This window comes from Zemynaea arenosa (assembly GCF_004614185.1).
GTDB classification, from domain to species: domain Bacteria; phylum Pseudomonadota; class Gammaproteobacteria; order Burkholderiales; family Burkholderiaceae_D; genus Telluria; species Telluria arenosa.
In genome coordinates, this window is record NZ_SPVF01000148.1 from 1 (window position 1) to 43,927 (window position 43,927).

At 65.6% G+C, this 43,927-nt stretch carries 38 protein-coding genes and 1 pseudogene; 22 read left to right on the forward strand and 17 right to left on the reverse strand.

Going from position 1 to position 43,927, the window contains the following annotated elements:
• Nucleotides 1–240 precede the first annotated feature (240 nt).
• From E4L96_RS11865 to E4L96_RS11880, 4 genes are all read left to right on the forward strand, one after another.
• Nucleotides 241–612: a BlaI/MecI/CopY family transcriptional regulator gene (locus E4L96_RS11865; protein ID WP_135207432.1), complete on the forward strand. Its 372-nt coding sequence runs from the start codon at nt 241–243 to the stop codon at nt 610–612.
• The gene (locus E4L96_RS11870) at nt 609–788 is read left to right on the forward strand and encodes an oxidoreductase-like domain-containing protein (RefSeq protein WP_135207433.1); all 180 of its coding nucleotides are present in this window, start codon (nt 609–611) and stop codon (nt 786–788) included. The genes E4L96_RS11865 and E4L96_RS11870 overlap by 4 nt, the downstream gene beginning before the upstream one ends.
• A 110-nt stretch (nt 789–898) precedes the next feature.
• Nucleotides 899–2,503 carry an EAL domain-containing protein gene (locus E4L96_RS11875; protein ID WP_135207434.1) on the forward strand — a complete coding sequence of 535 codons (1,605 nt, stop codon included), beginning with the start codon at nt 899–901 and terminating at the stop codon, nt 2,501–2,503.
• A 225-nt stretch (nt 2,504–2,728) separates the two neighbouring features.
• Nucleotides 2,729–3,328 (forward strand): CHRD domain-containing protein, encoded by a 600-nt coding sequence (locus E4L96_RS11880; protein ID WP_135207435.1) that lies wholly within the window; start codon nt 2,729–2,731, stop codon nt 3,326–3,328.
• Between the two features lie 51 nt (nt 3,329–3,379).
• Here E4L96_RS11880 and gluQRS read toward each other — a convergent pair whose 3' ends face one another.
• Together gluQRS and E4L96_RS11890 are read right to left on the reverse strand one after the other, a co-directional pair.
• The gene (gene gluQRS / locus E4L96_RS11885; protein WP_135207436.1) at nt 3,380–4,276 is read right to left on the reverse strand and encodes a tRNA glutamyl-Q(34) synthetase GluQRS; all 897 of its coding nucleotides are present in this window, start codon (nt 4,274–4,276) and stop codon (nt 3,380–3,382) included.
• Nucleotides 4,273–4,764 carry a nuclear transport factor 2 family protein gene (locus tag E4L96_RS11890; RefSeq protein WP_135207437.1) on the reverse strand — a complete coding sequence of 164 codons (492 nt, stop codon included), beginning with the start codon at nt 4,762–4,764 and terminating at the stop codon, nt 4,273–4,275. Before E4L96_RS11890 ends, gluQRS begins: the two co-directional genes overlap by 4 nt.
• Nucleotides 4,765–4,814: 50 nt before the next feature.
• On the opposite strand from E4L96_RS11890, the gene E4L96_RS11895 reads away from it, so the two are divergent.
• The 3 genes from E4L96_RS11895 to E4L96_RS11905 are packed head-to-tail and all read left to right on the forward strand — an operon-like array spanning nt 4,815 to nt 8,390.
• Nucleotides 4,815–5,861 (forward strand): porin, encoded by a 1,047-nt coding sequence (locus E4L96_RS11895; protein WP_135207438.1) that lies wholly within the window; start codon nt 4,815–4,817, stop codon nt 5,859–5,861.
• Between the two features lie 46 nt (nt 5,862–5,907).
• Nucleotides 5,908–7,395, forward strand: coding sequence for a retroviral-like aspartic protease family protein (locus E4L96_RS11900; RefSeq protein WP_135207439.1), 1,488 nt, complete (start codon nt 5,908–5,910; stop codon nt 7,393–7,395).
• A gap of 26 nt (nt 7,396–7,421) precedes the next feature.
• Nucleotides 7,422–8,390: an aspartyl protease family protein gene (locus E4L96_RS11905; RefSeq protein ID WP_167758674.1), complete on the forward strand. Its 969-nt coding sequence runs from the start codon at nt 7,422–7,424 to the stop codon at nt 8,388–8,390.
• A gap of 7 nt (nt 8,391–8,397) precedes the next feature.
• Here the strand turns inward: E4L96_RS11905 and E4L96_RS11910 are convergent, their stop codons facing one another.
• Nucleotides 8,398–9,423, reverse strand: a complete 1,026-nt coding sequence (locus tag E4L96_RS11910) for a proline iminopeptidase-family hydrolase (RefSeq protein WP_135207441.1) — start codon at nt 9,421–9,423, stop codon at nt 8,398–8,400.
• A 201-nt stretch (nt 9,424–9,624) separates the two neighbouring features.
• On the opposite strand from E4L96_RS11910, the gene E4L96_RS11915 reads away from it, so the two are divergent.
• The 4 genes from E4L96_RS11915 to E4L96_RS11930 are packed head-to-tail and all read left to right on the forward strand — an operon-like array spanning nt 9,625 to nt 14,994.
• The gene (locus E4L96_RS11915) at nt 9,625–10,617 is read left to right on the forward strand and encodes a LacI family DNA-binding transcriptional regulator (protein ID WP_135207442.1); all 993 of its coding nucleotides are present in this window, start codon (nt 9,625–9,627) and stop codon (nt 10,615–10,617) included.
• A gap of 13 nt (nt 10,618–10,630) precedes the next feature.
• On the forward strand, nt 10,631–11,854 hold the full coding sequence (locus tag E4L96_RS11920) for an AGE family epimerase/isomerase (RefSeq protein WP_135207443.1): 1,224 nt from the start codon (nt 10,631–10,633) through the stop codon (nt 11,852–11,854).
• Nucleotides 11,851–14,196: a GH92 family glycosyl hydrolase gene (locus tag E4L96_RS11925; RefSeq protein WP_135207444.1), complete on the forward strand. Its 2,346-nt coding sequence runs from the start codon at nt 11,851–11,853 to the stop codon at nt 14,194–14,196. Before E4L96_RS11920 ends, E4L96_RS11925 begins: the two co-directional genes overlap by 4 nt.
• Before the next feature lie 9 nt (nt 14,197–14,205).
• Nucleotides 14,206–14,994, forward strand: a complete 789-nt coding sequence (locus E4L96_RS11930) for a PhzF family phenazine biosynthesis protein (protein ID WP_135207445.1) — start codon at nt 14,206–14,208, stop codon at nt 14,992–14,994.
• Between the two features lie 290 nt (nt 14,995–15,284).
• Here E4L96_RS11930 and E4L96_RS11935 read toward each other — a convergent pair whose 3' ends face one another.
• The 7 genes from E4L96_RS11935 to E4L96_RS11965 all read right to left on the reverse strand — a co-directional run bounded on the left by E4L96_RS11935 (nt 15,285) and on the right by E4L96_RS11965 (nt 21,278).
• A complete protein-coding gene (locus E4L96_RS11935; protein ID WP_135207446.1) occupies nt 15,285–16,586 on the reverse strand; it encodes a citrate synthase in 1,302 nt (433 codons plus the stop codon).
• Between the two features lie 64 nt (nt 16,587–16,650).
• Nucleotides 16,651–16,917 carry an FAD assembly factor SdhE gene (locus E4L96_RS11940; RefSeq protein WP_135207447.1) on the reverse strand — a complete coding sequence of 89 codons (267 nt, stop codon included), beginning with the start codon at nt 16,915–16,917 and terminating at the stop codon, nt 16,651–16,653.
• 74 nt (nt 16,918–16,991) lie between these two features.
• A complete protein-coding gene (locus E4L96_RS11945; RefSeq protein WP_135207448.1) occupies nt 16,992–17,702 on the reverse strand; it encodes a succinate dehydrogenase iron-sulfur subunit in 711 nt (236 codons plus the stop codon).
• Between the two features lie 12 nt (nt 17,703–17,714).
• Entirely contained in the window at nt 17,715–19,493 is a 1,779-nt protein-coding gene (gene sdhA, locus E4L96_RS11950) for a succinate dehydrogenase flavoprotein subunit (protein WP_135207449.1), read from the reverse strand.
• 3 nt (nt 19,494–19,496) lie between these two features.
• Nucleotides 19,497–19,877, reverse strand: coding sequence for a succinate dehydrogenase, hydrophobic membrane anchor protein (gene sdhD / locus E4L96_RS11955; RefSeq protein ID WP_135207450.1), 381 nt, complete (start codon nt 19,875–19,877; stop codon nt 19,497–19,499).
• Nucleotides 19,878–19,879: 2 nt separating this feature from the next.
• A complete protein-coding gene (gene sdhC / locus E4L96_RS11960; protein WP_135207451.1) occupies nt 19,880–20,305 on the reverse strand; it encodes a succinate dehydrogenase, cytochrome b556 subunit in 426 nt (141 codons plus the stop codon).
• A gap of 199 nt (nt 20,306–20,504) precedes the next feature.
• Nucleotides 20,505–21,278 (reverse strand): GntR family transcriptional regulator, encoded by a 774-nt coding sequence (locus tag E4L96_RS11965; protein ID WP_229414415.1) that lies wholly within the window; start codon nt 21,276–21,278, stop codon nt 20,505–20,507.
• A 252-nt stretch (nt 21,279–21,530) separates the two neighbouring features.
• On the opposite strand from E4L96_RS11965, the gene E4L96_RS11970 reads away from it, so the two are divergent.
• The 5 genes from E4L96_RS11970 to E4L96_RS11990 all read left to right on the forward strand — a co-directional run bounded on the left by E4L96_RS11970 (nt 21,531) and on the right by E4L96_RS11990 (nt 28,217).
• Complete coding sequence (locus E4L96_RS11970; RefSeq protein WP_135207453.1) at nt 21,531–22,520, forward strand: malate dehydrogenase; 990 nt, start codon at nt 21,531–21,533, stop codon at nt 22,518–22,520.
• Nucleotides 22,521–22,593: 73 nt separating this feature from the next.
• The gene (locus tag E4L96_RS11975) at nt 22,594–23,586 is read left to right on the forward strand and encodes an HpcH/HpaI aldolase/citrate lyase family protein (protein WP_135207454.1); all 993 of its coding nucleotides are present in this window, start codon (nt 22,594–22,596) and stop codon (nt 23,584–23,586) included.
• Nucleotides 23,586–24,083 (forward strand): hypothetical protein, encoded by a 498-nt coding sequence (locus E4L96_RS11980; RefSeq protein ID WP_135207455.1) that lies wholly within the window; start codon nt 23,586–23,588, stop codon nt 24,081–24,083. Before E4L96_RS11975 ends, E4L96_RS11980 begins: the two co-directional genes overlap by 1 nt.
• A gap of 39 nt (nt 24,084–24,122) precedes the next feature.
• Nucleotides 24,123–26,831: an aconitate hydratase AcnA gene (gene acnA / locus E4L96_RS11985; protein ID WP_135207456.1), complete on the forward strand. Its 2,709-nt coding sequence runs from the start codon at nt 24,123–24,125 to the stop codon at nt 26,829–26,831.
• A 129-nt stretch (nt 26,832–26,960) separates the two neighbouring features.
• Nucleotides 26,961–28,217 carry a DUF2863 family protein gene (locus tag E4L96_RS11990; protein ID WP_135207457.1) on the forward strand — a complete coding sequence of 419 codons (1,257 nt, stop codon included), beginning with the start codon at nt 26,961–26,963 and terminating at the stop codon, nt 28,215–28,217.
• Between the two features lie 209 nt (nt 28,218–28,426).
• On the opposite strand, the gene E4L96_RS11995 is transcribed toward E4L96_RS11990, so the two are convergent.
• A complete protein-coding gene (locus tag E4L96_RS11995) occupies nt 28,427–29,803 on the reverse strand; it encodes a sensor histidine kinase (RefSeq protein ID WP_135207458.1) in 1,377 nt (458 codons plus the stop codon).
• Nucleotides 29,800–30,465: a response regulator transcription factor gene (locus E4L96_RS12000; RefSeq protein ID WP_135207459.1), complete on the reverse strand. Its 666-nt coding sequence runs from the start codon at nt 30,463–30,465 to the stop codon at nt 29,800–29,802. The genes E4L96_RS11995 and E4L96_RS12000 overlap by 4 nt, the downstream gene beginning before the upstream one ends.
• Nucleotides 30,466–30,781: 316 nt before the next feature.
• On the opposite strand from E4L96_RS12000, the gene E4L96_RS12005 reads away from it, so the two are divergent.
• The 3 genes from E4L96_RS12005 to E4L96_RS12015 are packed head-to-tail and all read left to right on the forward strand — an operon-like array spanning nt 30,782 to nt 37,135.
• A complete protein-coding gene (locus tag E4L96_RS12005; protein WP_135207460.1) occupies nt 30,782–33,628 on the forward strand; it encodes a TonB-dependent receptor in 2,847 nt (948 codons plus the stop codon).
• A 21-nt stretch (nt 33,629–33,649) separates the two neighbouring features.
• The gene (locus E4L96_RS12010) at nt 33,650–35,029 is read left to right on the forward strand and encodes an alpha-amylase family glycosyl hydrolase (protein ID WP_135207461.1); all 1,380 of its coding nucleotides are present in this window, start codon (nt 33,650–33,652) and stop codon (nt 35,027–35,029) included.
• Nucleotides 35,030–35,050: 21 nt separating this feature from the next.
• The gene (locus tag E4L96_RS12015; RefSeq protein WP_229414416.1) at nt 35,051–37,135 is read left to right on the forward strand and encodes a glycoside hydrolase family 97 protein; all 2,085 of its coding nucleotides are present in this window, start codon (nt 35,051–35,053) and stop codon (nt 37,133–37,135) included.
• Here the strand turns inward: E4L96_RS12015 and E4L96_RS12020 are convergent.
• Nucleotides 37,020–37,727: a DUF2306 domain-containing protein gene (locus E4L96_RS12020; RefSeq protein ID WP_135207462.1), complete on the reverse strand. Its 708-nt coding sequence runs from the start codon at nt 37,725–37,727 to the stop codon at nt 37,020–37,022. The two genes, E4L96_RS12015 and E4L96_RS12020, sit on opposite strands and share 116 nt — an antisense overlap.
• A 111-nt stretch (nt 37,728–37,838) precedes the next feature.
• On the opposite strand from E4L96_RS12020, the gene E4L96_RS12025 reads away from it, so the two are divergent.
• Nucleotides 37,839–38,498: a response regulator gene (locus E4L96_RS12025; protein ID WP_135207463.1), complete on the forward strand. Its 660-nt coding sequence runs from the start codon at nt 37,839–37,841 to the stop codon at nt 38,496–38,498.
• Nucleotides 38,498–39,835, forward strand: coding sequence for a sensor histidine kinase (locus tag E4L96_RS12030; protein WP_229414419.1), 1,338 nt, complete (start codon nt 38,498–38,500; stop codon nt 39,833–39,835). Before E4L96_RS12025 ends, E4L96_RS12030 begins: the two co-directional genes overlap by 1 nt.
• A gap of 138 nt (nt 39,836–39,973) precedes the next feature.
• Here E4L96_RS12030 and E4L96_RS12035 read toward each other — a convergent pair whose 3' ends face one another.
• The 4 genes from E4L96_RS12035 to E4L96_RS12050 all read right to left on the reverse strand — a co-directional run bounded on the left by E4L96_RS12035 (nt 39,974) and on the right by E4L96_RS12050 (nt 42,476).
• On the reverse strand, nt 39,974–40,438 hold the full coding sequence (locus tag E4L96_RS12035; protein ID WP_135207465.1) for a CYTH domain-containing protein: 465 nt from the start codon (nt 40,436–40,438) through the stop codon (nt 39,974–39,976).
• A gap of 16 nt (nt 40,439–40,454) precedes the next feature.
• Nucleotides 40,455–41,576 carry a M14 family metallopeptidase gene (locus E4L96_RS12040; RefSeq protein WP_135207466.1) on the reverse strand — a complete coding sequence of 374 codons (1,122 nt, stop codon included), beginning with the start codon at nt 41,574–41,576 and terminating at the stop codon, nt 40,455–40,457.
• A gap of 16 nt (nt 41,577–41,592) precedes the next feature.
• Nucleotides 41,593–42,000, reverse strand: coding sequence for a hypothetical protein (locus E4L96_RS12045; RefSeq protein ID WP_229414417.1), 408 nt, complete (start codon nt 41,998–42,000; stop codon nt 41,593–41,595).
• A gap of 176 nt (nt 42,001–42,176) precedes the next feature.
• Nucleotides 42,177–42,476 (reverse strand): KGG domain-containing protein, encoded by a 300-nt coding sequence (locus E4L96_RS12050; protein WP_135207467.1) that lies wholly within the window; start codon nt 42,474–42,476, stop codon nt 42,177–42,179.
• 308 nt (nt 42,477–42,784) lie between these two features.
• Here E4L96_RS12050 and E4L96_RS12055 point away from each other — a divergent pair.
• Nucleotides 42,785–43,927 (forward strand): annotated as a pseudogene (locus tag E4L96_RS12055) (hypothetical protein); the annotation flags it as partial.

Consider the following 43,927-nt stretch of genomic DNA (forward strand, 5'->3'; position numbering starts at 1 on the left):
CATCATGACCACCGCCCGCGTCGAAGAGCTGGACCGCCTGCTTGGCCTGGAGACCCAAGCCCGGCACCGCGGTCACCTGGGTCATCAAGCCGGGCGAAGTGATGAAGGGCACTTGCGAATGGCACCTCGGCAAAATGGCGTTCGACTTGCACAGCTATTTCCTGCACAGCGAGGACTGAGCGCCGGCCTGGCCGCGTCCACGATCTAGACAAAGTTTTCTAGATCCACTATGCTGCCAGCATGCCCTCGCCCCGCAAACCCACCGCCGCCGAGCTCGAACTGCTGCGCATCCTGTGGCAGATCGGCCCGGCGACGGCCAAGCAAGTCCACCAGGAAGCCGCCGCCGCGCGGCCGGACTCGGCCTACGCCACCGTCCTGCGCGTGCTCCAGGTGATGCATGCGAAGGGCCTGCTGACCCGCGACGAGTCCCAGCGGGCTCACGTGTACGCGCCCGCCCAGCCCCAGGATTCCCTTCAGACCAGCCTGGTCAAGGACCTGATCCACAAGGCGTTTTCCGGCTCCGGCAAGGAGCTGGTGCTGGCCGCCCTGCGCGGCCACGTGACGGACAAGGAACGCGCCGAGATCGCGCAATTCCTCAAAGACGAGCAATGAGCGCCGCGCCCACGGCCGCGCGTCCCGATCCGCGTCCCCAGCCGCCCGTCCAGCCCGATCCGGAAGACTGCTGCCGCAGCGGCTGCAACCCCTGCGTGTTCGACCTCTATGACGAGGCCCTGGCCCGCTACGAGCGCGAGCTGGCGGCGTGGCGGGCCCGCCACCCGGACGCGTGACGCCGCGCAGGTCTGGACGCCCGCCTGCAAGCGTGCCACGATGGGGCCTCGATCAAAGGCTGCGGCCGAGTTCGCCGCTGGGAATCGCCACCTGCTGAAGGACCGGGGACATGCGCCACCGCATCATGCTGGGGTTCACGCTATTGCTGGCGCTGACGGCGGTATTGGCGCTCCCCTGGTTCGCGCTGCAGGAGGCCCGCCGCCAGGCCTATAACATCACCGGCGAGATCGCCATGGGCCTGGCGCGCGACGTGTTACACCGCGCCAACGAAACGTCGCGCCAGTCTCTCGTGGCGTTCCAGCGCATGCAGAAAGTCGCAACCGCACCCTGTTCCTCCGCTGCTGTCGCCGTGATGCAGCAGCTCGACCTCACCTCCACCTACATTCAGGCTGTCGGCTACGCCCACGACGGGCAGGTGCTGTGCTCGTCCATGGCCAGTGTGCCCATCCGGCTGGGCGCGCCCGCCTTCTACACCGCGCGCGGGTATGCCATCTACGCCGACGTGACCCTCCTGGAGGCCGGTCACACACCGCTGCTGGCGCTCGGCGGTGGCGACTTCTTCGTGGTCATCCACCGCGACCTGCCGCTCGATACCTGGACCACGGTGCCCGGCGTGTCGCTGGCCGTTTTTCACCTGGACCGGCCGGTCGGCCAGGGCCCCCTGCTGGCCCATGGCGATGTCAGCCCCTCCTGGGCCGCGCACGTCGCCAGCCAGACGGCCGGCAGCACGTTCACCGATGCCAAACACCTCGTCGCGGTGCTGCGGTCGCAGGAGTTCCGGTTGTCCGCCGTCGCAGCAGTTCCGATCGGCTATATGCACGCGCGGGAGCGCGATATCGCGCTGCGGCTGGTTCCAGGTGGCATCCTGGCCGGTATCGCCGTCGCTGCCACCATCCTGCTGCTCGCGCGCCAGCAGCGCTCACTGGCGGCCGCGCTCAAATATGCCTTGCGGCGCGACGAGTTTTACCTGCAATACCAGCCGATCATCGATCTCGCCAGCGGCCATTGCGTCGGGGCCGAAGCGCTGCTGCGCTGGCGGCGCCCGAATGGAGAATCGATCGGGCCGGATCTGTTCATTCCTGTGGCCGAGCAGACCGGGATCATCACGCGCCTCACCGAGCGGGTGCTGGAGCTGATCCAGGCCGATACCGGTGCCTTCCTCGCGCGCGCACCGCATTTCCATATCGCGCTGAATGTCGCGGCCAAGGATTTCCAGTCCGGCCGCATCGTTCCAATGCTGGACCGTTTTCTGGAGCGCAGCGGCGCCGCACCGTCCAACCTGACTGTGGAAATCACGGAACGGACCGTGGTCGATCTCGAGAAAGCGCGCGGCGTGCTGCTGCAATTGCGCGCGCGCGGCATTGCAGTGTCGCTGGATGATTTCGGCACCGGCTACTCCAGCCTGTCGTACCTGGAAGCGCTGGATGTCGACCACCTGAAAATCGACCGCTCCTTCATCGAAGCCATCGGCACCCGCGCGCCCACCAGCCAGGTCGTGCAGCACATCATCGCGATGGCGCGCACGCTCAAGCTGTGCATGGTGGCGGAAGGGGTGGAAAGCCAGGCCCAGGCGGACTTCCTCGAAACCCACGGCGTCCAGTACGCGCAGGGCTGGCTGTTCGGCAAGCCGATGGCGTTCAACGAACTCACCGAAACCTACCGCATGTGGGAGCCGCCCAAGGTCCGTTCCGGCGAACGCAGCCACCGCGAGTGACCCTGGCGGCGGACAAGACCGCACCGCTGCCCTGTTGGCCTTTTGTACACGCGAGTGCGACATACATGCCGCATGCGTGGCACATCCATAGTGGAATCCGCCCCGGACCGCGGCGCTTGTCCTGCCCCATGCCTTCTGGCCCAGGCCCACGATTGAGGAAGGTCCAATTTTTGCTCCGGATTGAGGGACGCCGTGACCACGGAGCCCACCTCAAGGAGAAGCAACATGAAAAGACTGTTGACTGTGCTCGCGCTGGCTTTGGCGGCCTCGGGCGCGCAGGCGGCCACCACCACCTTCCGCTCCACCATGAGCGGCCCGGCGGAAGGGACGCCGAACGCGTCGCCCGGCTATGGCGTCGCCACCATCGTGCTGGACGACACCGCGAACACGCTGTCACTGGATATCCCGTTCACCGACCTGTTGGCGGGTACGACCGCAGCGCACATCCACTGCTGCACCGCCGATCCGCTGACTGGCACGGCGGCGGTGGCCACCACGCTGCCGGCCTTTGCGGATTTCCCGCTGGGCGTGACCTCCGGCCACTACACGCACACGCTGGACCTGCTCGACCCGGTCAGCTACAACCCGTCCTTCATCACCGCGCACGGGGGCACGGTCGACACGGCCGAGGCGGCGCTGATCGCGGGCATGCTCGCCAATGAGTCCTATCTCAATCTCCATACCTCGCTGTATCCCGGCGGTGAGATCCGCGGCTTCCTGGTGGAGCTGCAGTCGCCGGTGCCGGAACCGGGCATGGCGTGGATGATGTGGTCGGGATTGGCGGCAGTCGGTGTAGCCGGTTGGCTGCGGGGCCGCCGCGGCTGATCGCGGTGCGGGCCGGTTGAAGCGCGTCGGCCGGCTGGCCCGTCGCCGAGCTTAGCCGTCCGCGCGAGCAACGCTTGCCAGGCGCGCCCAGGCGGGAAGCGCTGCGCGCCAGAACGCGTCCAGGGACGCCTGCGCTTCCATCGGCAGCCGGAGCAAGCGTGCGGTCTCGTTGAGGACGGCCAGCGCGCCGGCGTCATCGCGCACCTCGATCGCGGCCGCGCCCGTTTGCTTGGACAGCTTTTCACCCTCGGCATTGCACACCACCGGCACATGCAGGTAGCGCGGCGTCGGCACGCCCAGCAGACGCTGCAGGAAGATCTGGCGCGGTGTGGAATCGATCAGGTCGGCGCCACGGACCACGTCGGTCACGCCCTGCAGCGCATCGTCCACCACGACAGCCAGCTGATAGGCCCAGAACCCATCGGCCCGCTTGAGTACGAAGTCGCCCGACTCCGAAGCCAGCCGCTGCGCTACATGACCCGCCATGCGGTCCTCGAAATCGATCACGTCATACGGCGCATCGGGCACCCGCACGCGCAGGCTGCGCGCGGTCTTGCCGGGGCCGAGGCCGTAGCGGCAGGTGCCGGGGTAGATCGCCGAGCCATCCGGTGCCAGCCCGAGCTGCGAATCGGCGATCTCGCGCCGGTTGCAGCCACAGGGGTAGGTGCTGTCCGCCAGCTGGTCGAAGGCCTGCTGGTACAGCGCCTTGCGCTGGCTCTGCCACACGACCTCGCCGTCCCAGTGCATCTGCAGCTTGCCCAGCAGGTCCAGGATCGCCCGGTCCGCGCCTGCAACCGCGCGCGCCTCATCCACGTCCTCGATCCGCACCAGCCATCGCCCGCCATACGCACGCGCATCCAGGAAACTGGCGAGCGCAGCCACCAGCGAGCCCGCATGCAGCGGGCCAGTCGGAGACGGGGCAAAGCGCCCCACGTACTGCGGGTTCACTTGGTCGCGGCGGGCTTCGCTTCGTGTGCCTGGATCAGGCTGGTGACCTGCTTGCCCAGCTCGTTTGGCACCGCCATCGACAGCTGGTAGTGCTCGATCTGGAAGCCCTTGGCCGTGCGCCGGATGACACCGCTGGCCTGGCACGGTCCCATCTGTGTATCGAGCAGCTCGTCGAACCAGATCACACTGCGGTCCGGCGCCCAGTACACATTGCGCTTGACCGCCTTGAACGACCAGGCCGAGCCGCGCGCGAAATAGGGCTTGGCCCAGGCGCGGAATTCCTCGCGGTGCCACAGCTCGGTCTTGTCCGTGCCGATGTACACACCATCCGGCGCGATCTTGTCGAAGTAGGCCGGACGCGCATGGGCTGCATCGTCATGCCACTGGTCGATGAAGGCGCCGACTTGCTGCTTCAGTTCAGCGTCGGTCTGGGCCGCGGCCGTAAAACACGCGGCGGAAAGACAACAGGCGAGAAGGAATCTTTTCATGCCGTTGATTGTACCCCTGTGGAGGCTCCTATAATCCTTTCCTCAACCATATGAAGACGATTCCTACCTCTCTGCTGTGCGCACTGCTGCTCGGTGTCAGTACACTGGCCATCGCGCAGACGGCCACCAGCGCCACGGCCGCCCCGCGCGCGCCGGGCAACGTCCAGGTGTACGGCATTCTGGACATGTACGTGGGCCGTTCGGACAATTCCGGCGCCCCGCGCGCCACCACCGTCGTCAACAGCGGCGGCCTGAGCACCTCGTTCTGGGGCCTGCGCGGCACGGAAGACCTCGGCCACGGGCTGCGCGCCGTGTTCGCGCTGGAGAGTTTCGTGCGGCTGGACACCGGCGACTTCGGCCGCCTGCCCGGCGACCCGCTGTTCTCCCGTAACGCCTACGTCGGCCTGGCCGACAGCTGGGGTGAGCTGCGCCTCGGCCGCCAGAGCGCCGCCGTGTGGCTGGCCGCGATTGCCTTCAATCCCTTTGGCGCCTCGACCCGCTTCTCGCCGTTGCAGACGCAGTTGTGGACCCCGCCCTACGGGATCAACATCGCCGCCGACACGGGCTGGGCCAACACCCTCGGTTACACCTCGCCCACCGCCCACGGCGTCACGGTGCGCGCGCAGTATGGCCTCGGAGAAGTGCAGTCCGGCCGCAACAACGCCGCCGTCTCGGCGACGTGGATGTCCGGGCCCGCCGGCCTTGTGCTGGCCGCGCAAAAGGTGGAGGCCGGCCCCGGCATCACGCCCGCCGCGCCGAGCCAGACCACCTGGCTGGCCGGTGTCTCGTACGACCTCAAGGTCGCCAAGCTGTATGCGACCTGGGATCGCAACCGCTCCGCCGGCACGGAACGCCGCACCCGCACGGGCCAGATCGGCGCCACCGTCCCCTTCGGCCGCGGCAACCTGCTGCTGTCCTGGGCCCACACGCGCGACAAGTCGCGCACCGTGGCGCCCTACCACCGCAACTCCGCCGCCATCGGCTACGACTACGCCATCTCGCCGCGCACCGGGCTGTACGCGGTGGCCCTGTACGACAAGACCACGGTGGCCCGCAGCGGCACCACCTGGGCCACCGGCATCCGCTTGCGCTACTAGTCCCGCGCGGGCAGAATGGCGGGCCAGCAACATTGCCCAAACCGCCATGACGATCACCCGTGCAGTCCTCGCTCCCGCTGTCCTAGCCATCGCGGCCATTCCCACCGTGGCCAGGGGCGAAGGCTGCAAATACCTGACCATCGCCGAGCTGCCCGTCACCTACACGGGGGCCGGCCTGCAGCCTGCGGTCGAGGGCAAGATCAACGGCAAGCCGGCCGCCATGCTGATCGACACTGGCTCCACGTGGACCCTGATCACGCCCACCGCCGTGGGCACCTATGGCTTGTCGCAGCGCGCGAGCGGCGAATATGTGACCGGCATTGGCGGCCGTAGCCGGGTGTATCAAAGCCGCGTCGCGGACTTTTCCATCGGGCCCGTCACCGTACACAACCGCTGGCTGCGCGTGCTGGGCGAGATGGCGGGCGAGCCCTCCTATGCCGCGATCATCGGCAGCGACTTCTGGATGCAGGCCGACTTCGAGCTGGTGCTGTCCGAGAAAAAGCTTCGCTTCTTCAAGCCCCAGTCCTGTGACCGCACGGTCTTCCTCGGCTACTGGGACCAGAACGCGATGGTCATTCCACTGGAAGCGCCGGGTCAGGACCCGCGCCCGCACGTCATGGTCAAGGTGAACGGAGGCGAAGTGCAAGCCGTGATCGACAGCGGCGCCACGTACTCGGTCCTGTCCAAGGCGGCCGCCTCGCGCATCGGCCTGAACCCGGAAGAGCTGCCGCTCGAGCTGTCCGGCTTCGCTCAGGGCGCGGGCGCGGACCGGGTGCGCAGCTATCGTGTGCGCGCCACCGTCAGCATCGGCGACGAGACCATCCGCCACGCGCGCCTGCAGGTGTCTTCCGACAGCCAAAGCTTCGGCAGCGGCGCCGAGATGCTGCTGGGGCAGGACTGGCTGCGCGCCCACCGCGTGCTGTTCGCGAGCAGCCAGCAAAAGCTCTACTTCACCTATAACGGCATCGAGCCGTTCGAGCAGACTGGCGAGCCGTGGTACGCCGCCGAAGCGCAGGGCGGCAACGCGGACGCCCAAGTCCTCATGGGGCGGCGCGAGGATACGCGCAAGCATCCGGATGATGCGCGGGCCTGGTTCGCCAAGGCTGCCGCCCAGGGCAACCCGCGCGCCAACGAGATCCTCGCCGTCCGCGCCCTCGCTGCCAACCGGCAGGATGAAGCCGAAGCCTACCTGCGCGCGACCCTGGCCGCGCAACCGGCCAACGGCCAGGCGGCGCTGCTGCTGTACACCGTGCAGGCCGCGCAACAGCATCAGGACGCCGGCGCGCAGACGCTGCGCACCTGGATGGAGAAAGCGCCCAGGGAGTCATGGATTCGCCCCGTCGCCCAGTTCTACCTGGGCCAGGCCAGCGAGCAGGATGCCCTCAAGTCCGCCGGCACCGATGAAGACCGTGTATGCACCGTGCATGACCTGGTCGCGCGCTGGCATGCCGTGAACAAGGACGCGGCGCGGGCTGCTGCGGTGCGCGCGGCTGGCCAGCCGGCATGCGCAGCGATCAAGCGGGGCTTGCTGTGATTGCGCCGTTGTTCAGGCCAGCCGTCATGGCCGCCGCCCTGGCCGTGGCAACGCTGCTCGCGCCAGCATTGAGCGCACGCGCGGCGCCAGGCTGCGAATACGCTGGCCTGCAGGAGCTGCCGCTGGAGCCCTCCCCGAACGGCCATTACATCGGCGTGGCCGGCACCATCAACCAGCAGCCTGCCCGGCTCCTGCTAGACACTGGCGCCTCGGTCACGGTGCTGACACCGCAGGCCGTCGACAACTTCAAGCTGGCCCGCCGCGCGACCGACGTGTCCGTGGAAGGCGCAGGTGGCGTCTCGCGCCTGTATCGCAGCACCGTCCAGAACATGACCATCGGCCCCTTCAACACCGGCCGCCTGATGCTCGGCGTGGTCAAGGACATGGCGCCGGGCCTGAACTACGACGTCATCGTCGGCAGCGACCTGTGGATGCAGGCCGACTTCGAGATCAACATGGCCGAACACTGGGTGCGCTTCTTCCGCGCGGTCGGCTGCGACGCCACCGCCTTCCTCGGCTACTGGGACCCGGCCGCGAAGTCCGTGCCGCTGGCCTACCCGTACGGAGACCCGCGCCCGCACCTGAAAGTCCGCGTCAACGGCACCGAGCTCGATGCCATCATCGATACCGGCGCCCCCGTGACCATGGTGTTCAGCCGCGCAGCGCAGCGCATCGGCCTCCACCCGGCCGACCAGTCCCAGGCCACCCGCGGCGAAGGTGGCGGCATCGGCGAAAACCGCTACCAGCACTACGAAGCCAGCGTGACCCTGCAGGTAGGCAGCGAGAGCACCCCGCGCACCCGCCTCGTGGTCGCGGACACCGACGGCGCTACTCGTGACTACGAACTGCTGTTAGGCCTGGACTGGCTGCGCAGCCACCGCGTGCTGTTCGCGAACAGCCAGCGCAAGCTGTACTTCAGCGCCAGCGCCAGCGCGGCCGCGGTACCGGCATCGGCATCGGCACCGCTGCCCGCACCAGCGCCGGCCACGCAGTGAGCGTGACTCAGAACTTTTTCTCGTCCACGTCCTTCAGGAAGCGGATAACGCCATCCATGTAGGTCTGCTGGTCGTCATACATGGCCATGTGGCTGCCGTTCGGGCAGTACAGGTAGCGTCCATGCGCCACCGCCTTGGACATCCACTCCATGTGCTTGGGGTCCATGGTGTCGTACTGCGCGCCCACCACCAGCGTCGGCACCGTGATCTTGCCCAGGTCCCTGGTGCGGTCCCAGTTCAGCAGGATGCCGCTGGCGCCCAGCTCGCTCGGCCCCTGCATCGGGATGTAGACCTTGGGGTTGATATGCTTGAAGGAGCGGACCGCAGGCTCCGGCCACTTGTCCGCCGGCGCGCGCAGCACATGGTAGACGTAGTGGTTCTTCATCAGCAGCTCTTCGTATTTCGGGCTGGTGTACTGCTTCTTCGCTTCCAGCTGCTTGATCTGCTTGAGCGCCTTCTGGTCCATGGACGGCATCAGTACCTCGCTGGCGTACTTGTTGTAGGCCGGGATCGACGCCATCATGTTCGAGATGATCACGCCCTTGAGGTTCTGCTGGTACTTGAGCGCGTACTCGATCGCCAGGATCCCGCCCCACGAATGCCCGAGCACGAAGAAGTTCGAGCTGTCCAGGCCCAGCGCCTTGCGCACCTGCTCCACCTCTTCCACGTAGCGTGCCGTGTTCACCAGCGACGGATCGTTCGGATTGTCGCTGTAGAAGGAGCCCAGCTGGTCGTAGTAGTAGTACTCGATGGAGGCGCCGGGGAAGTAGCTGTCCATCGCCTCGAAGTACTCGTGGGTTGCCCCCGGACCGCCGTGCAGCAGCAGGACCTTGATGGTTGGGTTGTTCCCCACCCGCTTGGTCCACACGTTGAAGGTGCCCTTCGGTGTGGTGATCGGGATCATGCGCACGCCGCCGGTCCAGGTGTCCTGGCGGCCGGTGTTATTGAAGTAGCTGGCCGGGTCGGCGGCCTGCGCCTGCAGGGCGGTGGCCGACAGCACGGCGGCTACGGCCAGGGTCAATACACGCTTCATGTCTCTCCTCAGTGGTTGTGATGGACGACGCGCGGCCATTGTAGCCCTCCCGCCGCGGGCCGCAACACGTGGCACGCCTCCGGTTTAGTAAAGCGCGTTAAACATGCCCTCCCCTCACCGATAGTCTTTGACTTCCCCTGCCATGCGGCGCTATAAAATCTCGTTGATCAAACTGTTTAATAAACCAGTCAAAGGAAGCCGATGGCGGTCACCATCCGCGACATCGCCCAGGCCTGCGAGGTGTCGACAGGGACCGTCTCGCGGGCCCTGAAAGACCAGCCGGGGCTCACCGAGTCCACCCGCCTGCGCATCCGCGCCGCGGCCGAGGCGATGGGCTACGACACCCGCCAGCTCAAGCCGCGCCGCATCCGCCGGGTGCTGTTCGTGCTCCATTCCCAGCACAACAACCTCTCCGCCACGCCCTTCTATTCGCCCGTCCTGCACGGCGCCGAGCAGGCCTGCCGCGAACATGGCATTGCCCTCTCCTTCGCGGCACTGGCCCCGGGTGAAGGCGCGATCGCCCGCATCCGCCTGCACCTGCCGGATGCGATCCTGTGCGCCGGCTTCTTCGAACCCGAGGTGCTGTCCGCCATGCGCGGCCTCGGCCTGCCCATGGCGTTGGTGGACCTGAGCCAGCCGCAGTTCGCCTGCGCCAATCCGGACCACCGGCTGGGCGGCTACATCGCCACCCGCCATCTGCTGCAACTGGGGCGCAAGCGTATCGCGCTGCTGTGCGGGTCGCTGGCCCACTTCAGCATCCGCGAGCGCGCGCACGGCTTCCGCCAGGCGCTGTTCGACGCGCACGTCCTCGCCGATCCGTCCTATGAAGCGGTCCTGCCCGATGGCGAACCGCACGAGGTGGCGGTACAGCAGGCCATGGAGCAGCTGCTGGCACTGAACCCGCGGCCGGATGGCCTGTTCTGCTTCAACGACAGCACCGCCATCGCCGCCATGCGCCACTGCCTGGGTGCCGGGCTGCGCATCCCGGAGGACATCGCCGTGGTCGGCTTCGACGACATCGAACCCGCGGCGCGCGCCAATCCGCCCCTCACCAGCGTCCACATCGACAAGGAAGAACTGGGAGCGGCCGGCATCGCCCTGCTCCTCAACCAGCCCGCCATGCAGGAGCATGAGCACGAGCACCAGGTTTTGCCGGTGCGGCTCGTGCTCCGCGCCAGCAGCATCGGCCAGTAATCGACAAAGAACAATGACCACGCAACCCGACTTCAAGGATCCCGCCGTCCTGCGCGCCCACGTTGCGCATACCATGGCCTTCTACCACCCCCGCTGCATCGACCCGAGCGGCGGGTTCTATCACTACTTCAAGGACGATGGCACGGTTTACGATGCGCACACACGCCATCTTGTCTCCAGCACGCGCTTCGTCTTCAACTACGCGATGGCGGCCCGCCGCCTCGGCGATCCGGCATACCTCGACCAGGTGCGCCACGGTGTCGCCTTCCTGCGTGACGTGCACCTCAATCCGGCCACCGGCGGCTACGCCTGGCAGCTGGACTGGCGCGAGGGCCGCAAGGCCGTCCTCGATGGCGACAACCACTGCTACGGCTTGGCCTTCGTCCTGCTGGCCTATTCGCATGCGTTGATGGCCGGCGTGACCGAGGCCGCCGCATGGATCGCGGAGACCTTCGACCTGATGGAACGCCGCTTCTGGCAGCCGGACCACGGACTCTACGCCGACCAGGCCAGCGCCGACTGGTCGAGGCTCGATCCGTACCGCGGCCAGAACGCCAACATGCACGCCTGCGAAGCTCTGATCGCGGCCTTCGACGCCACCGGCCACCTGCTTTATTTGCAGCGTGCCGCCACGCTGGCCCACAACATCACCGTGCGCCAGGCCGCCCTCGCCCACGGCATGGTGTGGGAACACTACCGCGAGGACTGGTCGGTCGACTGGGACTACAACCTGCACGACAAGACCAACATCTTCCGCCCGTGGGGCTACCAGCCAGGCCACTTCACCGAGTGGGCCAAGCTGCTGGTGCTGCTCGAGCAGCGCTGCCCGGCGCACGGCATCGATACCGCATGGATGCTGCCGCGCGCGCGCGAACTGTTCGACACCGCCCTGCTGCGCGCCTGGGACGGCACACATGGCGGCATCCACTACGGCTTTGCGCCCGATGGCAGCATCTGCGACGGCGACAAGTATTTCTGGGTGCAGGCCGAATCGCTCGCCGCATCCGCGCTGCTGGCCGACCGAACAGGCGAGGCATCGTACTGGAACTGGTACCAGCGCATCTGGGCCTACAGCTGGGCGTACATGGTCGACCACCAATACGGCGCGTGGTACCGCATCCTCACGCCGGACAACCGCAAGATCAGCGACGAAAAGAGCCCGGCCGGCAAGGTCGATTACCACACCATGGGCGCGTGCTACGACGTCCTCACCGTACTCCAGAAAGGACAGGCATGACGCGTCTCCTGACTCTTCCCGCCGGCCTGCTGCTGGCCGCTCTTCCGGCGATCGCAGTCCAAGCGGCGCCGGCTGCCGCGCCTGACAACCGCCCTTCCAGCGCGGTCAATGTCTTCATCGGCACCGGCGGCGACGGCCACACCTACCCCGGCGCCACGCGCCCCTGGGGCATGGTCCAACTGAGCCCGGACACGCAAACCCGCCACTTCAAGCAGAGCTACCCGTGGGCCGCCGGCTACCGCTACGAGGACGACACCATCCTCGGCTTCTCGCACACCCACTTTTCCGGCACCGGCCACTCGGACCTCGGCGACGTGCTGCTGATGCCTTACACCGGCGAGACCAAGCTGGAACCGGGTTACCCCGAGCGCGCCTTCTCCGGCTACCGCTCGCGCTTCCGCCACGCGACCGAGAAGGCCTGGCCGGGCTACTACGCCGTGCACCTCGATGACCAGGACGTGGACGTCGAACTCACCGCGAGCGAGCGCGTGGGCCTGCACCGCTACCGCTTCCCGGCCGGTCTCGATGCGAAAGTCATCCTCGACCTGCGCAGCAGCATCTACAACTACGCGGGCAAGAACCTGTGGTCCTCGCTGCGCGTGCGTGGCGACAGCCTGATGACCGGCATGCGCAGCACGCGCGGCTGGGCGCCGGGCCGCCAGCTGTACTTCGCCATCCAGTTCTCGCGCCCCATGCTCACCCACGAGCTGCACAACCGTGAAGATGGTGTCGAGTACCGCGGTTTCGCGGGTCCGGGCAGCGGTCCCGCTGACAAGGCGCAGGTGGAAGGCAAGGCCCTGGTTGCCGCCTTCGGCTTCGGCCCGCAGTCGCGCGAACTGCTGGTGAAGGTCGCGATCTCGCCGGTCAGCGAGGACAACGCCATCGCCAACCTTGCCGAGATGCCGGGCTGGGACTTCGACGCGGAGCGCGACAAGGCCCGTGCCGCGTGGGACACCGCGCTGTCCGCAGTCGACATCACGGCCGAACCGAAGCAGCGCCAGATGGTCTACACGGCCCTGTACCACACCATGCTCGGCCCGACCCTGTTCATGGACCGCGACGGCAGCTACCGCGGCCCGGACAACGCCGTGCACAAGGCGGACGGCTTCCGCTTCCATTCGACCTTCTCGCTGTGGGACACCTACCGCGCGCTGCATCCGCTGATGACCATCATCCAGCCACCGGAACGCAATGCGGACTTCGTGCGCTCGCTCGTCGTGTCGCAGCAGCAGAGCCCTTACGGCATCCTGCCCGTGTGGCAGTTCGCGGGGTTGGAGACGTGGTGCATGATCGGCTACCACGCGGTGCCGGTGATTGCGGACGCGTACATGAAGGGCATCCCCGGCATCGATGCCGATGCGGCGCTGAAGGCCATGGTGGCCAGCGCGGAGTATGGGCCGTACGGGGGCCTCAAGCACTACATGAAGCTGGGCTATGTGCCGATCGACCTGGAGCCGGAAGCCGCATCCAAGACCGTCGAATATGCGTTCGACGACTGGACCATCGCGCGCATGGCCGAGAAGATGGGCAAGCGCGATATCGCCGACCGCTTCTACAAGCGCGCCCAGAACTACCGCAACAGCTTCGACACCAAGACCGGCTTCCTCCGCGCGCGCAAGTCGAATGGTGAATTCCGCGAACCGTTCGACCCGACCGCTTCCAACTTCGGCAGCGACTACACCGAAGGCAGTGCGTGGCAGTACTCGTGGTATATGCCGCACGATAACGCGGGCCTCATCTCGCTGCTGGGCGGCGACAAGGCGCTGCAGGACAAGATCGACATGGTGTTCGACGCCAAGGTTGATGAGAAGGTGTATGCGCACATGGAAGACGTGACGGGCCTGATCGGCCACTATGCGCACGGGAACGAGCCGTCGCACCACGTGGCCTACCTGTACAACTTCGCGGGTGCGCCGTGGAAGACGCAGCAGCGGCTCGTCAAGATCATGGCGACGCAGTACGCGCCTGCGCCTGCAGGCTTATCGGGCAATGACGACGTGGGGCAGATGTCGGCCTGGTTCACCTTCACCTCGCTCGGCTTCTATCCGGTGGCGCCGGGGTCCAACCAGTACATCCTGGGCCGGCCGTTCGTGGACCGCGCGGTGCTTCGTCTGCCCAATGGCCGCAGCTTCACCGTGCGCGCCGAGCACCTCGCACCGGCCAACGTGTACGTCGGGAGCGTGCGCCTGAACGGCAAGCCGCTGGATGCAACCTACATCACGCACGAACAGATCATGGCAGGCGGGGAGCTGGTGTTCACGATGCAGGCCGCACCGAACAAGCAATGGGGTGTGTCGGCCGCGAGCCGGCCTTATACTATGACGCTCTACGATGCAAAGTAATACGAAACGATGGAACTGAAGCTCTACCAGGTCGATGCCTTTTCGGACCGGCCTTTCGGCGGCAACCCGGCCGCCGTCGTCCCTCTCGATGCTTGGCTGCCGGATGAGACCCTGCAGGCCATCGCCATCGAAAACAACCTCTCGGAAACCGCGTACTTCGTCAAAGATGGCGCGGATGGTGCCTACCACCTGCGCTGGTTCACGCCCGGCTGCGAGGTCAATCTGTGCGGCCACGCGACCTTGGCCAGCGCCTGGGTCATCTTCCACATGCTGGGCGATGCGGCCGAGGTGCTGCGCTTCCGCACCCGCAGCGGCGAGCTGCGTGTGCGGCGCGATGGGGACAAGCTGGCGATGGACTTCCCGGCCGTACGCCCCTTGCCCTGCATCCCGCCCAAAGCCCTGCTGGAAGCCCTCGGGTTAGTGCGCGCCGACGAGATCCTGGCCGCCGAAGACTACTTCGTCGTGGTCCCCGATGAAGACACGGTAATGCGCCTGCAGCCCGACTTCGGCGCTTTGAAGGGCCTGCCCCTGCGCGGCGTCTGCGTGACCGCTCCTGGCCAATCGCACGATGTCGTCAGCCGCTGGTTCGGCCCCAATGTCGGCGTCGACGAAGACCCCGTGACTGGCTCCGCCCATACCTCTCTGACGCCTTACTGGACCGCCCGCCTCGGCAAACCGCGCCTGACGGCCCGGCAAGGCGGCCGCCGCCAGGGCACCCTCGAAGTCGAGCAACCGGGCGACCGCGTCCTCATCCTCGGCTCCGCCGCCCTCTACCTCGAAGGCATGATCCGCATCTAAACTCACCCAGCATTCCCAGCGTCAACACCCCCAATCCGGGGACGTACCCTTCTCCCACACCGGGGTACGTCCCCAAATCCGCGAATTGCACCGGATTATCCAGATCCGGCCAAGTTGTTGAATTGGCTGGACATTTGATTATGTCGCTGCGCGCGAGATGGAATGTTTTCGGCGTTTTCCTACCCCTCTAATCCAGGGTACGTCCCCACTCTGGGAGCGGGGTACGTCCCCGGTGTGAGGGCGTAAAAAAAGCGGGCCTAGGCCCGCTTTTTTGGTGGCGTGATCGAAGATCAGCGCTTGTCGATGCCCGGCACGTCGCGCACGGCGGAGCCGACGTACAGCTGGCGCGGGCGGCCGATCTTTTGCTCGGGGTCGGCGATCATCTCGTTCCACTGGGCGATCCAGCCGATCGTGCGCGCCATCGCGAAGATGCCGGTGAACAGCGACACCGGAATGCCCAGCGCCGATTGCACGATGCCCGAGTAGAAGTCCACGTTCGGGTACAGCTTGCGCGACACGAAGTATTCGTCATTCAGGGCGATCTTCTCCAGCTCCATCGCGAGCTTGAACAGCGGGTCGTCCTGCAGACCCAGTTCGTTCAGCACCTCGTGGCAGGTCTCGCGCATCAGCTTCGCGCGCGGGTCGAAGTTCTTGTAGACGCGGTGGCCAAAGCCCATCAGCTTCACGCCCGAGTTCTTGTCCTTGACCTTCTCAATGAAGGCCGGGATGTTCTCGACGGTGCCGATTTCCTTCAGCATGTTCAGCGCCGCTTCGTTCGCGCCGCCGTGCGCCGGGCCCCACAGGCAGGCGATGCCCGCTGCGATACATGCGAACGGGTTGGCGCCCGAGGAACCGGCCAGGCGGACGGTCGAGGTGGAGGCGTTCTGCTCGTGGTCCGCGTGCAGGATCAGGATGCGGTCCAGCGCGCGCACCAGCACGTCGTTAACCTTGTACTCTTCGCACGGATTCCCGAACATCATGCGCATGAAGTTCGCGGAGTACGACAGGTCATTGCGCGGGTAGACGAACGGCTGGCCGACCGAATACTTGTACGCCATCGCGACCAGCGTCGGCAGCTTGGCGATCAGGCGGATCGCGGAGATCTCGCGCTGCTCGGGATCGTTGATGTCCAGCGAGTCGTGGTAGAACGACGCCAGCGCGCCCACGGTCCCGACCAGCACCGACATCGGGTGCGCGTCGCGGCGGAAGCCACGGAAGAAGAAGTTCATCTGCTCGTGCACCATCGTGTGACGGGTCACGGTGGTTTCGAACTTGGCTTTCTGCTCGGCGTTCGGCAGCTCGCCGTTCAGCAGCAGGTAGCAGGTCTCGAGGAAGTCGCAGTTCACGGCCAGCTGCTCGATCGGGTAGCCGCGGTACAGCAGCTCGCCCTTGTCGCCGTCGATGTAGGTGATCGACGAGTTGCACGCGGCGGTGGACATGAAGCCCGGGTCGTAGGTGAACTTGCCGGTCTGGCCGTACAGCTTGCGGATGTCGATGACGTCCGGGCCGATCGTGCCTTTGTAGATCGGCATGTCGACCGATGGGCTGCCATCGGAGAACGACAGCGTGGCTTTGGTATCAGAGATGTTCATAACACTTCCTTCTTGGGAGTGAGGCTACTTAATGAATAAACCGTACGGCTCAAACTCACACCGCTCACGCTGCGCGCAGGCGGGCCAGCAGCGCCCGCACATGCGGCAGATTCAGCTCGCCGTCAGGCTCGGTGCGCGCCAGGAACAGATCCATCAGCGCGTTGTCCGACTGGTCCAGCAGGCGGGTGAGCGCGTCGACCTCCTCGTCGGTCAGATCCAGCTCATGCGCATCCAGGAAGCGCGTGAGGATCAGGTCATTTTCGAGAAGGCCCCGGCGGCTGCGCCAGCGCAGGCGGGCGCGGTTCGTCGGGTCGGCTTGGTGCGTGCTCACTGGTGAGTCCGTTTTTTGCGTCAAACACTATACCCCGCACGCCCGAAATAGGCAGTACGGTAGTTCTACTGTATTTAGATGGCCCGGCGGACCATCAGCTCCTTGATCTTGCCGATCGCCTTGTTCGGGTTGAGACCCTTCGGGCACACGTCCACGCAATTCATGATCGAGTGGCAGCGGAACAGGCGGTACGGATCCTCGAGGTTGTCGAGACGTTCGCCGGTCGCTTCGTCGCGCGAGTCGGCGATGAAGCGGTACGCCTGCAGCAGGCCGGCCGGACCCACGAACTTGTCCGGGTTCCACCAGAACGACGGGCAGGACGTCGAGCAGCACGCGCACAGGATGCACTCGTACAGGCCATCGAGCTCCTCGCGCTGTTCGGGCGTCTGCAGGCGCTCCTTCTCCGGCGGGATCGAGTCGTTGATCAGGTACGGCTTGATCGAGTGGTACTGCTTGAAGAACTGGGTCATGTCCACGATCAGGTCGCGGATCACCGGCAGCCCTGGCAGCGGGCGCAGCACGATCGGCTGGGTCAGCTCGTTCAGGTTGGTGGTGCAGGCCAGGCCGTTCTTGCCGTTGATGTTCATCGCGTCCGAGCCGCACACGCCTTCGCGGCAGGAGCGGCGCAGCGCCAGCGAGTCATCCACGTCGGACTTGATGCGCTGGAGCGCGTCCAGCAGCATCTTGTCGGTGTCTTTCAGCTCGACCGTCAGGTCTTGCATGTACGGCTTCGTATCCTTGTCCGGATCGTAGCGATAGATTTTGAATTGTAGGGTGCGGGGCATTTTCAATAAACCTTAGAAGGTACGTGCCTTGGGCTTGAAGGTCTCGACGGTCAGCGGCTTGGTGACGACTGGCTTGTAGTCCAGGCGGTTCCCTTCCGAGAACCACAGGGTGTGGCGCATCCAGTTCTCGTCGTCGCGATTCGGGAAGTCGCTGTGCGCGTGGGCGCCGCGCGATTCCTTGCGCGCCACTGCGGAGCAGATGGTCGCTTTCGCGGTCTCGATCAGGTTGTCCAGTTCCAGCGCTTCCACGCGGGCGGTGTTGAAGACCTTGGACTTGTCCTTGAACGACACGTGCTTGCGGCGCTCGTCCAGCTTCATGATCTCCCGCACGCCTTCCTGCAGCAGCGCGTCGGTGCGGAACACGCCGCAGTGCTTCTGCATGCTGCTGCGGATGTCGTTGGCCACGTGCTGCACCTTCTCGGAGCCGGTGGAGGTTTCGAGGCGGTTCAGGCGGTCCAGCGCGAAGTCCGCGCCCGATGCCGGCAGCGCCTTGTGCGAACGCGCCCGCAGGTTCTGCGAGATGATGTGGTTACCGGCCGCGCGGCCGAACACCAGCAGGTCGAGCAGCGAATTCGTACCGAGGCGGTTGGCGCCGTGCACCGACACGCAGGCGCATTCGCCGATCGCGTACAGGCCGTTAACCACCTTCTGCGAGCCGTCGCCGGCCGGTGCGACCACCTGGCCATTGATGTTGGTCGGGATGCCGCCCATCTGGTAATGGATGGTCGGGACCACCGGGATCGGTTCCTTGGTCGCGTCCACGTTGGCGAACTTGTGGCCGATTTCGAGAATCGACGGCAGGCGCTTCTGGATCGTGTCCGCACCGATGTGGCGCAGGTCCAGCAGCACGTGGTCCTTGTTCGGGCCCACGCCGCGGCCTTCCTTGATCTCCTGGTCCATCGAACGCGAGACGAAGTCGCGCGGCGCCAGGTCCTTCAGGGTCGGCGCGTAGCGCTCCATGAAGCGTTCGCCGTTGGCGTTGATCAGGATCCCGCCCTCGCCGCGCACACCCTCGGTAATGAGGACGCCCGCGCCGGCCACGCCGGTCGGATGGAACTGCCAGAACTCCATGTCCTGCAGCGGCAGGCCGGCGCGTGCCGCCATGCCCATGCCGTCGCCGGTGTTGATGAAGGCATTGGTCGACGCGGCGAAGATCCGCCCGGCGCCGCCGGTGGCGAAGATGGTGGTCTTCGCTTCCAGGATCATGCACTCGCCGGTTTCCATCTCCAGGGCGACCACGCCCAGCACGTCGCCATCGGCGTCGCGGATCAGGTCCAGCGCCATCCACTCGACGAAGAAGTGGGTGCGGGCGCGCACGTTACGTTGATAGAGCGTGTGCAGCAGCGCGTGGCCGGTACGGTCCGCGGCGGCGCAGGCGCGCTGCACCGGCTTTTCGCCGAAGTTGGCGGTGTGGCCGCCGAACGGTCGCTGGTAAATGGTGCCATCCGGGTTGCGGTCGAACGGCATGCCGAAATGTTCGAGCTCGTACACGACTTTCGGCGCTTCGCGGCACATGAATTCGATGGCGTCCTGGTCGCCCAGGTAGTCCGAACCCTTGACGGTGTCGAACATGTGCCAGTACCAGTCGTCCTCGCTCATGTTGCCCAGCGAGGCGCCGATGCCGCCCTGCGCGGCCACGGTGTGGGAGCGGGTCGGGAAGACTTTCGACAGCACTGCGACGTTCAGGCCCGCTTCGGCCAGCTGCAGCGAGGCGCGCATACCGGAGCCGCCGGCGCCGACGATCACCGCGTCAAAGCGGCGGGTAGGGATTGCAGTTTTGATTGCTGCCACGATTTACACACTCCACAGAATCTGCGCGGCGTACGCTGCGCAAATGAGCAGCCACGCAATGGTGGCCATTTGCAGGACCAGGCGAAGCATGGTCGGTTTGATGTAGTCCATCCAGACGTTGCGCATGCCGACCCACGCGTGGTACAGCAGGCCGAGGAAGACGACCATGGTCAGCAGCTTGAACCACTGGCGGGCGAACATCGAGGCCCAGCCTTCGTAGCTGAAGTTCCCGGCGCTGAAGAACCAGACCAGCAGGACAACGGTGTAAACCGCCATCAGCACCGCGGTCACGCGCTGGGCCAGCCAGTCGCGCACGCCGTAGTGGGCGCCGACGACCAGGCGCTTGGGGCCGATGCCGTCGATGAGTTTCGTGTTGTTCGCCATGGTCAGAACACTCCAAACAATTTCAGGGCCACCAGCAGCGACAGCACCGCGGTCACGATCAGCACGGACGCGGCGGTCTTGCGCGCGGCCGGCTTGTCGGCGGCCATGTGGGAATCGAGGAAGAGGTGGCGGATGCCGGCGCAGAAGTGCGCGATGTAGCCGACGGTGATGGCCAGCACCAGCAGCTTGACCAGCGGCTGGCCGAGGATGCCCTTGAAATAGTCGAACTGGATCTCGGATTTCAGGCTCAGGTCCAGCAGCCACAGGATGAACGGCAGCAGGACGAACAGCAGGACGCCGCTGATGCGGTGCATGATCGACACCTTGCCGGGCATCGGCAGGCGATAGTTGAACAGAATGTCCGTGACGTGGATGTTACGGAATTCCGGACGTTCTTTTCGAGTGACCGCTCGCACGGCTTCGGACATACAACCTCCCCTTAACAGCTTTATTTATAACAACGTAAGACGTAACAACGATTTTGATAACCCGACATTTTCGCCGATTTCCACACTTTCAACCAAGTGCTTCCTTGGCAACGGGCGGTACAACGTACGTTCCGAACAACAACGCATTCTAAACGTTACGAATGTTCTTCGCTGACGCCGGCCCCGGCCGGCCGCCAGCTCAGGACAGCTCGTTCAGGTAATGGTGCTGCGCGGTTGAATACAGCCCGCGCCGCAATTCCACGGCCTTGTCCCCGTAGGTGAACGAGACCCGCTCGGCGCACAGCAGCGGCGTGCCTTCGTCCACATTGAGGTATTGCGCCGCGGCGGCATCGGCCGGCACGGCGCGGATCTTTTCGGTCGCGCGGATCATGCGCGTGCCGAACTCCGATTCGAACAGGCCGTACATCGGCCCCTTGTACTCCACCAGCCGCTCGGCCGTGAGCCCCTTGAAGAGCTGGCCCGGCAGCCACAGCTCCTCGACGATGGTCGGCTGGCCTTCGAACGCCATGATGCGCTTGATGTAGACCACCGCGTCGCCCGATTTCAGCTCCAGCAGGCGCGCGACTTCGGCCGGCGCGCGAATCCGTTTGACTTCGATGATGCGGTTGTCGGGATGATGGGGCACGCCCTCGTCGGGCATCAGGCGCAGGAAGCGGAAGTGGGCGCGCTCTTCGTTATGGGTGGAGACGAAGGTGCCCTTGCCCTGGCGGCGCACCACCAGGTTCTCGGCGGCCAGCTCGTCGATGGCCTTGCGCACCGTGCCCTGCGACACCTTGAAGCGCGCCGCCAGTTCCACCTCGGAGGGAATCAGCTCGCCCGGCTTCCACTCGCCGCTTTGCAGCGACTGGGTGATCAGGGCCTTGATCTGCTGGTACAGCGGCGAAAAAGTCGGCGAAGCCCCCGCGCCCGGCCCGGCCGGGTTGCTCGGATTGTTGTTCGCGGATTGGCTCATAGACCGCGATTTCACCACATTTGCGCACGGTCGTCCAGTAAGGGCAAACCCGTAAAGCTGTCTTATATAAGACATATGATATGAATTGACAGACAGAACCAGTGAGCCTACACTCGCGGACGATTTCGCCCTGCCCGCCTGCCGCTGGCGCATGAATGGCCTTGGCGGTTTTGGTATCATAGGCGTTTTGCAAGCCTGCCCCCGGCCTGCCCCGGGCAGCACAGTTTCCTTTCCCACCTTTGGAGATTCATCATGGCTAAGACCCCAATGCGCGTGGCCGTCACCGGCGCCGCTGGCCAGATCGGCTATTCCCTGCTGTTCCGCATCGCCTCCGGCGACATGCTGGGCAAGGACCAGCCTGTCATCCTGCAACTGCTGGAAATCGCTGACGAGAAGGCCCAGAAAGCGCTCAAGGGCGTCATGATGGAACTGGACGACTGCGCTTTCCCGCTGCTGGTGGGCATGACCGCGCATTCGGACCCGATGACCGCGTTCAAGGACGCCGACATCGCCCTGCTGGTCGGCGCCCGTCCGCGCGGCCCGGGCATGGAGCGCAAGGACCTGCTGGAAGCGAACGCCCAGATCTTCACCGTGCAGGGCAAGGCGCTGGACGCCGTCGCCTCGCGCAACGTCAAGGTGCTGGTGGTCGGCAACCCGGCCAACACCAACGCCTACATCGCCATGAAATCGGCCCCGAGCCTGCCGGCCAAGAACTTCACCGCCATGCTGCGCCTGGACCACAACCGCGCCCTGTCGCAGGTCGCGCAGAAGACCGGCAAGCAGGTCAAGGACATCAAGAAGCTGGCCGTGTGGGGCAACCACTCGCCGACCATGTACGCGGACTACCGCTTCGCCACCATCGACGGCCAGTCGGTGAAGGACATGATCAACGACGACGCCTGGAACCGCGACACCTTCCTGCCGACCGTCGGCAAGCGCGGCGCCGCCATCATCGAGGCGCGCGGCCTGTCGTCGGCAGCGTCGGCAGCCAACGCGGCGATCGACCACATTCGTGACTGGGTGCTCGGCACCAACGGCGAATGGACCACCATGGGCATCCCGTCCGACGGTTCCTACGGCATTCCGAAGGACGTCATGTTCGGCTTCCCGGTGACCACCGAGAACGGCGAGTACAAGATCGTGCAGGGCCTGGCGATCGACGAGTTCTCGCAAGAGCGCATCAACAAGACCCTGGCCGAACTCGAAGAAGAGCGTGCCGGCGTGGCTCACCTGCTGAAGTAATTCGCACCGCGCCCGCGTGGCCCGCCGGGTTTTCCCCGGTCCGGCGCGCGGGCGCTGCTCCACGTAGAACACCATGCATCCCTCCGAGGTCTTATTCCAGAACCAGCGCGCGCCGCTGCTGCTCCCCGCCTGCGATCACTACGCCGGCTCGGAGAAGCTGATGCGCAAGTCGATGGCCCTGCAACAAGAGCTTGGCCCCGTCTTCGACATCACCTTCGACTGCGAGGACGGCGCAGCCGCCGGCAACGAGCTGGCCCATGCCCAGCTGGTCGGCCAGCTGCTCAATGAGGACGCCAACCAGTTCGGCCGCATCGGCGTGCGCGTGCACGACGTGCACAGCCCCCACTTCGAGCCGGACGTCGAAACCATCCTGGCCGCCGCCGCCCAGCGCGTGGCCTACATCGTGGTGCCCAAGGTGGACTCGCTGGAAGAAGCCGAGCGCGCCGTCAACGTGATCCAGACCCAGGCCACCCGCTTCGGACGCGAACACCTGCCGGTGCACCTGCTGGTCGAGACCCACGGCGCCCTGCACGACGCCTGGGCCATCGCCGCCCTGCCCCAAGTCGAATGCCTGTCGTTCGGGATCATGGACTTCGTGTCGGCCCACTACGGCGCCATCCCCGCGAGCGCGATGCGCACCCCGGGCCAGTTCGCGCACCCGCTGGTGGTGCGCGCCAAGCTGGAGATCGCGGCGGCCTGCCACGCGCATGGCAAGGTGGCCTCCCACAACGTCACCACCGAGATCAAGGATTCGGCCATCGTCGCCAACGACGCCCAGCGCGCGGCGGCGGAATTCGGCTACACCCGCATGTGGTCCATCCATCCGGACCAGATCAAGCCGATCCTCAAGGCCTTCACGCCGCGCCTGTCGGAAGTGAACGAAGCGGTTTCGATTTTGTCCGAAGCGATGAATGGCGATTGGGCGCCAATCGCGCAACATGGCCGCTTGCACGACCGCGCGAGCTACCGATATTATTGGACAGTTCTGCAGCGCGCCAAGCTCGCTGGCCTCCCTTTGCCTGACGCCGCGGCAGCTCTGGTCAACTCTCCTACGGAATCCGCCTGATGTCCATCCTCCTGTCCAAGCTGGGCGCCGCCGCCGGTGTGCTGCTGGCCGCCGCCGTCCTGTGCAGCGCGCCTGCCGGCGCCGCCGAGCCGAAAAAGAAGCCCTCCAAATCCGCCGTCGCGAAAGCGAAGGCCGCCAAGTCCACCGCACCCGGCGCCGCCGCCAGGACCGGCAACCCGGACGAAGACGAGCCGGATGTGAAGGACACCGTCACCGTCGAATACCAGTGCGAGCTGAATAACAAGGTCACCATCTACAGGAACGAGGGTGACGACAGCCACATCGCGCTGCGCTGGAAGAACCGCCTGCACCGCCTCACGCGGGTGGGCACCACCACCGGCGCGCTGCGCTTCGAGAATCCGTTCTGGGGCCTGATCTGGATCGGCATCCCGGCCAAGGGCATCCTGCTGGACTCCAAGCTCAATCGCCAGCTCGCCAACGAATGCAAGACCCCTGAACAGGCCACGGTCGCCACGCCGCCGGTCCGCCAGGGCTGAAGAACAACCGAAATACAAGTTCCTAACTAAGGAGAGGTCATGTCCCGCAACACACTCAACACGCTCAAGGATTTCAAGCTCGCCGGTGGCAAGAAAGGCCAGTTCTACTCGCTGCCCGCGCTGGAGAAAAGCCTGGGCGTGAACATTTCGCGCCTGCCGGTGTCGATCCGTATCGTCCTTGAATCCGTGCTGCGTAACTGCGACGGCAAGAAGGTCACCGAGGAGCACGTGCGCCAGCTCGCGAACTGGGGCCCGACCGCGGCCCGCACCGACGAGATCCCGTTCGTGGTCGCGCGCGTGGTGCTGCAGGACTTCACCGGCGTGCCGCTGCTGGCCGACCTGGCCGCGATGCGCAACGTCGCCCAGAAACAGGGCGTGAACCCGAAGAAGATCGAGCCGCTGGTCCCGGTGGACCTGGTGGTCGACCACTCCGTCACCATCGACCACTTCCGCGAGAAGAAGGCGCTGGACCTGAACATGAAACTGGAATTCCAGCGCAATAACGAGCGCTATCAGTTCATGAAATGGGGCATGCAGGCCTTCGACACCTTCGGCGTCGTGCCGCCGGGCTTCGGCATCGTCCACCAGGTCAACCTGGAATACCTGGCGCGCGGCGTGCACCAGGCGGGCGGCACCTACTACCCGGACACCCTGGTCGGCACCGACTCCCACACCACCATGATCAACGGCATCGGCGTGGTGGGCTGGGGCGTAGGCGGCATCGAGGCGGAAGCCGGCATGCTGGGCCAGCCCGTGTACTTCCTGACCCCGGACGTCATCGGCGTCAACCTGACCGGCTCCCTGCGCGAAGGCTGCACCGCGACCGACCTGGTGCTGACCATCACCGAGATGCTGCGCAAGGAGAAGGTGGTCGGCAAGTTCGTCGAGTTCTTCGGCGCCGGCACCAAGACCCTGTCGCTGACCGACCGCGCGACCATCGCCAACATGGCGCCGGAATACGGCGCGACCATGGGCTTCTTCCCGGTCGACGAAGCGACCATCGACTATTTCCGCGGCACCGGCCGCACCGACGAGGAAATTGTCGCCTTCGAAAACTACTTCAAGGCGCAGAACCTGTTCGGCGTCCCGGCCGAAGGCCAGATCGACTACACCCGCGTGCTGCACCTGGACCTGGCCACGGTGACCCCGTCGCTGGCCGGCCCCAAGCGCCCGCAGGACCGTATCGAAATTGGCAACGTGAAGAACAACTTCATCGACCTGTTCTCCAAGCCGACCAGCGAGAATGGTTTCAACAAGCCGGCCGCGGACCTGACTAACACCTACACCACGCAAAACGGTGTGCACGTGAAGAACGGCGACGTGCTGATCGCCGCCATCACCTCCTGCACCAACACCTCCAACCCGAGCGTGCTGCTGGCCGCCGGCCTGCTGGCCAAGAAGGCCGTCGAAAAAGGCCTGGTCGTCGCCCCGCACATCAAGACCTCGCTGGCCCCGGGCTCGCGCGTGGTCACCACCTACCTGGAAAAGGCCGGCCTGCTGCCCTACCTGGACCAGCTGGGCTTTGGCGTCACCGCCTACGGCTGCACCACCTGCATCGGCAACGCGGGCGACCTGACTCCGGAACTGAACCAGACCATCCAGCAGAACGACATCGTCGCCGCGGCGGTCCTGTCGGGCAACCGTAACTTCGAAGCGCGCATCCACCCGAACATCCGCGCCAACTTCCTGGCTTCGCCGCCACTGGTCGTGGCCTACGCCATCGCCGGCAACATGACGCGCGATTTGATGACCGAGCCGGTTGGCAAGGGCAAGGACGGCAAGGACGTCTACCTCGGCGACATCTGGCCGTCGTCGCAGGAAGTCGGCGCCCTGATGCGCCTCGCGATGGATCCGGAGACCTTCAAGCGCAACTACGCGGACGTCAAGGGCAACCCGGGCGCGCTGTGGAAGAACGTGTCCTCCACCACGGGCCAGGTGTACAACTGGCCGGAGTCGACCTACATCGCCGAGCCGCCGTTCTTCAGCGGCTTCGAGATGAAGCCGTCGAAAACCGGTGGCGACATCAAGGGCGCGCGCGCGCTGGGCGTGTTCGGCGACTCGATCACCACCGACCACATCTCCCCGGCCGGTTCGATCAAGGAAGACGGCCCGGCGGGCAAGTGGCTGCTGGCGCATGGCGTACAGAAGGCCGACTTCAACTCCTACGGCTCGCGCCGTGGCAACCACGAGATCATGATGCGCGGTACCTTTGCCAACGTGCGGATCAAGAACAAGATGATCCCGCCGAAGGCCGACGGTTCCGCGGTCGAAGGCGGCATCACCCTGTACCAGCCGGATGGCGAGCAGATGTCGATCTACGACGCGGCGATGAAATACATCGACAACGGCGTGCCGACCATGATCTTCGCGGGCGAAGAATATGGTACCGGCTCCTCGCGCGACTGGGCCGCGAAAGGCACCCAGCTGCTGGGCGTGAAGGCCGTGTTCGCGCGTTCCTTCGAGCGCATCCACCGTTCGAACCTGATCGGCATGGGCGTGCTGCCGCTGCAGTTCCTGGGCGACGACTCGGTGCAGTCGCTGGGCATCACCGGCGACGAGACCTATGACCTGGTTGGCCTGGAAGGCGACGTCAAGCCGCAGCAGCAGCTGAAGCTTGTCATCCGCCGCAAGAACGGCGAGATCAAGGAAACCTCGGTCCTGCTGCGCATCGACACCCCGATCGAAGTCGACTACTACAAGCATGGCGGCATCCTGCCGTTCGTGCTGCGCCAGCTGCTGGCCGCATAACCGTCGGCTTTTTGCTGCGAACGCCGGCCTGCGGGCCGGCGTTTTTCATTGGGGCCTCGCCTTCCCGATGGTCCTGTGAGAATCCACTACAATAGAGTCCTGAAGCCTTATCGAACTGAGAACACACACATGCGTCGTCCATCCAAAGATTCCTCCCTCAAATTGAGCGCCGAAGGGCAGCGGCTGATCAGCCTGGCCCAGGCGATCGTGCAGGTCGGCAGCCGTGTCGAGGAACGGTCCTTGGAGCAGCAGCTGGACCAGACTTTGCAGCGCCTGCTGAAGTCCAACCACCAGGACACGATCGACAACGCACTCAACGTCCTGTTCAAGGATGACCTGCTGGCGTATGACACCCTGACCGAAGCGGTGGAAGCGGTCAGCGAATCGTCGTACATGGTCGAGCTGGAAGACGGCACCGAACAGCGCTACACCGCCCTGCTGATCGCCGCGCCGGTGCTGGCCTGGACCCGCTTCACGATTCCGCAGGGGCCGATTCCGGCCGACCTGCTGTCCACGCTCTCCGCCCATTTCGGCGCGCATCTGCTGGCCGATGGCGTGCGGCTGGCCATGGCTCCGCACCTGTTCTCCATCGACCAGCTGCCGCGCTCCCACGGCGAGCTGTATTCGCTGACGCACAAGCTGGCGCAGGCCGCGTACAAGAACCTCCCCGTCAAGCTGCAGCTGAAGGCGCCGGACACCGTGCCGTTCTTGGCCGACACGCGCTACCTGCTGGTGGCGGTGGTGGTGCCGCACGGCGGCCCGATCTTCCGCTGGCAGGAGCCCGCGCACCAGAACAACTTCCAGGCCGAGCGCCAGGCCGCGCTGGAGCAGTGGCGCACCCAGGCCACGCCCAACGTCTCGCGCCTGCTGCCGGGCTGCGGCATCGAACTGCTGCTGCCGGAGGCCTACTACGTCGGGTGCCGCGAGGCGGACAAGCTGATTCGTCCCGTGTCGATCCGCGCGGCCGTGCACTACCTCACCAACACGCTGGGCTGCGAGCCGGGCGAGCTGCGCGCCGTGATTGCCGGCTTTGGCGAAGAGTCGAGCGAAGCCCAGGTGGATGAATACCGCGTTGCCTTCACCATGCGCCAGTCGACTGACGTGGTGTACGGGATCGTCTGGCCGCTGTACGGGCAGGAAGACGAAGACGGCACCCCGGTCGAAGGCCTGATGAACGTCGCCGAACCCGCCCAGCGCACGCCGCTGGACGAAATCGTCGCCTGCCTGAACGAGATCGGCATCACCCACATCAAGCGCCACAGCGAGCGCTTTGTCGCCGAATACTGCGACGACTGCGGCGCGCCCTTGTTCGCCGACCCCACCGGTGAGCTGGTGCACGCCGAAATGCCCGAAGACGCCCCCGTCGGCACCGAGCACTTCCACTAACCCGTCCGCCCAAAAACGCCCTCCCGGGCGTTTTTTTGCGCTGCCTCAACCGGGGTCAGGCCTCCCCGCTCGGCACCGGGGTCAGGCCTCCCCTTTCTCAGCCGCACTGGCGCAGAGCGAAGGATCTGTGGATATTCTGTGGATAACTGGCTGGGGCCAGACCCCGTCTATGAGAAGCAGGCCTGACCCCGGGGTTGATGTGGCGCAGGTCAGGCGGGGGTGAAGTGAACCTGGACGCGCAGGCCCTTGTCGTCGTCGGCGGCGGAGAGGGTGATGCTGCCGGCGTTGCGCTCGGCGGCGCGTTCGGCGATCGCGAGGCCGAGGCCACTGCCCGATTGCTCTTGGCCGGGGATGCGGTAGAAGCGCTCGAATACCTTGCGGTGCAGGCTGGAGTCGATGCCGGGGCCCTGGTCGCTGATCGTCAGCGCGCAGCCGCCGTCCGTCGGGGCCAGCTGCACGGTCACGCGGCCGCCCTCGGGCGAGTATTTGATGGCGTTTGAAATCAGGTTGTCCACCAGCGCGGCCATGCTTTCGATGTGCAGCGGCAGCGGGCATTCGGCATCGGCCTGGAATTCGATTTCCACGTTGCGCTGTAAGGCCAGCGGCGCAGCGGCGGCGAGACGGTCGCGCACCAAAGTTCCGAGGTCGGACAGCGGCATCGGCTCCGCACTCGGTTCGGTATGCGCGCGCTCCAGCGCCAGCAGCTGGTGCACCATGTGCGTCGCGCGGCTGACGCCATCGCGCAGGCCATCGACGGCTTCTGCGCAGCGCGCCGCCGCCTCCGGGCCCACCCGCGAGACCAGCAGGTGCGCATTCACCTGGATCGCGGCCAGCGGCGTCTTGAGCTCGTGCGCGGCATCGGTCAGGAATTCGTGTTCGCGCTCGATGCGTTCGGACAGGCGTTTCATGAGCCTATTGATCGCATCCACCAACGGCGACAATTCGCGGTACTTCGACTCCGGCAGCGCCGTCAGGTCGGACACCGAACGCTGCTCGATCTGGTCCGCGATCGACCCGACGGGCCGCAGACCGATCTTCACGATCAGCCACGCCGGCAGCAGCAGCAGAGGCAAACTGAAAACCGTCGACGAGGCGAGGAAGCTGATGCCGGACATCGACAGCATCCACAGATCGTCCACCTCGTGACTGCGCTCCACCACCAGCCCTGCCGCGTCGTCGCGCTCCACCGCCCTCACCCACCCGTTGACGTTGGACGGCCGGGGATCGGTGGGCATGGGCAGCGCTTCCGGCAGCGCGGGCAGCGAGTTGTAGACCAGTCGCCCGTCCTTCCACACCTTCAGCCGCACCATAGAGTGATAGTCCAGCACCTGAAACATGTGCTTGCGCACCCGCTCCAGCTCCTGCGCCGCCGCCACCATGCGTTCCGGCTGCGCGGCCAGCAGCGACAGGTGCAGCAATGCCTCCCGCGTGTGCGCCCGGTTCTCGGCCGCTGTCCGCGCGCGCTGGGTGATCTGCGCGTCCTTGATCACGTACCACAGCCCGAGAACGAACACGATCACCACCACGCTGGAAAAGCCCAGCATCAGACGGCGGAACAGCGACGATGGCCGCAACGCGCGCCTCATGCCGCGTCCCTCGGCACCATGTAGCCGACCCCGCGCACGGTGCGGATGAAGCGCTCGCCGATCTTGCGCCGCAGGTTGTAGATGTGGACGTCCAGCGTCTGCCCTTCGCTGTGCGGCAGCACGCGGCGCTCCAGCTCCGCGCGCGTGAGCACGCGGCCGGACTGCTTCATGAGCGTGAGCAGCAGCGCATATTCGGTGCGCGACAGCGAGACCTCGGCCCCGCCACGCGTCACCTGCATGCTGCCTTCGTCCAGCACCAGGTCACCGAAGGTCCAGAGCTGGTCGCGCTTGTCCGTGGTGCCGCTGGCGCGCCGTACGATGGCCTTCAGCCGCACCAGCAGCTCGGGAATCTCGAACGGTTTGATGAGATAGTCGTCGGCCCCGATGTTGAAGCCATTCAGCCGGTCCTGCAGGCTGTCGCGCGCGGTGATGATCAGCACCGGCAGGGTCAAGCCCTGGGCGCGCAGGTCGCGCAGCACGACGGTGCCGTCGCCGTCGGGCAGGCCCAGGTCCAGCAACACCGCGTCGAACTGCTCGGCCTTGATCCGCTCGACCGCGTTCTCCGCGAGCCGGCACCAGACCACAGTGTGCCCTTCGTCCTGGAACACGGACAGCAGCGCGCGCCCGATCGACAGGTCATCCTCGATCATAAAAATCTTCATGGTGCAGCAGTGTAGCAGCGGGGCCGCGCGCAATCTTCAGGTTTTCTTCAGGCGCGGGCGCGTGCCGGCGGGCTCACAATTGAAGCAAATATTCTTTGCCATTTTCTCCCACAGTGCAAACAAGCGTTGCACATGCACCTTTAGTAAGCCATTTTGTCTGCCGTTCGCGCCGCGCGTGCAAATAACATTCATTCCCGTATGTATGCAGCGCCGTCCCAATCTTCAGGCCAGATTCAGAACCGCCACAGATGGGTTTTGACCCACCATCGCGCCCGCCACATCATGCGGTCCACTACAACAACACCAGAGACACCGCATGAAAAATCACGCCCCCAAGAACCGCCGGTTCGCCCTCCACCCTGTCGCCACGGCCTGCGCGCTGATGCTCTCGGGCCTTGCGCTCGGCGCCCACGCGCAGACCACGCAGGAACCCGAGATCAAACCGGGTGGCCAGGCCCCCGCCCAGCCGGACATCGCCCAGGTCACCGTCTCCGGCATCCGCACCGGCATCGAGGCCGCTATCTCGATCAAAAAAAACGCCACCTCGATCGTGGAAGCCATTTCGGCCGAGGACATCGGCAAGCTGCCCGATACCAGCGTGGCCGAATCGGTCTCGCGCCTGCCCGGCGTGACGACCCAGCGCAACAAGACCAACGGCAAAGCCACCGACGTGAGCGTGCGCGGTCTCTCGCCGAGCTTCAACGGCTCGCTGCTGAACGGCCGCGAACAGGCTTCCACCAGCGACGCCCGCAGCCCGGAGTTCGACCTGTTCCCGTCCGAGCTGACCGGCTCCGTCGTGATCTACAAAACCCCTGACGCAAGCCTGATGGGCCAGGGCCTGGCCTCCACCATCGACCTGCGCACCCTGCGCCCGCTGGACTTCGGCAAGCGCGTGATCGCGGCCAGCGCGCGCAAGGAGCGCATCGGCTACGACTCCGGCTCGGACCTGGGCGAAGGCCACCGCACCACCCTCACCTACGTCGACCAGTTCGCGGACCGCACCTTCGGCCTGTCGCTCGGCCTGACCTCCTTCGAGCAGGACAACGGCGGCGAATTGAAATTCGATTCCTGGGGCGGCTTCATGGTCGACAAGCAGTACCAGGGCCAGACCGTGAAGGTCCCGGGCGGTTTCCTGGCCGAGACCTCGCGCCGCAAGAACGACCGTGACGCCATCTCCCTCGGCCTGCAGTTCCGCCCCAGCCAGACCTTCAAGACCATGGTCGACGTGTTCTACTCGCGCGGTTCGGAAGCGACCAAAAAGACGGGCATCGAAGGCGCCGTCGGCGGCAGCACCGGCATCTACGATCCAGACGGCGAACTGTCCAACGCCACCGTCGCCAATGGCATCGCCACCAGCGGCACGCTCTCCAACTATAAGGCGGACGTGCGCAACCACATGTTCTCCAACAAGGACCGCCTGTTCTCGATCGGCGTGAACAGCGAGCTGCGGGTGAACGAATGGCGCATCGAGGGCGACCTGTCGCACTCGCGCGGCGTCAAGAACATGTCCAACTACGAGACCACCGCCGGCCAGCCGGGCAATGTGCCGGCCAGCCAGCTGGGCTCCATCTCGTACACCAACTTCGACGGCGTCCACTTCGACCAGGTGAAGTACACCCCGAGCCTGAACTACAGCGACCGCAAGGTGGCCGTGCTGACCGACGTCGATGGCTGGGGCGGTGGCCCCAACACGCCGCAGGCGGGCTACGTCTCGCTGCCGAACATCGAAGACCAGGTGGACAGCGTGCGCCTCGCGGGCCACCGCGAACTCGAATGGGGTCCGGTGACCAACCTCCACTTCGGTGGCAACTTCACGAAGCGCGACAAGTCCCGCAGCGGCGACGAAGGCCGCCTCTCGATCATCAACGGCGACGGCTTCGCCAGCGTCGCAGTCCCGGGCACTGACGTCGCCATGGCCGGCGGCACCGGCATCCCGGTCGTGTCGTTCGACCCGACCGGCACCCTGGGCACCATCTACAACCTGAATCGCTGGGTCGATGCGACCGTCCTGTCGCGCGCCTGGTCGGTCAGCGAGAAGGTCAGCACCCTGTACGCGATGGCGGACCTGGACAGCAAGCTGTTCTCGATTCCCTACACCGGCAACATCGGCCTGCAGGTCGTCCACACCAAGCAAAGCGCGAGCGGCAACCAGGTGGACCTGGCGCGCTGCACCGGCATCACGGTCGACACCTGCCCGTACTCCGTGCGCACCGGCGGCACCAGCTACACCGACGTGCTGCCCAGCGTGAACCTGGCCTTTGACCTGGGTCGCGAACAGTACCTGCGCTTCGGCGCCGGCAAGCAGATCTCGCGCGCCAACCTGGATAACCTGAAGGCGAGCATGGACTTCGGCCTGCAAAGCGCCACCGCCACCGCACCGGCGCTCACCGGCTACGCGGGCAATCCGGAACTGAAGCCCTACTCCGCGCGCTCGGTCGACCTCTCGTACGAAAAATACTTCGGCAAGCGCGCCTACGTGAGCGCCGCGGTGTTCTACAAGAAGCTCGATAACTACGTCATCAACGCGCCGCGCGAATTCGACTTCACGCCCTACACCAGCGCCAACACGCCGCTGCCGCAGACGGGCCCCTACAAGGATTCCGCGATCGGCTTCCTGACCAAGCCGGAGAACGGCCAGGGCGGCAACATGCACGGCTACGAGCTGGCCGTGAACATCCCGTTCTCGCTCGTCACCCCGTGGCTGGACGGCTTTGGCGTGCAGGCCAACTACTCGTACACCGACAGCGCGGTCAAGCTGCCGACGTCTGCCTTCGTCACCAAGAACAATGCCCCGGTGTTCAACGGCGCGGTGTCCGAGATCGGCCTGCCGGGTCTCTCGAAGAACGTGTCCAGCATGCGCCTGTACTACGAGAACCACGGCATCCAGCTGGCTGCGGCCGCGTACCGCCGCTCCAACTTCATCGGCCAGATCCTCGACTACCGCAGCGACTCGCAGTTCACCTTCATCAAGGGCGAGACCATCGTGGACCTGCAGGCGGCGTATGAATTCCAGCAGGGCTGGATGAAGGGCCTGACGGTCCTGCTCCAGGCCCACAACTGGACCAACCAGCCGTTCCGCGAATACACCAAGGATCCGGATATCATCACGAATGAGGTCAAATATGGACGCACCTACTCGTTTGGCCTGAACTACAAATTCTGAGTTTTTCACCAAGCCTGATACATGATTCATCACCGAGCACGTCGCGGCGTGCTCGCTGTCCTGCTGGGGCTCGCCGCCCTGGCCGTGACAGCGCATGCCGCGAACCCGTACCAGCCCGTCCCCTACGTCCAGTTCCAGCACCCGGAATGGAGCCAGGACGCCACCATCTATCAAATCAATACGCGCCAGTTCACTGCGGAAGGCAGCTTCCGCGCCGCTGAAAAGGAGCTGCCCCGCCTGAAGAAACTGGGCGTCGGCATCCTCTGGCTCATGCCGATCCACCCGATCGGCGAAAAGAACCGCAAAGGCCCGCTCGGCAGCCCGTACGCCGTGCGGGACTACCGCGCTGTGAACCCGGAACTGGGCACGCTGGCGGACCTCAAGCACTTCGTCGACCGCGCCCATGCGCTGGGCATGCACGTCATCCTGGACTGGGTCGGCAACCACACCTCATGGGACAACGTGCTGCGCACCACCCACCCCGAGTGGTACGACAACGATGCCAAGGGCCAGCCGCGCCCCACCCCGTGGTACGACTGGGACGACATCATCGACCTCGATTACTCCCAACCCGCGCTGCGCAAGTACATGACCGAATCGATGGCGTACTGGGTACGCGATGTCGGCGTCGATGGCTACCGCGTCGATGCCGCAGGCCTGGTGCCGCAGGACTTCTGGGACAACGCCAGCCGCGAACTGCGCGTCATCAAGCCGGTCTTCATGCTGGCCGAATGGGAGAGCCGGGACATGCACGCCAAGGCTTTCGACGCCACCTATTCGTGGTCCTGGTTCGACGCGATGAAGAATCTCGCCGAAGGCCGCGCGGATGCCACCTCGCTGCACGCCTACTACGCGTGGAACGACAAGTTCTACCCGCGCGAAGCCTATCGCCTGCTCGGCACCAGCAACCATGACAAGAACTCGTGGGAGGGCACGGAATTCGACATCTTCGGCCCCGCCACCGATTCCACCATCGTGTTTTCCTTCGTCAGCGCAGGCATCCCCATGCTCTACAATGGCCAGGAAGCGGGCAACCGCAAGCGCCTCGCCTTCTTCGAGCGCGACCCGATTGTGTGGCAGCCATCGCCCTATGCGGACCTGTACCGCAGGCTGATCGCGCTGAAGAAGCACAACCGCGCACTGTGGAACGGCGCGGCCGGTGGCCGCATGGAGCAGGTAAAGAACAGCGACGAAAAGAAGATCTTCAGCTTCGTGCGCGCGCAGGGCTCGCAAAAGGTTTTCGCCGTCTTTAACTTCTCGGCCCAGCCGGTGCATGCGTCATTCAAAGACGGCCCGCAGATCGGCACCTGGCGCGATTTCACCACCAACGCCACCGTGCGCGTGGACAGCGCCACCACCTTCGACCTGGCTCCCTGGAGCTACAAACTCTTTACCCAATAACGCCCAAAAACGAGGATCCACGTGCACATCTCCACCTTCCAGATCCGCTGGGTCTCCACCGCCGTGATGGCCGCAGGCGTGTATGCCTGCACCGCCGGTTCCGCGCTCGCCGACAATATCCTCGCCGCCGTCTCCTCGCCCGGCCATGTGCTGGACGTGACCGTGCAGCTGACCGGCGATGGACGCCTGGCCTACGAGGTCCAGCGCAAGGGCAAGCCGCTGATCGCGCCGTCGCGCCTCGGCTTCATCCTCACCAACGCGCCCGCGCTGGACGGCGGCTTCAGTCTCGCTGGCCAGTCGGTCAGCGAACATGACGACACCTGGGAGCAGCCCTGGGGCGAGCGCCGCTACGTGCGCAACCACTACAAGGAGCTGCGCGTGGACGTGGCCCAGCGCAGCGTCAATGGCCGCAAGCTGGCCGTGGTGTTCCGCGTGTTCGACGATGGCATCGGATTCCGCTACGAATTTCCGAACCAGCCGCAGCTCGGCGACGTCAAGATCGCGGACGAGCTGACCGAGTTCGTGGTGGCGCCGCCGGCCACCGCCTGGTGGCAGCCTGCCGGCGAGCTGCTGGCCCTCGAATACCCGATCACGAAGACGCCGCTGCGCGAAGTCGGCATGGCCAACACGCCGATGACCATCCGCACCGAGGACGGTACGCACGTCGCCTTCCATGAGGCGGCGTTGGTCGACTATGCGTCCATGTGGCTGCGCAAGGTGGAAGGGCAAAAGCTGCGCGCCCACCTGGCACCATCGAGCACCGGCCCGGCGGTGGAGCGCCACGGCGCCTTCACCACGCCCTGGCGCACCTTGCAGATCGCGGACAACGCCGCGGACCTGTACATGTCGGACCTCATCCTCAACCTGAATGAGCCGAACAAGTTGGGGAACGTCTCGTGGGTCAAGCCGACCAAGTTCGTGGGCGTGTGGTGGGAGATGCACCTGGACCAGACCACCTGGGCCTCCGGCAAACGCCATGGCGCGACCACCGCCAACACCAAGCGCTATATCGACTTCGCAGCGAAGAACGGTTTCGGCGGCGTGCTGGTGGAAGGCTGGAACAAGGGCTGGGATGGCAACTGGGTCGGCTACCAGTCCAACTTCAGCTACACCCAGGCTTACCCGGACTTCGACCTGAAGGCTGTCACGGCCTACGCCAAATCCAAGGGCGTTCGCCTGATCGGCCACCACGAGACGGGCGGGAATATCGCCAATTACGAAAAGCAGATGGACGCGGGCTACAAGCTGTACGCGTCGCTGGGCGTGGACAGCATCAAGTCCGGCTACGTGACCGACGCCGGCACGGCCCTCTTCCCCGAAAAGAACGGCAAGACCCACTTCGGCTTTACCGATTCGCAGGAAGGCTCGCGCCACTACCTGAAGGCCGTGACCGAGGCAGCGCGCTACCGCATCGCCATCGACACCCACGAGCCGATCAAGGACACGGGCCTGCGCCGGACCTACCCGAACTGGCTGTCGCGCGAAGGCGCACGCGGAATGGAGTTCAACGCCTGGGGCAATCCGATCAACGGTGTCGACCATGAGGTCAACCTCGTCTTCACCCGCATGCTCAGTGGACCGATGGACTACACACCGGGCATCCTGAGCCTCGCGGGCCAGAAGGGCAAGCCACTCAACTCCACGCAGGCCAAGCAGCTCGCGAGCTTCGTGGTGATCTATTCGCCGGTGGTGATGGCGGCGGACCTGATCGAGAACTACGAGAAGTACCCTGGCCCCTTCAAATTCATCAAGGACGTGCCGGCCGATTGGGCGGACACGCGCGTGCTGCATGGACAAATGGGCGAGTACGCGACCATCGCCCGCAAGGACCGCCGCTCGGACGACTGGTACGTCGGCTCGGTCACGGACGGGAATGCACGCACGCTGGCGCTGCCGCTGTCGTTCCTCGATGCGGGGCGCTCGTATGTGGCCGAGATCTACCGCGATGGCGATACGGCAGACTACCGCAACGAGCACCGCTTCGACATCGTCATCGAGAAGAAGACGGTGACGGCTGCGGATACGCTGGCGCTGAAGCTGGCGCCGGGTGGTGGCCAGGCGATCCGCTTTTCGCCCGCCTCCGCAGCCCCCACCACTGCGCAATGATGACGCCCATACCGGCGACTGAAGGGAGCAGCTGAGACCACGGCTGCCAGGCCGCCAGCAGATTGCCGCTGGCGGCCGAGATCATCCCAAACAGGCAGGCCACCATCTTGTAGACGTGCTCATAGCGCCACAGCGTGCCGCGCCAGCGGTGCGGAAAGAACAGGCGCAGCGTGTCGTAGGCCAGCAGCACGAACAGCGCCGCAAGCGTGGACCGGGCGACCGGGGCCTGCGCCATCCCGATCATCGTGGACAACCACGCAGCGGCGCCGCAGGTCAGCACCGTCAGCAGCGCGTCACCCACGTCCGGCCCCTGCTCCCTGGTGCGCGCGACGCGCAGGCCGCTCACCAGCTGGTACCCGACCAGCAGTGCCAATGTTGCGAACAGGGGTCGAAAGCCGAACAGCATATTCCCCAGCGCCGCCGTGGCGCATACCACACCGACGCATAGCGCGAACCAGCGACCGGCCGCCTTGTGCGCGAGCGTGCCCTTCGGACGCCATAGCACCGCCAATCCGAAAGCGATGCCGATGCCACCCGCCGCGACGTGCAGCGCCAGGTTGGCGAGATGTGAGCTGGTGTAGGCGGCGGACATGATGGGCTCCTGATCGAACGGAGCGCATTGTGCGCCGGTGGACCTTTGGGCCAGCTTAAGGTCGGCGCGCCTATAATCCGGCTCATGCTCATCCACTGTCGCCGCTAACGCATGCACATTCTCATCATCGAAGACGACCTCGATCTCGGACACGGGCTGCAGCAGGCCCTGAAGGCGGAGGGCATCGCCAGCACCTGGCTGCGCCGCGCCGCCGATGCCCCGCAGCCGTGCGACCTGCACGAGTACGACTGCGCCCTGCTCGACATCGCGCTGCCCGATGGTTCGGGCACCGACCTGCTGCTGCGCTGGCGCGCCGAGGGTGCGGGCCTGCCGATCATCATGGTGACTGCACGCGCCGGACTGGATGACCGCCTGGCCGGCCTCGATGGCGGCGCCGACGACTACATCGCCAAGCCCTTTGCCGTGCCCGAGCTGCTGTCGCGCATTCGCGCCGTGATGCGCCGCTACGCGCAGCAGGCCACCGACGTCTGGACCGTCGGCGATTTGGTGGTCGAACCGCGCGCCCACCGTGCCACCGTCGGCGGCGCTGAACTCGACCTGTCCCCACGCGAATTCAGCCTGCTGCTGGAACTGGCCAAGCAGCCGCACGCCGTGGTGGCCAAGGCCGCGCTGGCGCAGCGTCTCGCGCCGCATGGCGAGGCCCTGGACTTTGGCGCGCTCGAAGTTCACGTCTCCAACCTGCGCCGCAAGATCGGCGCACAGCGCATCCGCACCGTACGCGGCGTGGGCTATATGCTGTGCGCCGCGTGATGCAGGCGCCGGCCATCTTCCGCCGCACGCTGGTGCGGCGCGTGTCCCTCACGCTAATGCTGTCGTTCGGCGTGGTGTATGTCGCCTACATGGGGCTCATCTTGCGCCAGGCCAGCGCGCCGGAGGAGACGGTGTCCATGTCCACCACGCGCGCGGACAACCTGCTCGCGTCGATTGCCAGCGCCCGCACGACGGGCGCCGCGTGTTCGATCGCGATGGCCGCCGTCGAGATGCTCAACCAGGACCGCGGCATGACGCGCAACACCTACGGCGCATTGAGCGGCCCCGAACAGTGCGCGACGCCCGGCTGGCCCGTGAAGCCAGGGACGGACGGCGTGCTGCAGGTGGGTGAGAAAAGCTATGTCGCGGTGACGCGCAAACGCGGGCGGTGGACTCTTTCGCTGGCGGTCGAACAGCGCAGCAAGGGTTGGCTGTTCAGCCGCATCAACCAGACGCTCGCACCCTATCTGATCGCATCTTTCATCATCATCCTGATCCCGATTTGGTGGGCGGTCGCGCGCGGACTGCGGCCGTTGCGCGCCCTGTCCGACCGCATCGCCGCGCGCAGTCCGGACGACCTGCAGCCTCTGCGCGCGCCGGCCAGCTACGCCGAACTGACTCCGCTGACCGACGCGCTGGACGCGCTGCTCGCGCAACTGCGCCGCAAGGTCGAGCGCGAACACGCCTTCGTGCAGGACGCCGCGCACGAACTGCGCACACCCTTGGCCGCCATCTCCGTGCAAGCCCACGCCGTCGCTGCACTGGACGACAAGTCCGAACGCGCCCAAGCCGCGCGCCAGCTGGACGCCGTGATTCGCCGCGCCTCGCACTTGATCGACCAGCTGCTGGAACTCGCGCGCCTTGGCAACGACAAGAGCAGCAGCACCAGCTTCGATCTGGCGGAACTGGTGCGCGACGAAGCCGCCATGGTCGCACCCCTCGCGATCCAGCGCGATATCGAACTGACGGTGGACGGTGACGAGCGTGTGCCGCTGCTGGGCGACCGCGCCTCCGCCACCGCCATCATCAGCAACCTGCTCTCCAACGCCCTGCGCTACACACCGCCGGGCGGCCACGTCACCGCGACGGTGCAAGCGTCGGCCACCGAAACGACGCTGACGGTGAGCGACACCGGCCCCGGGATCCCGCCCGAGCTGCGCGACCTGGTCTTCGAGCGCTTTTACCGCGCCAGCGCCGATGTTGCCGGCACGGGTCTCGGCCTCGCCATCGTCCGCGAAGCCGCCGCCCGCCTCTGCGGCCGCGTCACCGTCGCCGCCTCCCCCGCCGGCGGTGCCCTTTTCGTTGTCTACATCCCACAGGGGTCAGGCCTCGCCTAAAACCCATGGGGTCAGGCACCCCGGGGTGTGAATAACTGCGGCGCCGAATGAAGGCGGCTGTGGAAAAGTCTCTGGGGTCAGACCCCAAGGGGGAAGGCAGGCCTGACCCCGGGGTTGACGGAGGTCAGAGGGGGAACGTTACCAGCGGGTGAAGGGGTGGCGGACGAGGTGGGAGTTGTAGTAGCGGGGGTCGAAGGTGACCTCGGCGCCAATCCAGGTGGGCTTGTCGAAGGCTTCGGTCTCGCTGGCGAGTTCGATTTCAGCGACCAGCAAGCCGGCGTTCTCGCCGAGGAATTCGTCGACCTCCCAGACCTTGCCGGCATGCGGGATGCGGCGGCGGTACTTCTCGATCAGCGGCTTGTCGCACAGGCGGTCCAGCAGCTCGTTGGCGTCGGCCAGCGGGATCTCGTATTCCCACTCGCCGCGCGTGGCGCCCGTGCTCTTGCTCTTGAGGGTCAACACGCCGCGCGTGCCTTCCACTCGCACGCGCACCACGCGCTCAGGGTCGGTCGAGATGTAGCCCTGCCGGAGCAGCACCGGCTCACCCAGCGCACGCCAGGCGTCGCTCGTCAGCAGGAACTTGCGCTCGATTTCGACGCCCATCGCGCGCCCTCGACCCTTAATCCAGCGAGGCCAGGATCGGCTGCAGGATCGCCTTGCCCAATTCGATCGAGCGGGCGCCATTCCAGCCCACGTGCGCGTCCGGCAGATCCGCATTGTCCTTGAACGGCATCTCCAGCGTCAGCGACAGGCACTTGAACGTATGGCCGATGTACTTCGAAGCCAAAGTCAAAAGCTCCTCGTTGTATTTGCTGGCCTCGTAGCCGTACACGTTCTGGAAGTCCGGGCTCGCAAGCATGTACTGATCCACGAACGCCTTCTGCCTGGCCATGCGCTCGGGCGTGAAGTCCTGCAGCATCTCGTTCCCGGCCACGAAGTTGTACGGCAGGTTCTCGTCGCCGTGGATGTCGAAGAACATGTCGACGCCGGTCTCGTGGATCTTGTTCTTCACGCACAGGACCTCGGGGCTGCGCTCCAGCGTGGGCGTCATCCACTCGCGATTGAGGTTGGCGCCGGCCGCGTTGGTGCGCAGGTTGCCGCGCACGGAGCCGTCCGGGTTCATGTTGGGCACCACGTAGAACACGCAGCGCTGCAGCAGCTTGCGCGCGATCGGGTTCGAGCTGTCCAGCAGCGCATCCATCATGCCTTCCACGTACCACTCGGCCATCGTCTCGCCCGGGTGCTGGCGGGCGATCACCCAGATCTTCTTCTCGGCCTGCGGATTGCCGATGACGACCAGGTTCATGTCGCGGCCATCGACCGTGCTGCCGATATCGAGCACGCGCGCGATCGGGTTCTCGGCCACCTCACCCAGCACGCGCAGGTGCCGCTCCCACGAATACGGCTCGAAGTAGGCGAAGTAGACGCTGTCCAGCTCCGGCGTGAAGTGGATCGTCATGACCTGGCCATCGAAGCTGGTCGGCACGCGGAACCAGTTCTCCATGTCGTAGCTGGCGCACGCGCTGTAGCCCTCATAGCCCTTGGCGTAGGTGGCCTGCCCGGCGTTGAGGAAGCGGATCGTGCACGCCTGCCCACGCGCGCCCTGCAAGCGGAAGTGGAACCACTGGCGGATGTCGGCGTGCGAATCGTCGCGCAGCTTCAGGTCGATCTGGCTGGCCTGCTCCGCCTGGACGACGACGATGGCGCCGGAGTCGAACTGCTGGCTGATCTTGATGGTCATGACGGGCCTTTCGCGCTTACGCGGCGTCCAGGTTGATGAGGTCCTTGGCGTACACCGAGAAGAAGTGGCGCAGCAGTTCGACGTTGGAACGGTCCAGCAGGACGGTCTGCTCGGGCGTGTTCTCCAGCTCCATGCGGATGCGCAGCGCATCGGGGAACTGCTTGCAGTTCACCGACACCACGCGCGGGGTGAAGCGGATGTCCCAGTCCATCTGGGTGAACGGCGGGATGCCGGCCGGCGGTTCCAGGTTCGGGTCCTGGTTCACCGGGATGTGCTCGAGCATCCAGAACACGACCGACGCCGGGAAAAACGCGGTCGAATAAGTGCCGCCGTGATGCGCGTATTTGACCAGCAGGAGATTGCCGACCGCATCGCATCCGACATTCAGGCTCTTGACTTGACGGAAAACTGCTTGCTTTGCCACTTTGGGGTCCTTCGGGATTGGTAGGAATAAGCGAGAAAATGCGCTGGGATTCTACCGCATCCGGGTCGGCATTTTGTCGAAAAAGATGCCCAAAACAAAAAGGGGAGCCTGCGCTCCCCTGCTACTGTGGCGTCAGCCGACATCCTTCAGGGACCTCGGCCGTTCACCGCTTTCTGTCAGCGGTTGCCCTTGTTGCCGCCGCCGGACGAACCGCCGCGGCCGCTTTGCTGGTTGCCGCCGCCGTGGCTCAGGGAGCCAGCGCGGCGTGCCTCTTCCGAGGTGAATTCGTGCGCAGTGCCCTTGGCGTGGGCGGCGCGTCCGCCTTCGGACGCGATCTCACGCTGGCGCTGCGGGTCCATGGACGCGAAACCGCGGTTGCTGGTGCCGCTCTGCTTGTTGCCCTGATTGCTGCTTTGGCTGCTGCTCTGGTTGCTACCCTGGTTGCTGCCCTGTTTGTTACCACTCTGGTTAGCCATGGTCGTATCTCCTTTGTCAATGTGCCAATCCCCGACGCGTCTACGGCGCCAGTTGATCAGGTAGGAGTCATCTTAGGATCGTCGGAGCGGCCGAGGTATAGGACGAGCGGATAGGAGTTTGTAGGACTAGTGGACGGGTTTTCATGCGTTGAGAAAACCCGGCTTTCAGAAGATTTCCTAGGGCAAGAACATCGGCCTTGTCCTACAAGGGTGGGGTGCGTGTGCCGATACAGAATGACAAGCCGGACGCGCATCATGGCTGTGTCAGGCGCCACGCGGCGCCGTCTTACACACAAGGAGGGCGAATCATGAATTCGAACCAGCGCAGCCAGGGGAACAAGCAGACCAGCAATGGTGGCAACGAAAAGAGCGTGAGCTCGTCGCGCGGCGGCACCACGGAGAACTACAGCCAGCAGTCGAGCGCCGAGGGCACGGGTCTGCCAGGTGGTGGCAACAAGCAGTCGGGCACGCGCGGGCCGTCGGGTGAAAGCCTCGGCGACGATACTCTGACCCCGACCCGCATGGGTAGCGGCCAGGGCCAGCATGCGCAGAGCAGCGGCGGTGGCGAAGGCGCGGGCCTGGGCCAGCAGTCGGCGGCGGGGAGCAGCAGCGACTCGGTGCAGGGCCAGTCGCGCGTGACCGGCAGCTTTGGCGGTGAGCACCAGCAGAGCGGCGGCGCCAGCGAAGGCACCGGCGTGGGCCAGCAGATGGGCGAGATCACGGGTGGAAATTCCCAGCTCGCGGGCAGTGACCTGGAAGGCGAAGGCCAGTCGCTGGGCAGCGATGACCTGGTGCGCCGCTCGGACAGCCAGCAGCGTGGCTCTTCCGGTGAGCAGGGCAGCGGCGGCATGGGGCAGTCCTGGGAACAGGGCAATCGGCAGATGTCGGAGCGCGGCTGGGATGGATCGGAACAGTCGCAGTCGGGCGGTTCGTCACAAGCATCGCAATCATCCCAATCATCGCAGTCGTCGCAATCGTCGCAGTCGTCGCAGCGCGGCGGGATGCTGGGCCAGCAGTCGCAATCCGGCGTGCCGGGACAGTCGACGCTGGGCAGCTCGCAGTCGGGTGAAGGCGGCAACCAGTCGTCGGTCGAAACGCGCGGCAGCAATGTGCGTTCGCCGCTCGCCGGCGGCGGCGGTGAATCGTCCAGCCAGTCAAGCGTGGGCGGCATGAGCCGCGGCGGCGCGCCGGATTCAGGCAGCCTCGGTGGCGGCTCGTCGCAGAGCGGCACGGGCCTCGGTTCTTCGCAGTCGGGCAACATGGGTGGATCGGGAGTTGGCTCGGCCGCGGGTGCCGGTGGCGCAGGCAGCGCGTCGTCCCAGTCGGGCAGCGGCGGTAGCGGCATGAGCGGGTCAGGCATGGGCTCGGCCGGCAACGGCGGACGGTCGCAGACCGGCGGCGGCATGGGTGGTTCGTCCGGCGGCATGGGCGGATCCTCCGGCGGCATGGGC

Coding starts and splice junctions, on each gene's coding strand:
- E4L96_RS12050 (WP_135207467.1), bottom strand. CDS start 42,476: ATGGCTAACCAGAGTGGTAACAAACAGGGCAGCAACCAGGGTAGCAAC.
- E4L96_RS11965 (WP_229414415.1), bottom strand. CDS start 21,278: ATGAGCCAATCCGCGAACAACAATCCGAGCAACCCGGCCGGGCCGGGC.
- E4L96_RS11875 (WP_135207434.1), top strand. CDS start 899: ATGCGCCACCGCATCATGCTGGGGTTCACGCTATTGCTGGCGCTGACG.
- E4L96_RS12025 (WP_135207463.1), top strand. CDS start 37,839: ATGCACATTCTCATCATCGAAGACGACCTCGATCTCGGACACGGGCTG.
- E4L96_RS11935 (WP_135207446.1), bottom strand. CDS start 16,586: ATGAACATCTCTGATACCAAAGCCACGCTGTCGTTCTCCGATGGCAGC.
- E4L96_RS11890 (WP_135207437.1), bottom strand. CDS start 4,764: ATGAAAAGATTCCTTCTCGCCTGTTGTCTTTCCGCCGCGTGTTTTACG.
- E4L96_RS11865 (WP_135207432.1), top strand. CDS start 241: ATGCCCTCGCCCCGCAAACCCACCGCCGCCGAGCTCGAACTGCTGCGC.
- E4L96_RS11880 (WP_135207435.1), top strand. CDS start 2,729: ATGAAAAGACTGTTGACTGTGCTCGCGCTGGCTTTGGCGGCCTCGGGC.
- E4L96_RS11930 (WP_135207445.1), top strand. CDS start 14,206: ATGGAACTGAAGCTCTACCAGGTCGATGCCTTTTCGGACCGGCCTTTC.
- E4L96_RS12020 (WP_135207462.1), bottom strand. CDS start 37,727: ATGTCCGCCGCCTACACCAGCTCACATCTCGCCAACCTGGCGCTGCAC.
- E4L96_RS11925 (WP_135207444.1), top strand. CDS start 11,851: ATGACGCGTCTCCTGACTCTTCCCGCCGGCCTGCTGCTGGCCGCTCTT.
- E4L96_RS11980 (WP_135207455.1), top strand. CDS start 23,586: ATGTCCATCCTCCTGTCCAAGCTGGGCGCCGCCGCCGGTGTGCTGCTG.
- E4L96_RS12005 (WP_135207460.1), top strand. CDS start 30,782: ATGAAAAATCACGCCCCCAAGAACCGCCGGTTCGCCCTCCACCCTGTC.
- E4L96_RS12035 (WP_135207465.1), bottom strand. CDS start 40,438: ATGGGCGTCGAAATCGAGCGCAAGTTCCTGCTGACGAGCGACGCCTGG.
- sdhD (WP_135207450.1), bottom strand. CDS start 19,877: ATGGCGAACAACACGAAACTCATCGACGGCATCGGCCCCAAGCGCCTG.
- acnA (WP_135207456.1), top strand. CDS start 24,123: ATGTCCCGCAACACACTCAACACGCTCAAGGATTTCAAGCTCGCCGGT.
- E4L96_RS11870 (WP_135207433.1), top strand. CDS start 609: ATGAGCGCCGCGCCCACGGCCGCGCGTCCCGATCCGCGTCCCCAGCCG.
- E4L96_RS11910 (WP_135207441.1), bottom strand. CDS start 9,423: ATGAAGCGTGTATTGACCCTGGCCGTAGCCGCCGTGCTGTCGGCCACC.
- E4L96_RS11900 (WP_135207439.1), top strand. CDS start 5,908: ATGACGATCACCCGTGCAGTCCTCGCTCCCGCTGTCCTAGCCATCGCG.
- E4L96_RS11970 (WP_135207453.1), top strand. CDS start 21,531: ATGGCTAAGACCCCAATGCGCGTGGCCGTCACCGGCGCCGCTGGCCAG.
- E4L96_RS12010 (WP_135207461.1), top strand. CDS start 33,650: ATGATTCATCACCGAGCACGTCGCGGCGTGCTCGCTGTCCTGCTGGGG.
- E4L96_RS11995 (WP_135207458.1), bottom strand. CDS start 29,803: ATGAGGCGCGCGTTGCGGCCATCGTCGCTGTTCCGCCGTCTGATGCTG.
- E4L96_RS11895 (WP_135207438.1), top strand. CDS start 4,815: ATGAAGACGATTCCTACCTCTCTGCTGTGCGCACTGCTGCTCGGTGTC.
- sdhC (WP_135207451.1), bottom strand. CDS start 20,305: ATGTCCGAAGCCGTGCGAGCGGTCACTCGAAAAGAACGTCCGGAATTC.
- E4L96_RS12000 (WP_135207459.1), bottom strand. CDS start 30,465: ATGAAGATTTTTATGATCGAGGATGACCTGTCGATCGGGCGCGCGCTG.
- E4L96_RS11945 (WP_135207448.1), bottom strand. CDS start 17,702: ATGCCCCGCACCCTACAATTCAAAATCTATCGCTACGATCCGGACAAG.
- E4L96_RS12030 (WP_229414419.1), top strand. CDS start 38,498: ATGCAGGCGCCGGCCATCTTCCGCCGCACGCTGGTGCGGCGCGTGTCC.
- E4L96_RS11905 (WP_167758674.1), top strand. CDS start 7,422: ATGGCCGCCGCCCTGGCCGTGGCAACGCTGCTCGCGCCAGCATTGAGC.
- E4L96_RS11975 (WP_135207454.1), top strand. CDS start 22,594: ATGCATCCCTCCGAGGTCTTATTCCAGAACCAGCGCGCGCCGCTGCTG.
- E4L96_RS11915 (WP_135207442.1), top strand. CDS start 9,625: ATGGCGGTCACCATCCGCGACATCGCCCAGGCCTGCGAGGTGTCGACA.
- E4L96_RS11990 (WP_135207457.1), top strand. CDS start 26,961: ATGCGTCGTCCATCCAAAGATTCCTCCCTCAAATTGAGCGCCGAAGGG.
- E4L96_RS12040 (WP_135207466.1), bottom strand. CDS start 41,576: ATGACCATCAAGATCAGCCAGCAGTTCGACTCCGGCGCCATCGTCGTC.
- E4L96_RS11920 (WP_135207443.1), top strand. CDS start 10,631: ATGACCACGCAACCCGACTTCAAGGATCCCGCCGTCCTGCGCGCCCAC.